We start from the raw sequence: 45,619 nt of genomic DNA, 5'->3' as shown, positions 1-45,619 counted from the left end.
GCTGAGGTTGGGATGGCAACCCAAACTTCTCAGACAGGAGACCGTCGCGTGAAGTGCGCCATCAACGGCGCCGCAAAATCAGCCGGAAATCACTACCGCAGAGCGGTTTTGTTCAATCCCCCCAGTCAAATGACGACACACCCTAGGTTACCGGTCAGGTGCCGTGCAGCCGTCGCCGCACTGCGATCTGAGCGACCCGATCTGCTGCGGGCTGCACTGGACGTGCTAACCGAAGTTCACGACGCGAAGCTCTATGTGCCCGCGCTCACGGCTGCCCTCGTTCCTAGGAGACTATATCCCCATCGTGGTATAATCTCCGAGTGGCTCGGAGCTAATGGCACAGAACAGCTTATGAACGCGATAGCGGATCACGGCGATGTAGCCTGGGGGACGTGGCTTCAGCAGATGGCGTTGTCAGACAAAGTTCCTATGCCAGTTGCAGTTGCCACGGCACTCGCCTGTGACGGCGGCCTGCCAGTGTGGACAATAAAGCATCTTATCACGTCGACCAGTTCGCAAAGCTGGCAATTTCGCGCTGTAGCAAATCGAGGGGTTAATTGTGCCTTCGCCGACTGGCTCGCGGAGCATTATGAACAATGTGTTGTCACGGTCGGAAACTCAGTTTGGCTTCACCTTAACAGGGTTCTTGTGGCCTGTGGCACAGACGAAACGTTTGAGCGCCTTCTTGCCCGCTTTCTAAAACTTCCCAGCGTTGCCCAGGAGACACTTTGCTTTGCGGTGGTAGATCGAGGAGAGCCATGGATTTCCCGTTTCCAGAAAGTGGCTTTCGCGGAGGGCTCTCCTCAACGCTACCATAAGCTTCTCGAAGTCGTTTCCCTAGAGATAGATGATGCGACTGCGTGGCGTTGGATTGCGGCTGGCCCAGCCGAACTGGGCTGGCAAGTGCTTATCAAGCGGCACGATGTGGCAGTAATACCGGAAATGCTGGCGGCTCTCCCCGCCACTTTTGCCAACCAGCACCTGATGCCGGCTCTATCAGCAATGCGCTTCATTGAAGATGCGCCTGAATCACTTGTTGACGAGCTTATGAAACGGCTCGATAGTCCAATGCAGCCGCGGGCCATGCAAGATGTCATCAGAGCACTCGGCGGTGTCCGACCGAAAGGGATCGAGGCCCTAATCTCGCTGATTATCTCGCAGTCGTTGGCAATGCCGATCTATTTCGTGGGGCAGGTATTGACGCTTCTCAGAGACTGGGAGAGGGAGAGCCAGCAGAAAATCCGGGTGCGAACAGCGCTCGGAGACGTATCCTTCGAGGACTGGATATTGTCTGCAAGGTTAGGTCAAGATTACAATGATAATCTCTATCGTCGCAGTCTGGCCGAGAATCGAAATCTGGCAGTAAAACTGGTCATGGGACCTTTCCGAGAGGATGAGAACGCCATCAAGGAAATCATCAGCCACATGCAACCATTCCCGAGTTACCATGAAGAATTGTATGATTTATTGATCTCTAGCCCGAGTCTCGCAGACTTGACGTTGAAGGTTTTCTCGGGAGGGTTTGATACCTTTCCCGAGTCGGTGCTGCTCCGGACTATCGACACGCAGGGAATTGAGTTCCACGCCCTGTTGAGGGCGCTGGCAACTGCAAGCTCGCCTTCGCATCTCACGTTGCACAAGGCGCTGTTGACGAAATTACTAAACTTACCGCTCGATTTGTTTGTGTATCGCGAAATGGCAAAGATTTTGCGTGTTCACACGTCGGCTGCACTGGCCGAGCTACTGAAAGAGACGATGCAGACGATGAGTACAAATGAGATGTGGCTTGTTCGTGAAATCGAGGTGGCGCGTGGGGAACTACTTGTCGATGAACGTGGGGAGTGGTTAGCTTAACGGCTTGCCAATACGGGTGATTGTTGCCACGCGACGGTCAACCTCACATATCCATACGCGCTGGCGACACGCGAGTTATATCCGCTGGTGGCGGTAGAATTGCCGTCCAGGGCGATCGTCCGGGCGGCAGCTTCGTCCCCGCTGCCGCGGCCAGGGCTGGCGCTGCAGGGCTCCGGAGGAATGGCCGGTTCGGGATTGGCGACCGACATTCTGAACGACGTCAATGGGCGCGAAGCTGCCGTTGGAAGACCTTCGACGGGCTTCCGCTTACCCCCTTCCTCGGTCGCCAGGATGAAATTGTGCGATGTTGGCTTTGCGGTCGCCAGCAGCCAAAGGGCGACAGAACCTACTCGACATTTACCAGATCGAGATCGGTGACTGGGTCAACGATCACCTACCCGTAGGCCGAAGCCATTCGCCGAGCTTCGACCATCGGCGCCGGCCGGCCACGTTGCGAACCGCGATGGCGAGGGCTTTGCGTTGTCCGACCAGGACGACAAGTCGCTTGCCGCGGGTGATGCCGGTGTAGAGCAGATTGCGCTGCAGCATCATGTAGTGCTGCGTCATCAGCGGGATCACCACGGCCGGATATTCCGATCCCTGGCTCTTGTGGATGGTCGCCGCATAGGCGGGCACGACCGCGTCGAGGTCGCCGAAGCCGTAGCTGACCGCGCGTCCGTCGAAATGAGCAACCAGTTCACCCTCGTCCGGATCGATTGTCGCGATATAACCGATATCACCGTTGTAGACCTCCCGGTCATAATCGTTCTCGATCTGCATGATCTTGTCGCCCGGCGCGAAGGTCCAGCCGAATTTCTCGATCTTGTTGTCGCCGGCCGGGTTGAGTGCCTTCTGCAGTTCGATGTTCAGCGCTCGCGCCCCAACCCCGCCGCGCGCCATCGGACAGAGCACCTGAATGTCGCGCACGGGATCGAGTTGGAAGCGGCGCGGAATGTGGGAGCGGACCAGATCGACGATGCGGCTGATCGCGGTCTCCGGATCCGCCGCCGGCACAAAATAGAAATCGCTCTGCGGATCCGGCCTGTCGAGATCGGGCATCTCGCCGCGGTTGATCCGATGGGCATTGATGATGATCCGGCTTGCGGCGGCTTGGCGGAATATTTCGGTCAGGTGCACCACCGGCATCGCGCCCGACCGGATGAAATCCGCCAGGACCTGGCCCGGACCGACGGAGGGGAGCTGATCGATGTCGCCGACGATCAGCAGGGCGGCCTGATCGGGCACCGCCTTGAGCAGCGCATGCATCAGGGGCACATCGACCATCGAGGTTTCGTCGATCACGAGCAGATCGCAGTCGAGCGGATGATCGGCACCGCGCCGGAAACCGCCGCCGCTTGGGTCGACTTCGAGCAGGCGATGGATGGTCTTCGCCTCGAAGCCGGTGGCCTCGCTCATCCGCTTGGCGGCCCGGCCGGTCGGCGCGCAGAGGAGCAGATTGACCGCCTTGGCGGCGAGGATGCGCAGGATCGCCCTGACGATGGTGGTCTTGCCGACGCCGGGGCCGCCGGTGATCACCAGCAGTTTGGAGGTCAGCGCGCCCCGGACGGCCGCGCGCTGGCTCTCCGCCAGATCCAGACCGATGCGCCCGGCGACCCAGGGCAAGGCCTTGTCACTGTCGATCGCGGGCCAAGGCGGTGGCCCGTGCCGGATCGCCCGGATCCGGGCGGCAATCCCTTGCTCGGCGCGATAAAGCCCCGCGAGAAAGACGCATTCGGTGTCGCCCACGCGATCGGCGATCACATTGGCGTCATCGAGTTCCAGGCCCAAGCCGGTCTCGACCAAATCCCCCGGCACCTCCAGCAATGCGGCGGCAAGGGTCCGCAATTCGCCGCGCGGCAGGCCGCAATGCCCGTCGTCCATCGCCTCGGTCAGGGCATAGCCAATGCCGGCCCGGACCCGGATCATCGCGGTCGTCTCGATCCCCAGCCTCATCGCGATGGCATCGGCGGTCCTGAACCCGATCCCCCGGATATCGCGCGCGAGCCGATAAGGATTTTCGCTCATGACCTGGACGGCATCCGCGCCATAGGTCTTGTAGATGCGCACGGCACGCGCCGTACCGACGCCGTTGCTGTGCAGGAAGACCATGATCTCGCGGATGACCTTCTGCGCGGCCCAGGCTTCGGCGATGCGCCGGGCCCGGACCGCGCCGATCCCCGCGACGTCACGCAGGCGCTCGGGTGATCCCTCGATGATGTCGAACACTGCTTCGCCGAAGCCGCGCACCAGTTTCTTCGCATAGACCGGTCCGATGCCGCGGATCATCCCCGAGCCCAGATAGCGCTCGATCCCTTCGCGACTGGTTGGGGCGGCCGTTTTCAGGAACCGTGCCTTGAACTGCGGGCCATGGGTGCGGTCGTTCACCCAGTCCCCCGATGCGGTGATCCATTCGCCGGCGGTGATCGCTGCCGCGTGACCGACGATGGTCAGCAGGTCTCGATGGCCGCGCGCCTTGACCCGCAGCACGCAGAAGCCGGTCTCGGCGTTGTGGAAGGTCACCCTCTCCACCAACCCGGCGACCACCTCGCGGACCTGCTGCGGGGTTGAGACTGCATCCATGACGCTACACTGCATCGGAAACCGGCTGCTTGGCGAGGCCGGTACTGTTCAAAGGGCTCGTCCATCGCGCTTGTGGCAAGCCGAGAGTTATTGCGTTTGGCGCCAGTTCGCGGCCGTTGAAGGACTCGACAACCTGCGGCGGGATCACGCCGCTCCCGATCTCATCGAGCCCGAGCAGGAGGAGCGACAAGGGGCAAATCCGCCGTCCAACAGAGGGCAATGACATCCCCAGCGGGGTCGCCCATCTTCCAAGACGCGTTCGATGAGAGTTGGCAGATCACGCCACTGCCGCGGATGCATCCGTCACAGGCGCACCAGTGTCGCTCGTCTGCTTGAGCCCGGATTGGGCTTCTTTCGGAGATCAAACTGGGCGACGAAGTGATCTGCCACGCCGGGTTTGCAGCATCCGCTCCGACGTGATCGGACATTCGTGGCGGTGCGGGAGATAGGCCGGTGGTCGCCTTTATCGGCGAATCGCAAGTCCATTCCTGCATGTCTTCGGGGGCGCTAGATCCCGCAGGCACCCCCGCCAACCCGTCCGGCGGAAGAATTTCCCCGGCCCGCGAGCGGGCCTCCTCGCGGGCGCTGCGCTCCAAATTCTCCCGCCTCCCAGGTCCTCCGCCGCGCTCCGGCCGCTCGCGCGCTCGCGGTGTCGGCGGCGCCTTTGCGGTCTCTCAGCGCGAGACATCGCAGGGATGATCCTCGCGATCGATCAAAGGAGACCACGTCATGGCTATCACCCTCGGAACCTTCACCAAAACCGACACCGGCACCTTCACCGGCACCCTCAAAACCCTTCACGTGGCGGCCGCACTCACCATCGTCCCGGTCGACAAACTGTCCGAAAACGCACCTGATCATCGGGTCTTTGCCGGACAGCGCCACGAGGTCGGCGCCGGCTGGAGCCAGGTCGCCAAGTCCAGTGGCGAGACCTATCTGAACCTCAAGATCGGCGCGCCGGAGTTTGGGCCGAACTGGGTCCGCTGTCGCCTGGTCAAGCTCGAACGCGCCAGCGAGGACGGCGCCACCCACATCGCCCTCTGGGAGCCGCGCGACCGGAATTGACGCCAACGCCCCGTCGCGAACCATCGCGGCGGGGCTTTCTTTCTTCCGTGTCATCGCAATTGCGAGATCATTTCGCCGCGGGGATCGATTTGAGGAGGGGTCAGTTTTCGAGCGTCCCGAACCGCGCTGTTCCATGCCCATTCTGGTCCGTGATGCCGCGAGCGACGCCGTCGCCGCCCACATCGGCACAATGGGGATTCGATCATGGACGACGAGATCAAACGCGCGAACGACGCCAAAAAAGGCAGCCCTTTTCTCAACACGGCCCAGGCCGCGTATTACGTCGGGCTGTCCGGCCGCGCACTCGAGAAGATGCGCCGCCAGGGGCGCGGCCCGCGCTTTCGTAAGCACGGCCGTTATGTCCGTTACCATATCGCCGATCTCGACGCCTGGTCGGAATCGAGCGGGCGGACCGTGACAGAAGGCGCGGTGGCGCCCCCACAGTCGGGGCCGGCGGGGCAGGGGGGACCACATGCCTGAGCCCGCCTTTTTCCGGCCCCGCCACTGTCGCGGGCGCTTTCACCGGCGTAGATTCCTTGCCGTCGGAGCGCTCGGGCTCGGCCTGATCGGTGTCGTCGTGCTGGCCAAGCCACGCCCGCTCGTCATCTACAATGCGAGCGCCAGCGCCCCGATCGGCTTCTATCGCGTGCTGCCCTTGACCGCCCTCTGGAAGGGCGAACTCGTGCTGGTCAGCACGCCCAGATCGGTGCGCCAACTGGCCGCCGAACGCGACTATCTGCCGGCATCCGTGCCGCTGGTGAAGCGGATCGAAGCGCTTGGTGGCGATACGGTCTGCGCCCATGATCGTGACGTCACCATCAATGGGCACTATGTCGCCCGCCAGCTCGCCGCGGATAGTCTTGGGCGCCCGTTACCCGACTGGTCCGGCTGCCAAACGCTCGGACCACATCAGGTTTTCTTGCTCATGAAAGGCGTGCCGGACTCCTTTGACGGCCGGTATTTCGGTCCAGTCCCGACACGGTCGATCATCGGCAGACTGCTACCGTTGTGGCGCCGGTAACGCGGCTGACGCTGGCGGGTTTGATCGTGGGATTGGTGCTGAGACCGTCGATCGCCGTCGCCGGATCGGCACCAGTCCAGCACGCGATCGCTAAATCGCCACTCGATCGCTGGCAGGGATTCATCGACAAAGCATCACGGCGCTTTGGTGTCCCGGAAGCCTGGATTCGCATGGTGATGCGCGCCGAAAGCGGTGGCCACACCATGCTCGACGGCCGCCCGATCACGTCACCTGCCGGCGCCATGGGTCTCATGCAGCTGATGCCGAAGACCTATGCCGCGCTGCGCGTCCGCTACGGTTTGAACGCCGGCCCGTATGATCCAAAGGACAACATTCTGGCCGGAACGGCTTATCTGCGCGAACTCTATCAGCGCTTCGGCTATCCCGACTTGTTCGCCGCGTACAATGCCGGACCTACCCGGTTCGCCGCTTTTCTTGATGCGCACCAGCCGCTTCCCACGGAGACAAGAACCTATATCGCGCGACTCGGTGGGCCCGCCTTGATGGCGCCGGGAACCAGCATGGCCATGTCAGGAACCCGATTGTTCTTCCAGCTCCGCGCCCCCGAGGTCAGGGACAATGGCAATGGCAGAGCAAAACCAGCGCTATTCGCGTCGTCGTCATTGGCACCGTCGTCACACGGTCTGTTCGTGTCACTGAACATCGTCCCGGAACGCAAACCATGAGCGTGCTCGAGAACCCTCCGCGGCTTGCGTGGGGGAGGGATGCCTCGTCTCGGTCATCCCACTGTACCAGCCAGGACGAAGCGCCCGTCAAGGATGTGTGGTTCCCCCAAAATGCTGCGCATTTCGGCTCCCCCACGCCCCGCTGCGCGGCGCCTGCGGCGTCCCTGACCGCCGCCTCGCCGGCTGAGCCTGAGGGCCTGTCCTCAATCAAGGGGACAGCAAACCCGGAGGGACAGATGATCATCAATCACGCACATCAGCACGCGGAATTCGACCGATATCCAGCACTGCTCCACGACCTGGCGCATGAGTTTGGGCGCGAAGGAATCGTCGCCACGGCGGCACGGATTATCGAGGCGGAACAAGCGGATTTTCACTGGGACGGGCGCATCGCGGAGCAAAATATCGGTGATTTCGAGAACTTTGATGGTAACGAACAGACGTTCGAGCGCGTTGCAATCTTGGGCTATTTCCAAGGCCATTACTACACGGCGATCTGCATTGTGGATGACGCGCGGCGCGTTCGCTGGATGACCGACTTGCACATTTTTGACGGCTTCGAAACGGCGGAACGCGCCTTCGGGGCAGGGGAGTAACGCGCCCTTTTTCGGTCCGGAAGCGGTGGTCCGAGACACCGCTTCCGGCCGTCGGCTGGTTGCACGTCATCGGCATCTGTCTCAACCGAGATGACCAGGCAAGGACAACAGGGTGTAGAGGGGCGCGGGTAGGGTCGGGTGTTGATGAAAATCGCGTTAGGGCAAGATTAAAGGCCTGTCTCTACGCGACATCTACCCCTTTGTCTGCACATCCTAATTGATGGAGATAGCGGCGCTGCCCATGGAGACTAAATTCTACAAGTCGTTGATCTGTGGCCGTCAGAGGGAGACTCCTTGCGTTGTCGGAGTGGCTGCTGTTTGCTGTGCCCCCCGGCATTCCAGAACCGGCCGTTGCCCGACCCAACCATTGAGGCGTGACCATGATGCGCGACGACGATTTTAATCCGAAGATCGGCAGGATACGCTCGCAGGGCACCAAGCGCAGCCGTAAATATCTTCATCGCGTGTTGCATGCGGTCGCCTTTGCCGGTGGCTCCCCACGCGGCGGTTCGTTACCGCGTCGCGGCACGTTCCATGGCAGCCAGATCGGGCGTGGCGCCAGCATCGGCCGGATGCTGGCCACGCGCGACCGCTACGCCGCATTCCGCAGTCGCCGCGCTATCGTGAAATCCCGCATCGTCAAGCTCGCTGGCAATGGCGTCAAAGCCGCGCTGGCGCATCTGCGCTATATCCAGCGCGATGGTGTCACCCGCGAGGGTGAACCCGGCCGGCTGTATGATGCCCAGCAGGATCGTGCCGACGGCAAGGCATTCATCGCTCGTGCCGATGGCGACCGGCATCAGTTCCGGTTCATCGTGTCCGCCGAGGATGGTGACGAGTACGAGGATCTGAAGCCGCTGACCCGCCGGCTGATGGCGCAGATGGAAGAAGACCTCGGCACCAAGCTCGATTGGGTCGCGGTCGACCACTACAACACCGGCCATCCCCACACCCACATCATCGTGCGCGGCAAGGACGATACCGGCCGCGACCTGATCATCGCTCGCGAATACATCGCCCAGGGGCTGCGCGAGCGGATGGCGGAACTCATCAGCCTCGATCTGGGGCCGCGCACCGATCTGGAAATCGAAAACCGGCTGCGCCGCGAGGTCGAGCAGGAGCACCTGACCAGTATCGACCGCGGGCTGCTGCGCGGTGCGGACGACGATGGCATGGTGCGGGCGACCGGACGGGATGCTTTCGAGCAGAGTTTGCGGGCCGGCCGGTTACAGAAGCTCAGGCATCTCGGCATGGCGGCGGAAACAGCACCCGGCCAATGGCAGCTTGCCGAGGGGGTGGAGGACGCACTCCGCCGCATGGGCGAGCGGGGCGACATCATCAAGGCGATGCACCGCGATCTCATCGAGAAGGGTGTTGCGCGCGCCGCCTCGGATTACATCATCTATGATCCGTCCGATCCGGAGACGCGGCCGATCATCGGCCGCCTCGTCCGGCGCGGCCTCGCCGATGAGATCGACGACCGCCATTATCTGATCGTCGACGCGGTGGACGGCCGGACCCATTATGTCGAGATCGGCAAGGGCGAGGCGACCGATCCTACCCCGGAAGGCGGCATCATCACCGTCACGCCGAAGCGGGCCGAGCCGCGTGCGGTGGATCGCACCATCGCGGAAATCGCGGCGGCGAATGGAGGGCGCTACGATGTCGATATCCATCTGCGGTACGATCCGACCGCCAGCGCCGATTTCGCAGAGACCCATGTACGCCGGCTCGAAGCAATGCGGCGGCTGACCGGGACGGTGGAACGCCAACCGGACGGCACTTGGACCATCGCGCCGGATCATCTGCAGCGCGCGACGGCTTACGAGCGTCGGCTGACGAAAGATGCGCCAGTCATGGTGCAGACGCTATCTGCCTTCCCGCTCGACCGGCAGTTCGGCGCTGACGGTGCTACCTGGCTCGACCGGGAATTGGTCGCGGATACGCCCGTGCCGCTGCGCGACGGTGGCTTCGGCCGCGACGTGCGGGATGCGCTCGCCCGGCGCCGGCAATGGCTGGTTGAACAGGAGCTTGCCCGCGACGAGCAGGACCGAACCATCTACCGCGCCAATATGCTGGGCATTCTACAGCGGCGGGAATTGACCCGCGTTGTCGGCCAGCTTTCGGGCGAGCTGGGCCTCGATTACGCCGAAGTTCGGCCGGGCGAGCGGATCGAGGGCATCTATCGCCGGTCCCTCGACCTGGTAAGCGGCCGGTTCGCTGTCATCGAGAAGAGCCGTGAGTTTACGCTGGTGCCCTGGCGGCCGGTGCTGGAACGCAGCCTCGGCAAGCAGGTCGCCGGCATCGTACATGGAGAGACGATTTCCTGGGCGCTGGGGCGGCAACGGGGTGGGCCGTCGGTATCGTAGAGGTCGGCACCTGGTCTACACAGGCGCCGTTTCGAGTAGGACGGTCGACGGCTGGGCTGTTTTCCGCACCAGAAGCCAGCCATCACCACCCAGTTCAGTGGCCGTCGCGCTCGTCCGAGTGCGACTACGCTCCGAGTGATGTCATGACCTGGCTACGGTATGCACACATCTCTTTGCGGCAAAGAATCAACCCGAAAAAATTTCGCCGAAGCCAGATTAAAGTACATGATCTGAAGTGCTCATAATAGAGAACACATAACGGGATCAAATCGGAATATCGGTTACAATCCGTTGATTTACATACATTTTATGAAATGTGTGAATCCCGTAGCATGACCTGGTCATGCGCTGACGCCGGCGATCGAACTCAGATGACCCCTTTTTCGGACAATTGTTCGACGATGTTTCGATTCAAACCGAGCCAATTTTCATAAACCTCGGTGTTATCAAATCCGATCGACCGTCCCGAGGACTTTATGCAGCCCGGTTCGGTGGTGAAGCGTGGCACGACATTCTGCATGCGCACTGTTCCAAAGTCCTCATCGGGCACGGCCGTGATGGCATTTCGAGCCTCGAAATGCGGATCCGCAAAGATCTGATCTATGGAATAAACTGGGGCAAGAGTTCCTTGTGCTTCTCGAAAAGCGCCAAGCGCGTCTTCAAGGCAATGGGAGGTGAACCACTCCGAAAAGATCGCATTCAATTCCGAGCTCCCCTCCGTCCTCAGTGCATTTGTCGCAAAACGCGGATCGACGATCAGATCGCTTCGACCGATGGCTTTGCAATTATTGGCGTAGAGCGCGTTCGTCGATCCGGCCAGAGTAACCCAGTGACCGTCGCCGGTCCGGAAAATGCCGGCAGGAGCGGAATATTGATTCCTATTTCCCGAGCGTTTACGCACCACGCCCAGCTGATCATATTCGATGGCAAGGAAATCCAGAAGCCGAAGAGTGGCCTCCGTCAAGGAAAGATCAATCTCCTCGCCGGGCGCCTCAGGGTCTTGGACACGTTTCCAGAGGGCGGCAAGAATTCCGGCGGCGCCGAAAAGACCGCCGATTGCGTCGCCCAACGGATATCCTGAATGCATCGGCTCTCCGTCGGTTTCTCCGGTGATGTAAGTGAGGCCCCCCATCGCTTCGAAGATGCGGGCGAACCCGGGACGATTCCGGTATGGGCCGGTTTGACCGAAACCCGTGGCGCGCAGAATAACTAGGCGGGGTTGTAATCGCCATAGCTCGGCAGCCGGCAATCCCCAACGATCCAGAGTGCCCGGCCGGAAATTCTCCACCAGAACATCGAAACGCGGAATCAATTGCTTAAAGATTTCGACTCCTTCGGATTTTCTTAGATCGAGCGTGATAAATTTCTTGTTGCGGTTCGCAACCTTCCACCAAAGCGACTTTCCATCCTTAAATGGTGGAAACCCACGGGCACCGTCTCCGGTTCCCGGCATCTCTACTTTCAGCACCTCAGCGCCGAAATCGGCCAGTAAGGAGGCGGAGAACGGCGCGGCTATAATGGTCGAAATATCGAGAACTTTTAATCCGGTCAGAGGGCCGCTCATAGTCTGGCTACCTCCTCTCGCAGAAGGCGTTTGGCGATGTTGAGCAGATGAATTTGGCTTGTACCTTCGTAGATGCGAAAAGCGCGGACATCGCGATAAAAGCGCTCGATCCCCCGGCCCTTTACATACCCCTGCCCGCCAAAGATTTGTACGACCTTGTCGGCAACGCGGCCGCACATCTCAGTGGAGAAATACTTGCACATGGAGACGTCCATCGTGATATCTTCGCCGCGATCGCGCTTGCGTGCCGTTTCAAGAATCAAAGCCTTAGCGGCCTCGATATCGACTTTGCATTCAGCAAGCATGGCCTGAATCAGTTGGAACTCCGCGATTGGCTTTCCGAATTGCTGACGTTGTTTTGCGTACCGGACGGCATCCTCCAACATCCGAATGGCGGGACCCGTGCAAAGCGCAGAAAGATTGACGCGCTGCTTGTTGAGGGCCTTCATCACCGTCTTGAAGCCACGTCCCGCTATGCCGCCGATAATTGCCTCCGCTGGCACTTTGCAGTTCTCGAGGTAGACTTCACCAATTGGTGCCCCTTCCTGGCCCATTTTTGGAGTTGAAGGACCGGTCGTCAGACCCGGTGCGCCACGCTCGATCAAAAAGGCACTTACACCTGATGCACTGGAATCATTCAGGTCGGTACGCGCGAAAACGGTGAACAAATCCGCAATCGGCGCGAGCGTAATGTAACACTTGGCGCCGTTGAGGACATAATAGTTGTTGCCGCTCGGAACAGCGGTCGTTTTCAATGCGGTAGCGTCGGAACCAGCCTCGGATTCGGTCAGGGCAAGACATCCTATAGTTTCCCCCGAAGCCAGTTTCGGAAGAAACCGCATCTTCTGCTCCTCGGTTCCATCCTGAATCAACGATTCGGAGCCGATACCGGCATTGGTACCGAGATGCACGCGATACGCGACGGAGCATTGCGACAGTTCGATGAACGCAAGTGCAAGTTCTTCGGTGGTGAGACCGGCGCCGCCATATTCTTCAGGAATACTCCAGCCGAAGCAGCCGAGACGGCGGCCTGCTTCCACAATGTCCGCGGGCACCACGTCGAGTGCTTCGACGCGGTCTTCGTTCGGAATTGCCACCTCCCTGACGAACGTTCTGATGCGGGTTTGCAGCTCTGCGAGTTTTTCCTGATTTCTAATCAAGGCTTGCCCTCCAAATGCGATTGCCGCCGGAGCCAATTATTCCGACATATTGACAGATTTGGTCTATAGATTTAATTTATCAAAATGACAACCAAAAATATCTTAAAACCACTCAACGAGTCGGCTTCTTCATTCCAAGTTGTGCGGCGAGGCGGCGAGGAACCGGCCGACCAATCCTTCGCAACAACCCTAGCTCATGGCCTGGACGTCCTGTCGGCGTTTCGTGCTGAAGAGGGAGCGCTCTCGAATAGGGAGCTGGCGGAACGAACCAGCCTGTCGCGACCGACCGTATCGCGGCTCACACACACGCTGGAAGTGCTGGGATATCTGAAGCGCGACGCCAACGGGTTGTACAAACTTGGAAGTCGCGTTCTGAGTATCGCCTATCCGCTATTGGCGCGCCTCAGAATCAGGCAGCTGGTCCGGCCGCTGATGAAAGATTTCGCCGCTTTCACAGGTGGCACCGTATCCATTGCTATGCCGCTTGGCATCAACTGCATTTATGTCGAGACGATACGGACGACCGATGTGAGTTCTCACGTACCGGAAACGGGCTTTACGATCTCGATGGCGTTGACGGCGGTTGGTCGTTCGCTCCTCTCCTTGTATTCGGACGCAGAGTTCTGCACTTACCGCGACGCGGCGATGAACGATGATGCGACTACCTGGAGCCACGTCGCGTCCAATATCGAAAGTGGGATCGCGTCATGCCGTGACAGAGGATTTTGTCTGTCGCTGGGCGAGTGGAGGTCCGACATCTACGGTGCCGCAGCGCCCCTTTTTCGCACTCCCGACGGAGATTGCTTTTCCGTAAACTGCGGGATTCCTGCGTTCCGCTTCACAGCCGATGCAGTTGAGCGTGAATGTGGGCCACGGATTGCTGCGCTGGCGCAGAGTATTCGTTCATTGGCAGCCGACCAGACCCGTGTGGGCGTCGCTTCCGTATAGCCTTCTTTCGTCGTCCTGAATTCAGATCCGCTACCAAACCAATAAGCAAAACACGGAGGACCGAATGTCTAGAATGTCAAGGAAGCAAACGATCATTGTTTGTCTTCTGGCGTTGTTCATGGCAATCAATTTCGCCGATAAGGCCGTAATTGGGCTATCCGCTGTACAAATTATGGGAGAGCTCCATCTTAAGCCGGCTGAATTCGGATTGCTCGGCAGTAGTTTCTTTCTGCTTTTTTCCGTGTCTAGCCTAGCGATAGGTTTTTTGGCAAACCGGATAAAAAGCTATTACATCATCGCGGGTTTGGCGCTCGTCTGGTCGGCTGCTCAACTGCCGATAGCTTTTTTTGCGTCGTTTCAAATTCTGCTTCTATCGCGCATCGCGCTGGGGGCGGGTGAGGGCCCTGCATTCCCGATGGCATTACACGCAGCCTACAAATGGTTTCAAAATGATAATAGGAATATACCCACGGCGGTCGTCCAGCAGGGCGTTAATGTCGGGTTGATGCTTGCCGGTCCGATCCTGACTTTTTTCATTGTCCGCTATGGCTGGCATTCTGCGTTCCTTTTTCTCGGTGTTCTCGGAATGGCGTGGACGATTGCGTGGATGTTGTTGGGAGGGGAAGGCGCGGTCAATGACACCACGGTGCTAAAGTCATCTTATGACAGAAGTCATGTCGCGCTACGCGTTCTTCTGTTCGACAAAACCTCATTGTCGTTGGTGCTCATCTATTTCATCGAGTATTCCGCGATCGCGTTGTACTTTACGTGGTTGCCGTCGTATCTTCATCTTGGGTTGAAATTTTCCGAGGTCCAGACCGGATGGTTGTTTGCGATCATTTCAGGTTCGTGGATTCCGATGAACCTGATACTGGCAGACGTTTCCCGTCGTTTGAAGGCAGCCGGATATTCCTCACGGGTGGCCCGAGGCATCGTGTGTAGCGCAACTCCAGCAATCGGAGGGATCGTTTTCATGATGCTTTCCTTGCCGTTAAGTTCAGTGAGCAAGGTGTTTTGTCTGGCTATCGGCGGCGTCCTGACCCAGACGATATTCATGTTCGGGCCGCTCATACTGGGTGAAATATGTCCTGAAACTCAACGTGGCGGGATTTTCGGCATTCTCAGTTCAATCGGAACGTTGGGCGGTATCATTGCCCCCTTCGTCATGGGGCATATCATCCAATCCGCCATCGGGACATCGGCCAGCGGCTATCAGAATGGGTATTTGTTGCTTGGCGCCCTTCTTGTAGCGATCGGAGTTTTTGGATTGCTGTTCGTGAATCCAGAAAAATCATTGGCAAGATTTAGCCATCTTTCAAAGGAATATCCGGAATCCGCCGGTCTGAAATCACTCTCTGAAGTTGGGCGTGGGTAACCAAATCCCTCCGCGCGGCTGGTCGGACACATATAGAGTGGATTAGTTGGGGCCATCCCTCGCGCCGCGACCTTGTATTCGGTTAGGTCCATGCGGGAGCCTCCGTGGCCTAATTTCTCACCGGCGTGGAAACGGCAAAATTAAATCACTTGACTTAATTAGTGCGACGCGGCCATGATAGAAAGGTGAGGAAACGACAGATACTGGCAAAGCCCGATACCAAGGTGCGGCTGTTGCGCAGCGCCGAGGAGCTATTCGTCGCCCATGGGATCGACGCCGTTTCGATGCGCGAGATCAATCGTCATGCCGGCCAGCGCAATGCCTCTTCGCTGCATTACCATTTCAAAAGTCTGATCAACCTGTTGGAAGCGCTGATCGACTGGCGCATGCCGCCGGTCGATCAACGGCGGGTTACGCTGATGCAGAGCTACGCCATGGCGCCACAGGACGAGCGGCTGCAGCGGCTGGCAGAGGCGGTGGTGTTGCCGCTCGCCGAAACGATCGCTGAGACCGGTCCGCCCAATCTCTGGGTACGGCTACATGCGCGTATCTATCAGACCGACAGTTTCGATTTCGCAGCGACCTTCCACGCGAAAGCCTATGATCGCGGGTTGTTGCTCGTGCGCAAGGCGATGCGTCAGTTGCATCCGGATGCGCCGCGTCTGAGCCTCGATCAGCGGCTGATGCTCGCCGTGAGGCTTGCGGTTTACGCGCTCGCCGATTGGCAGCGCGGCGTGTTGCCCCGCCAGAGCCTGGTCGCGGTCGACGATTTTGAGGTGTTTCTCGGCAATCTGCTTGGCATGATCGGCGCCGCGCTGACCGCGCCCCTGCCGCTACCCTCCATGGACGTTGCTGATGCAGCCGTGTCGGCTCCCCCCGCACTGACGAAGCGTAGCGCGGGATCGGCGGCGTCACGGCGGTGTCAACAGGGAGCAACCAAAGGATGAGCACGACCGCGAAAGAGGCGACCGGCGCGACCTTGGCGCAAGAGATTTACCCGCCACGCGGCCGCGCGATCTTCGTCTGCATCATCCTGTCCCTCGGTTATATGCTTGCTTTTACCGACCGCACCGTGGTCGCGCTGCTGGTGATTCCTATCGAGCACGATCTCAGCTTGACCGACCTGCAGATTGGGCTACTGCAAGGCACGGCGTTCGCGGTTTTCTACTCGCTGTTCGGCTTACCGATCGCCTGGGCGGTAGATCGGCTCGACCGCCGCCTGATCGTTGCTTTCGGCGTGCTGATCTGGAGCGCGATGACCTGCATCGGCGGGCTCAGCACAAGCTTCCTGCAATTCTTTCTGGCCCGCGTCGGCGTCGGCGTCGGGGAGGCAACGATCCTGCCGGGCGCCACTTCGATGCTCGCCGATTATTTCCCGCCGGCGAGCCGCGGGCGCGCACTCGGCGCCTTCGCCTCGGGAATCTATTTCGGCAGCGCGCTGGCGCTGATCGGCGGCGGGCTGATCCTGCATCGACTGGCCGGACGCATGACCAACCTGGCCGGGCTCGGCCGGCGCTGTTATCGCCAACCGGCTTTCCGCCGATCCGAACACCAGTGTATGCCTGCTGGAAGCCGGCAAACCCGATAATTCGCTGCTGATCGACACGCCGCTTGGCGTTGCCGGCCTACTGAAATTCAAGACCTATAACTGGTATTACTACACTGAGTCGCAGGAACGGTTGAACGGACGCAAGCTCTACTGGCCGCGCGGCAAGACGCTCGGCGGCTCGTCCTCAATCAACGCCATGGTCTATATACGTGGCAACCCACGCGATTACGACGAGTGGGAAAGTCTGGGCGCGCCGGGCTGGGGCTGGGATCAGATGTTTCCCATGTTCAAGCAGCTTGAGCGTAACGAGCGGGGCGCGAGCGCTTTCCACGGTGGCAGCGGCGAGATGAACGTGACGGATCTTAGCGATCCAAATCCGCTTACGGCGGCCTTCATCAAGGCAGGGGTCGAGGCAGGGCTGACTGCGAATGGCGATTTCAACGGTGCCGATCAGGCGGGGATTGGCTTGTTTCAGGTCACCCAGCGTGGCGGCAAGCGGTTCTCCACGGCGCGGGCCTTTCTTGATCCGATTAGGACGCGCGCCAATCTGACGATCCGAACCGGGGCCCATGTCACGCAGGTTCTGTTCGAGGGTAAGCGGGCAACGGGCGTCGAGGTTCGCATGCCCGACGGTATCCAGCGTTTGGCGGCGCGGCGTGAAGTGGTGCTGTGCGGCGGTGCGATCAACTCGCCGCAACTCCTACTGCTCTCCGGCATCGGCCCGCGTGCGGAACTGGCACGGCACGGCATTCCGCTGGTGCATGAGCTTCCCGGCATCGGACAGAATTTGCAGGATCATCTCGATGTCACGGTGATCACCAAGGACCAGACCGGAAACTCGATTGGGTTTGCCGCCAACACGCTGCCGCGTGCGCTGAAGGCGTTCTTCGAATATCGCAAATCCGGTACCGGCATGTTCCAGTCGAACGCCGCCGAGGCCGGCGGTTTCGTATGCCTTACGCCGGAATCGGAACGTCCCGAAATCCAGTTTCATTTTCTGCCGAGCCTGCTGCGCGATCACGGTCGTAAGCGCACGTGGGGTCACGGTATGACACTGCATTGCTGCCAACTGAGGCCGAGAAGCCGCGGCCATATCGGGCTGAAATCGGCCGATCCCTTTGTCGATCCGCTGATCGAACCCAATTACCTGAGTCATGATGACGATGTGCAGGAGCTACTCGCCGGACTCAAGCTGGGCCGCAGGATCATGAGCGCGCCGAGCATGCGGGCGATCACCGGCGGGGTGGAATTCGATCCGGGGCCGAAGCGCCAGTCCGATGCTGAGTTGATCGACTTCATCCGCGAGACGGCGGAGACGATCTATCATCCGGTCGGAACCTGCAAGATGGGCCAGGACGATATGGCGGTGGTGGACAACCGGCTGCGCGTTCACGGGGTGACCGGGCTGCGCATCGCCGATGCCTTGATCATGCCTCGAGTGATCACTGGCAACACCAACGCGCCGACCATGGTCATCGGCGAAAAAGCCGCGCGTGACATCGTTGCCGACCGCAATGCACCGGCCGCCGAGATGGCATAGCAACCTATAGTGAGTGCAGGGGTGATGGATATGATTTACGTCGACTCTTCAAACGTCGATCAGCTCGGCGTCGCCAGATACACGAACGAGATCCAAATGATCTTCGCTGCGGGCACCCTACATATATTCGAAGGTTCGCTGGATGTGTGGCAACGATGCCGGGACGGCTTCGTTGACGGACACATTGATCGATCATGAACTCAAGGCGGAGGGTTGCCCCTACCGCAAGGCATTAGATCAGGTTGTTATCGACGACCGTTTCGTGCGAACTCGAGATGACCAACATCTGTCGAGCGTCATGTCTGGATCTTCCATAGGCACTGCCTTGGGATGAGCGGTTTTCGCAGACGAGTTTTTTGTCGTGCATCGGAGTGGGGCGCAAGGCGCGATCGTCGACAAATTCAGAGGAGGCATGCCATGACCGTCCAGGCATGATCGATTACGTTGGAATCTGCGCGCAATCGATCGGGCGCACATAGACGTAGGCCGGCGTAGCTAAAGCCGATTTCTCTTTCGGGCTATTTGCCCGAGTCCTGTCTCCATTCCGGCGCAGCTGTTTGCGCTCCGGCGGAGACAGTAAATGACCCCCACCAAGCTCCTTATCGGCCAGATCATCATCGTCTTCGCGATCGTCGTCGCGGGTGTCTGGTTCGCGACGGAATGGTGCGCCGCCGAGCTTGGGTTTCAGGAACGGCTGGGAACGCCGTGGTTCGTCGTCCTTGGATTGCCGTTTTATTACCCGTGGCGGCTTTTCGCGTGGTGGTACAAGTACGACGCCTACGCACCGCTCCTGTTCAGGCATCGCGGCCTCCAGCGGGCTTCTGGGCTGTGCGGTTGCCATTATCGGTTCGCTGTGGCGCGCCCGGCAGAACCGGCTGGTTACGACCTACGGTTCATCCCGGTGGGCGACAAAGGCCGAGATCGAGGCAGCCGGCCTGTTCCGCGCAGCCGGCGTATTCCTCGGTCGCCTCGGCAACCAGTATCTGCGCCATGACGGCTCGGAACACGTCATGGCTTTTGCCCCGACCCGGAGCGGTAAAGGCGTCGGCCTGGTCATCCCGACCCTGCTCTCGTGGACCGGTTCCGCGGTCATCCATGACATCAAGGGCGAGAACTGGCAGCTGACCGCCGGCTGGCGGGCACAGTTCTCGCATTGCCTGTTGTTCAACCCGACCGACCCGCGCTCGGCCCGCTACAATCCGCTGCTGGAGGTGCGCAAAGGTCCGGACGAAGTTCGCGATGTCCAGAACATCGCGGATATCCTGGTCGATCCGGAAGGCGCGCTGGAGCGCCGGTCGCACTGGGAGAAGACCAGTCATTCGCTCCTGGTCGGCGCCATCCTGCATGTGCTGTATGCCGAGGAGGAGAAGACGCTCGCTCGCGTCGCGACGTTTCTTTCGGATCCGCAGCGGAGTTTTGCCCGCACGCTGCGGCGGATGATGGGTACCAACCATCTCGGCACGAAGGAGCATCCGAGGGTTCATCCCGTCGTCGCCAGCGCTGCGCGCGAGGTACTGAACAAGTCCGACAACGAACGCAGCGGCGTCTTGTCCACCGCCATGTCGTTCCTCGGCCTGTATCGCGATCCGACGGTGGCGGCGACGATTTCCGGGTGCGATTGGCGGATCGCCGACCTGGTCGATGCGGAGCGTCCGGTCTCGCTCTATCTGGTAATCCCGCCTTCGGACATCTCGCGGACCAAGCCGCTGGTGCGCCTCGTGCTGAACCAGATCGGCCGGCGCCTGACCGAACGGCTGGAAGGCGACCCCGGCAAACGCCGCAAGCACCAGCTGCTGATGATGCTGGACGAGTTCCCGGCACTGGGGCGGCTCGACTTCTTCGAGACCGCGCTCGCCTTCATGGCCGGCTATGGCATCCGCGCCTACCTGATCGCACAATCGCTCAACCAGATCTCCAAGGCCTATGGCGAGACCAATGCGATTCTTGACAATTGCCATGTCCGCATCGCCTTTAGCAGCAATGACGAGCGGACGGCCAAGCGGATTTCCGATGCGCTGGGCACCGCGACCGAACAGCGCGCCCAGCGCAACTATGCCGGTCACCGTCTGGCACCGTGGCTGTCGCATGTCATGGTCAGCCGCCAGGAGACCGCGCGGCCGCTGCTGACCCAAGGCGAGGTGATGCAACTACCGGCGACAGACGAATTGGTCCTGGTCTCCGGGCTGCCGCCGATCCGTGCCAAGAAGCTGCGCTATTACGAGGACCGCAATTTTTCCGGGCGGGTCATCGCGGCGCCGGCGCTGGCCGAGCAAAATTATCGCGACCGGCCGGCGCCGCGACCCGATGACTGGTGCGGGCAGGTGAGGGGACCGGATACCCGCCTCGCCACCACGGCCGAGGACGAATTTGGCGCTACCGACGAAGGCGGGCTGCAACAGCAACGCCACCCCGGCCTGCCCGAGGATGGCCATGTGCGACCGAACGATGCCGGCCGCGCGATCGATCTCGGCCTCGACGATGAGTCCGATCCTGCCGCCGACGCCCAGATCATCGATCGGGTGCGCGGGCTCGGCGCCATCGGCCGTGCCCAGGTGATCAACGAGGGCGATCCGCACCGCAATCAAGACCACGATCTCCTGCCGGATTTCTGAGGGGTGCAGACATGACAACCGAACTCAGATGTCGTCATCAGCTCTATCTCGCTGAAGATGTCAGCCGGAAGCTGGAGGCGCTGGCGGCCAAGCCCGGAGCGTCCAAATCCGCCATCCTTGCCGATGCGGTCAAAGCCTGGCTGGCCCGGCGCGGCCACCAGGAACTCGACGACCGGTTCGCGCTCCGGCTGGAGCGGATCAGCACCCAGCTGGGCCGGATCGAGCGCGACCAGCAGATCGTCATGGAGAGCCTCGCCCTATTCATCCGCTATCAACTCACCATCAACGCACCCTTGCCCGAACCGGATCATGCCGCCCGCGCGGTGGGGCGCGACCGTTTTGCCGCGTTCATCGACCGGGTCGGTCGGCAGATCGCCGTTGGCGGCCGGACCCTCGCGCGCGCCGAGGCCACTGACCGGGAGGATGACGGCCAAACCCAAAAGCAAGGATCGCGGCAGGGTAACGGACAGGGCCAAGGGCAGGGACAGCACCAAGCTCAAGATCCAGCCCAAGGTCAAAGGCCAGTCCAAGATCCCGGTCCACGTTCACGCCCAGGCCCCGGCCGTGACTGGGGCAAACCATGACCGACTCTTCCCGTCCACCCGCGGACGTCGGAGACCAGGCCCAGGAGCGCCGGCGCACCATGCTGCGCACCGCGATGGGCAAGCACATCGAAGCGGCGCTCGCCGATCCCGCGGTCATCGAGGTGATGGTCAATCCCGACGGCAGGTTGCGCCTTGACCGTCTCGGCCAGGGCCGGGTCGATACCGGTGTCGAGTTGAGCAAGGCGGATGTCGAGCGGATCATTCGCCTCGTCGCCTCCCATGTCCGGGTCGAAGCGCATGCCGGCAATCCCATCGTCAGTGCCGAACTGCCACCGCGCGAGGATGACATTGCCGGGGAACGGTTCGAAGGCATCCTGCCGCCGGTGTCGCGCGGACCCTGCTTCACCATCCGCAAGCCGGCGGCGCGGATCTACACCATCGATGACTATATAGCCGATCGTATCCTGCGGCCGGACCAGGCGCATACGCTGCGGCAGGCGGTGATCGGCTGCCGCAACGTGCTGATCGCCGGCGGCACCAGCTCCGGCAAGACCACGCTCGCCAATGCGCTGCTCGCGGAGATGGCCGAGCTCGACGAGCGGGTCATTCTGCTCGAGGACACGCGGGAACTGCAATGCGCTGCCCCCGATTGCGTCGCGCTGCGCACCAAGCCGGGCGTAGTGTCGCTTGCCGATCTGGTGCGCTCGACCCTGCGGTTCCGGCCGGACCGGATCATCGTCGGCGAGGTCCGCGGTGCCGAAGCCCTCGACATGCTGAAGGCGTGGAACACCGGCCATCCCGGCGGCATCGCCACGGTCCACGCGAATTCCGGGCGTGCCGCGCTGTACCGGCTCGAGCAGCTCATCCAGGAAGCGGTCGTCACCGTGCCGCGCCGGCTGATCGCCGAGGCGATCGACATCGTGGTCTTTATCCAAGGCCGCGGCCTCGCCCGGCGGATCGAGACGATCAGCGAAGTCACCGGCCTCGACGCCAACGGCGATTACGCCCTCGCCGACCTCATCCCGCACCGATCGATTGCGCCGTAACCGAAAGGACCAACCATGACTTTGCGCCCGCCAAGTTCATCGTCGACCACGCTGTTTTTCTCCGCGCGACCGTCAGAAGCTGCGTTCGCGGCCAGGTACGCACGGACCGCACCATCGCCCGCCGCGGCACCCCAGTCCGGTCGATTGAGACGCAAAATGTCGCTGATCGGCGTGTGGCGATCCGCGCCATCGCCGATGCCGGCGGCGACACCAGCTACGTCGTGCCCGTCCGCACGGCTCCGCCGCATCCTGCGCCGCATCGGGTCCGGTGCGTTGCTCACGCCGTGGCTGGGCAATGTCGCCTATGCCGCCGGTTCGAACATGCCGTGGGAACAGCCGCTGCAGCAGATCCTCGATTCCGTGCAGGGACCGGTCGCCAAGATCATCGCCGTGCTGATCATCATCGTTACCGGCCTGTCGCTCGCTTTCGGCGAGACCAGCGGCGGCTTTCGCCGCCTGATCCAGATCGTCTTCGGGCTCAGCATCGCCTTTGCCGCCAGCTCGTTCTTTCTGTCCTTCTTCGGCTTCGGCGGTGGGGCGCTGGTCTCGTGAGCACCAATATCGACGGGTTCGAGGCGCCACTGCACCGCGCACTGACCGAACCGATCCTCCTGGGCGGATCGCCGCGTGGCATCGCCATCGTCAACGGCACACTGGCCGCGGCCCTCGGTCTCGGTCTGCAGATGTGGCTGGCCGGCATTCTGTTCTGGGTGGCGGGGCACACGCTCAGCGTTTTCGCCGCCAAGCGCGATCCGGACTTTGCTCCCGTGCTCGCCCGCCATCTTCGCCAGCGAGGTTTTTTCTCATGCTGAACCTCGCGGAATATCGCACCAAATCCGACCGGCTGGCCGATCACCTGCCCTGGGCCGCGTTGGTCGCACCCGGCATCGTGCTCAACAAGGACGGCAGTTTCCAGCGCACGCTGCGCTTCCGTGGTCCTGATCTGGAGAGTGCCACAGAGGCGGAACTGGTCGGTACCTGCGCACGGCTGAACAATGTGCTGCGGCGCTTCGGCTCCGGCTGGGCGCTGTTCTTCGAGGCCGAGCGGTTCGAGGCGCCCGGCTATCCGGTCTCCACCTTTCCCGATGCCGCCTCCTGGCTGGTTGACGAGGAGCGGCGCGCGAGTTTCGAGCATAAGCCGGCGGAGAGCGATGTTCTTGCGCCGGCCGACGATAATTCGCCGACCACGAAGGGCGATTACGGGCCGGACAACGCCAATGTCCGGACGGCGACCGGCCACAAGCGGTCGGCCAACGGCAATGGTCGCGCAGCGCCTCACGGCTTCTCGGCCGCTAACGATAATGGCCGGCTGGACACGGGCGATTCTCAGGCGTCGAACGACAATGGTGCGGCGCCGCACCGTCAGCACCGGCGGACCCCAACGGCCGCGCAGGCTCACTACGAGAGCGCCTATTATCTGACGCTGCTTTACATGCCGCCGGCCGATCAGGTCGCTCGCGCCGAACAGGCGCTGCTCGAACGGGCGGAGCCAAACCAGGGCAGGGACTGGCACCAGGATCTTTCTGCTTTCATCGCCGAGACCGAGCGCGTGCTCGATCTTCTCTCGGGCTTCATGCCCGAGGTCCGGGCGCTCGATGATGGGCAGACGCTGACCTATCTGCACGGGACCGTCTCCCCAAAGCGCCATAAGGTGGCGGCACCCGCCACACCGCTCTATCTCGACGCCATCCTGGCCGACACGCCGCTCAGCGGCGGGATCGAGCCGATGTTGGGTGACCAGCATCTGCGTACCGTCACCGTCCTGGGTTTTCCCAATCTGACCCAGCCGGGGATTCTTGATCCGCTCAACCACCAGGATTTTTGCTATCGCTGGGTGACCCGTTTCATCGCCCTCGACAAGACCGAAGCGACCAAAACGCTGACCAGGCTGCGGCGGCAATGGTTCAACAAGCGCAAATCGATCGCATCCCTGTTGCGCGAAGTGCTCTACAACCAGCCAGTCCCACTCCTCGATTCCGACGCCGACAATAAGGTCGCCGACGCCGATCTCGCCCTTCAAGCGCTCGGCGGCGATCATGTTGCGTTCGGCTACCTCACCACCACGATCACCGTGATGGACGCCGACAGGCTGCGAGCGGACCAAAAACGCCGTGCGGTCGAGCGGATCGTCAACGGGGCCGGTTTCACCTGCATCCGCGAGAGCGTCAACGCGGTCGAAGCGTGGCTCGGTAGTCTGCCGGGTCACGCCTATGCCAATATCCGCCAGCCGATTGTTCATACGCTGAATCTCGCGCATCTGGTGCCGCTCTCCTCGGTCTGGGCGGGACCCGAGCGCAACGACCATCTCGACGGCCCACCGCTCTTCCATGCCGAGACCAGCGGTTCTGCGCCATTCCGGTTCTCCAGCCATGTCGGCGATGTCGGCCATATGCTGATCGTCGGTCCGACCGGCGCCGGTAAATCCGTGTTGCTGGCGCTGATGGCATTGCAGTTCCGGCGCTATGCCGGCGCAAAACTCTACATCTTTGACAAGGGGTTTTCCGCGCGCGCCGCGGTGCTCGCCATGGGTGGCCAGCATCACGCGCTGGGGTCGGGGGGCTCGCTGGCCTTTCAGCCGCTACGCGGCATCGACGACCCAGTGGAGCGTAGCTGGGCGGCCGAATGGATCGGCGGCCTGCTCGCCCACGAGAAGGTCAATGTCACGCCCGAGATCAAGGAGGCGGTCTGGTCGGCGCTAAGCAGCCTCGCCACGGCACCCCCGGCGGAGCGGACCCTGACCGGCTTGTCGGTCCTGTTGCAGTCGAACGCCCTCAAATCGGCGCTGCTGCCCTACACGCTGGACGGTCCGTTCGGCCGGCTGCTCGACGGCGCGGAAAACCAGCTCGCACTGGGCGACGTGCAATGCTTCGAGACCGAGGCGCTGCTCCATGAGGCCGGTGTGGTCGCGCCGGTGCTGACCTATCTGTTCCACCGGCTGGAAAAGCGCTTCGACGGCCGGCCAACCCTGCTGATCCTCGACGAGGCCTGGGTCTATCTCGACAATCCGCTCTTTGCCGCCCGCATCCGCGAATGGCTGAAGGTGCTGCGCAAGAAGAACGTCGCCGTGGTTTTCGCGACCCAGTCGTTGGCCGATATCGCCGGCAGCACCATCGCACCCGCGATCATCGAATCCTGTCCGCAGCAGATCTTCCTGCCGAACGATCGTGCGATCGAACCGCAATCCCGCGCTGGCTATGACCGGTTTGGTCTCAACGACCGCCAGATCGAGTTGATCGCCCGCGCGACGCCGAAGCGCCATTATTACCTGCAATCGCGCCGCGGCAACCGGCTGTTCGAACTTGCGCTCCGGCCCATCGCCCTGTCTCTGTGCGGAGCGTCTTCGCCGGCCGATCAGCAGCGCATCGATCGCGTCCTCGCCGCGCACGGCACAGAGGGTTTTGCGCAGGCCTTTCTGGCGGAATCCGGGCTCGATTGGGCCGCCGATCTGCTCGCGAGTTATCCAGGGGCGCCCCCGGACGCGGGCAGCCCAGACCTAGGCGCCGCCACAGCATCTCCGGTCGTTCCTCGTCCTAACGCGGGAAGTGCGGCGAAATCCTCGGGCGGGCCTCGCCCAAACACGATGAATGCCGGGCCGTTCCCGGACGCGAATGACCCTGCCGCGAGCAGCGAGCCGTTGGGCCGGATCGTCCAAGCCGGTCGCGCGGATACGGTCGGGCAACCCGATCCGCCCAACAATTCAGGAGACCCACCATGAATTCTCACGGATTCCGAACCGGTCTCCGGCATCGGTTCGATGACTTGCCGGTCTCACACATCCGCGCGGATGCTTTGACCCGCATTTTGCTCCCGGTCATTGCCGTGGTCACGGTTCTGAGCACACCGATCACCGCCGGAGCACAAGTCGCGGTGATCGATAACGCGAATTTGGTCCAGAACGTGGTGCAGGCGGCACGCGAACTTCAGCAGATCAACAACCAGATCCAGTCGCTGCAGAACGAAGCGCTGATGCTCCAGAACGAGGCCCGGAACCTCGCCAATCTGAATTTTTCCTCGCTGACCGGAATCACCGACGATCTGCAGCGGATCAGCAGCCTGATGAACCAGGCCCAGGGCATCGGCTTCAACGTCCAATCCGTCGAGGCCGCCTATAGCCAGAATTATCCGCGCCAATACGGCAGTGGCACTCCCGTCCCGCAATTGGTCGCCGGCGCGGAATCACGGTGGCAGGACGCGCGCGACGCGTTCCGCCAGACCATGACTGTGCAGTCGCGGATCGCCCAGACCGTGCAATCCGACACCGGCAAGCTCGCTGCCCTGGTCAACGCCTCGCAAAGCGCTGCCGGTACTCTGCAGGCGAGCCAGGCGACCAACCAGCTGCTCGCCCTCTCGATCAAGCAGCAGATGCAGGCCGAGACCCTGATGGCGGCCGAGGATCGCGCCCAGGCGCTGACCGGCGCCAACGACACCGAGGCCAAAGCCGAAGGCCGCGCCGCGTTCAAGAGTTTCCTGGGTTCAAGCACCGCCTACAGCCCGTGATGATCAACCGGCGATCAACCGAAGATCGACGGTCAGTGACGATCGATAGATCAGCGTTCTCGCCCCGGAGCAAAAATCCGATGACCAATCTCAACATCATCGACCAGTTCATGCAGGTGTTTATTCGTTACATCGATAGTGGCTTCGGATTGCTGAACGGCGACGTGGTTGCCCTCTCCTCCGTGCTGATCGGCATCGACATCACCCTGGCCGGGTTGTTCTGGGCGCTCGATCATGAGGGTGATGTGCTCGCCCGGCTGATCAGGAAGACGCTCTATATTGGCGCCTTCGCCTTCATCATCGGCAATTTTCAAGTTCTCTCCACGATCGTCTTCAAGTCCTTCTCGACGCTCGGTCTCGATGCCACCAGGACCGGGCTCACTGCCACCGATCTCCTGATGCCGGGACGGCTAGCGGGCGTCGGCTTTACCGCCGCCTGGCCGTTGTTGCAGCAGGCCGGGTCGCTGATTGGCGTCGTCACGGTCTTTACCCATTTCGTGACGATCGCGGTGCTCCTGCTCGCCTGGTTCGTGGTGATCCTGTCGTTCTTCGTCCTCGCCGTTCAGCTCTTCATCACCGTGCTGGAATTCAAGCTGACCGCACTCGCCGGTTTTGTGCTGGTTCCCTTCGCCCTATGGAACAAGACGTCGTTCCTCGCCGAGCGGGTGCTCGGTAATGTCGTCTCCGCCGGCGTCAAAGTGATGGTGCTGGCGGTTATCGTCGGGATTGGCAGCACCGAGTTCAGCGCCTTCACCAGTGCTGCCCAGGGGCAGGAGCCAAACTTGGCCGGGGCGATGTCGCTGGTGCTGGCGTCGATCACCCTGTTCGGGCTTGGCATTTTTGGCCCCGCCATCGCCACCGGATTGGTCTCCGGCGCGCCGCAGCTCGGCGCGGGGGCGGCGATCGGCACCGCGGGCGCTGTCGCCGGTGCCGCAATGCTGACGGGTGGCGCGGCCCTCGGTGGTGCCCGCCTGCTCGGCGCTGCCGGGTCCGGCGGACTTGCCGCGATCCGTGCCGGCACCGCGATGGGATCGGCGGCCTCGACCGCCTACGGGCTCGGCCAGACGAGTTCGGGTGCTGCCGGCATGGCGGGCATTACCGCCGGTATCGGCGGTATCGCTCGCGCTGGCGGTGGAACGGTTGCGCAAGCCGCCCGATCGACGACGCAACGCGCCGGTGCCTCGCTCGCGGAGAGCGCTCAGGCCGGGAGGCAGGCGGTGTGGCGCGCGACCGGTGGTGGGACAATGGGCGATACCGCACCAGCCGGCGGCGGTTCGCCCGCCGAGGCAAGTTCCCCGTCTGGTTCCTCTGCCGATACGCCAGGCGACGCGATGGCTGATGGCACCGCCGCACCGCCCGCCTGGGCCCGCAGGCTGCGGGCCGAGCAGCGCGGCCGCCACCATCGGCACGCAACCGCCCAGGCCATCAAGGAGGGTGATCGACCGGGTGCCGCGGCCAATCCCGACCTGAGCGACGGAGAGGGATGATCGTGATGTTCAGGCGCACGCTGCAACGCTACGGCCGCACTCCCGAGCCGGTCACGCCCTATCAACGTGCCGGGCAACTCTGGGACGAGCGGATCGGATCCGCCCGCGTCCAGGCGCGGAACTGGAGGCTCATGGCGTTCGGCTGCCTGTCACTCTCGGTCGGGCTCGCCGGCGGGCTCCTCTGGCAATCGGCGCAAAGCCGGGTGACGCCCTATGTCGTCGAGGTCGACCGGCTCGGTGCGGTCAAAGCCGTCGGTCCGGCAATCACACCCTACCGACCAACCGACGCCCAGATCGCCTGGTTCCTCGCTCGGTTCATCACCGATGTCCGGTCGCTCTCGACAGATCCCGTCCTGGTGCGCCGGGACTGGCTCGACGCCTATGAGTTTGCCACCGGCCACGCGGCGCTCTTCCTCGACGACTACGCGCGGCGCAAGAACCCGTTCAAGGCGATTGGCCATCGCAGCATCGCGGTCGACGTCACCAGCGTCGTCCGCGCCTCGGCGACCTCGTTCCAGGTAAAGTGGACCGAGCAAACCTATCGCCAGGGCGGCCTGGCTGCGACCACCCATTGGACCGCCATCCTGACAATCGTCATCAAGTCGCCGCGCACCGCCGCCGTGCTGCGCCGCAACCCGCTCGGCCTCTATGTCAAGGCAATCTCCTGGTCGCGCGAGTTCGTACCTGGAGCCAGTCGATGATCGGAATTGATGATCAGCCCAGGAGCGGCGCGACCTCAATTCAAGCCCCAGCTCCAACCCCAGCTCCAACCCCAGCCCCCTGCAAGGAATCCTGCGCCATGCACCACATTCGCCTAAATCGAACGGTTCGAAGCGCTGTTATCCTGGCCGCCTCGGCGCTGACGCTCGTGGCCTGCGCCGGCAAGATGCCGCCGCCCGCCATCCATTACGACAGCACCGACTTCAAACCAGCCACCCTTGCACCCGATCCGCCCAAACCGGTGCGGATCGTCACCGTGGCGGAACCGCTGCCGCTCCCCGGCCAGCTGATGAAGCTGCCTGCGGCGCGAGGAGACGCGGGGGCAAAGACAAGTGTCCACGAGGGTTCGCCGGCGGCGCGTGTTTCTGCTGCCAACAACGCCGCACTGCTCGAGCCCACCGCCCATGGCTACCTCAATGCGATCCAGGTCTATCCCTTCGTCAAAGGCGCACTCTACCGGCTCTATGCGGCACCCGACCGGGTGACCGATATCGCGCTTCAGCCTGGCGAAAAACTGGTCTCGGTCGCCGCCGGGGATACCGTGCGCTGGGTCGTCGGCAATACCACCAGCGGGCAGGGGGCCAACAAACAGGTTCATGTCCTGGTCAAGCCCACCGCACCCGGCCTGAACACCAACCTGGTGATCATGACCAATCGGCGCAGTTATCATCTGGAACTCCAAAGCACCGATCACACCGCGATGGCGGCGATTTCCTGGACCTATCCGGCGGATGAACTGTTTGCCCTTCGGCAGAAAAATCGGCAGGCCGAAGCCGCGGCACCGATCGCCAGGGGCGTTGCCCTCGCAAACCTGAATTTTCGGTACCGGATTTCCGGGGACGATCCGCCGTGGCGGCCGGTGCGCGCCTTCGATGACGGACGCAAAGTCTATATCGAGTTTCCCCGGCGCATCGATCAGGGCGAGGCGCCACCGCTTTTCGTCGTCGGGCCGCACGGCAACGACCAGCTGGTCAATTATCGGATGGAGGGCAACTACTACATCGTCGATCAGCTCTTCGCCGCCGCCGAACTGCGGCTCGGCACAAACCCCCAGCAGATCGTCCGCATCACCCGCACCAGAACCGGCGCCGCGGCGTCGCGCGTCCGGACGGGCTGGTAGGGCAGGGTGCCATGAGCGAGCCTGGGTCTCATTCCGCGCCACCGAAACTCGATCCCGAATCCCTGGTCCTCAAGGCATCGCCCCGGCGGGTGGTGCGGTTCAAACGCAATTTGCTGATCGGCCTCGCCGCGATCGGTTGCCTTGTGATCGCCGGTATCACCTGGATCGCGCTGAGCAGCGCGAGGTTTCATCCGAAGCTGGGAAGTGGATCAGAACTCTACAACGCGGAGCATCAACCGCTGCCCGGAGGCTTGGCCGCGTTGCCCAGCACCTACGGCCAACTACCGAAGCCAAAGTCTAACGCAAAATCATTGCCGCGCCTGGGGCCGCCGTTGCCGGGCGATCTCGGGCCGCCGATCGTGCTGCGCGAGCGGTCCCTCGGGCTCAACCCGTCCGGTGGTCCGGGCAGCGAAGACCAGGCGGAACGGGCCGAGCAATTGCGTCTCGCCCAGCAGGCGCGGCGCGCCAGCGAGGCCGGCGTGTTCTTCCAGCTCACGACGCAGGTGGGTGCCGGCGCGGCTAACGTACCGCCTTCGGGTGGCGGGATGCCGGGTTCCAGTGCGGCAAAATTCGTCACGACCGACGGCGCGGCGACGGGCGGCGGCGCTCCCCCCGTCGGCCATCAAGCGGCGAACCGGCAAAACGATCGGGAGAAAAAGCGCGGGTTGGTCAGCCCGGCATCGTCAGGCGGCATTTATGACGATCATCAGCTTCGCATGCCGATCTCGCCCGACGAGGTCATGGCGGGCACCGTGATTCCGGCAAGCCTGATCACCGGCCTGAATTCCGACCTGCCAGGCACGGTGATCGCCCAGGTGACCGAGAACGTCTACGACACCGTCACCGGCCGCATCCTGCTGATCCCGCAGGGCTCGCGGCTGATCGGCACCTACTCCAGCGTGGTCGCATTCGGCCAGAACCGGGCATTCGTCGTCTGGCAGCGCATCATCATGCCGGATGGCGCGTCGATCCGGATCGACAACCTGCCCGCGACCGATGCCGCCGGCTATACCGGCCTCAAGGATGGGGTCGATGACCATACCTGGACTCTGTTGAAGGGTGTCGTCCTCTCGACACTGCTGGGTGTCGGCACTCAGGCGACCTTCGGCACCAGCCAGAGCAATCTCGTCCAGGCGATCAGTCAGTCGACCCAGGAGAGCACCAACCAGGCCGGCCAGCGCATCGTCGAGAAGGATCTCAACGTCCAACCGACCATTACGATCCGTCCCGGCTGGCCGCTGCGCGTGATCGCCGACAAGGATCTTTTGCTCCGGCCCTACCAGGGATGACGACTCTGAAAACCAGGAGACCGATCATGACCGAACTGAAACTCGCGAAACTGCCCGACCGGACGCCGGTCAAGATCACCATCACGGTATCGCCGGAGCTCAATCAGGCGCTCCGCCAGTATGCCGAAATCTACCGCGCCACTTATGGCGCGGCGGAATCCGTCGCCGACCTGATCCCGTTCATGCTCGGCGCCTTTCTCGATAGCGACAAGGGTTTCGCCAAAGCGCGCAAGAGCATCACCGACGAAATGTTCTCAGCGGAATCTGCTCCACGGACCGAGCGGCGTCGGAAGAGCGCGGTGCCCGAGCCGTCGTCAATCTCAGCCTGAAAGCGAGTTATGCCATGTCCATGATCGGAATATTCACACCCGCCAAGGATGGCGGCTGGATCGGCAGTGTCCATACGCTGACGATCAATGCGAAGCTGCGCTTCGCGCCCAACGATAATCGTCATAACGACAACGCGCCGGCGTTCCGCGTGTACGCCGGCCGTTCCCTTGTTGGCGATGCCTGGGAAGCACGATCCGGTGGTGAGAGCCCAAAGCATTATCTGCGCGTCAAGCTCGACGACCCAAGCCTGAGCGAACCGATCACCGCCGCCCTGTTCCCGTCGGAGGACGGCGGGACTGCGCAGCTCGTCTGGAACCGGCGTCGGCCGACCGACGCGTGAGTGTCGCTCGGAGGTGCCGTCGTCATGGAACAGGAGAAGCGGCCGCAGGGCGGAGCCAAAAAACCAGCAAACGACAACGGCGCCGATACCGCCAAGCCCATCGACCCCCGCATTCTGCGGATTGCCCAGGCGATCGGTCGCCAGCTTGCCCGGCAGCACGCCAAGCGTCCGCCCGCAGCCAACGACAACGTTCCGCGACGACGATGAGCCGTCAGGACGGGTGGTTTAGCGTTGCCAACGCAGTATTGACTTTCCTCGCATTATACGGATAATACAAATGTTCAGTTTTTATGTCGGCGAGGAAGCCATGACTCAGACGACCGCGGTGGAGTTTCAACGCAAATTCGGCGAATTCCAACATCAGGCCCAGCGCGAGCCGGTCGAGATTACCCGGCACGGGCGCCGTGAACTGGTGCTGATGTCCGCGGATCATTACGACTGGCTGGTCGCGGCGGGCCGGCGGGTTCACCGGACGGAAGATGCGGCACCGGCGGTGGTGGATGCGGTGCGACGGGCGGAAATGGACCCGGAACACGCGGCGCTCGACGATCTGATGAAATAGGCTGGCAGCCGTGGCGCTCCCCGAACCGAAACCCGGCTTGGTGATCCGCTACGATTACCTTTGGACCCGTGAGGCCGCGGCCGGTCGCGATCAAGGCAAGGAACGTCCGGCCTGTCTGGTGGCTGCCATGGACCCCGTCGTTTCGCCGCGCTTCGTCGTCATCTTGCCGATCACGCATACGGCGCCCGGCAACGATACGGTTGGTATTGAGATTCCGGCGAAGGTCCGTCAGGCGATCGGGCTCGACGATGCGCCGAGTTGGATCATCGTGTCGGAACATAACGTCGACGAATGGCCGAACGGCGGCTTGGCCCCGGTGCCGGGTCGGCCTGGCGCTTTCAGCTACGGCTTTATCCCGCCTCGTTTGTTTGCCCAGGTGAAGGACAAATTTCTTGAGTTATATCGGCGGAAGCAAAACTCCGGCGTCCGCCGCTGACAGGGAGTTTATGATGAACCGCGCCGCACTCTACGCCCGCTACTCATCCGACAATCAGAGCGTGGCCTCGATCGAGGACCAGTTCCGCGTCTGCCGCGAACATGCTGCCCGCGAGAAATGGACGGTGATCGTAACACACCAGGATGCTGCGATTTCCGGTGCGAGCGTGATCCTTCGCCCAGGTATCCAGGCGTTGTTGCGGGATGCCCAACTTGGCAAGTTCGACATCGTGCTGGCGGAGGCGCTGGATCGTGTTTCCCGTGATCAGGCCGATGTCGCGACATTGTTCAAGCATCTGCGATTCGCCGGTGTGCAGATCGTGACCTTGGCAGAGGGCGAAATTTCCGAGCTTCACGTTGGCCTTAAGGGGACGATGAATGCCCTGTTCCTGAAAGATCTTGCGGCGAAGACCCATCGCGGTCTGCGAGGCAGAGTGGAGAAGGGTAAAGCGGGCGGCGGGCTCTGCTATGGCTACGACGTGGTGAAGCGCACGGACGGCGAAGGCGAACCGGTTCGGGGTGAGCGCAAGATCAACGAGGCGGAAGCGGCCATCGTCCGCCGTATCTTCCGGCAATTTGCCGCGGGACAGTCGCCCCGCTCCATCGCGACCGGCCTCAACAAGGATGGCATTCCGGGCCCTTTCGGCCACACCTGGGGCGATACGACGATCCGGGGCCATGTCTGCCGCGGCAACGGCATCGTCAACAATGAACTCTACGCCGGCGTGCTGGTCTGGAATCGGCAGCGCTTCATCAAGGACCCGAACACCGGGAAGCGGGTGTCGCGCCCGAACCCGGAAGCCAAGTGGATCAGGACCGAGGTGCCGGAGTTGCGCATCGTCGATGACGAGCTGTGGCAGCGCGTGAAACTCCGTCAAGCGGAACTCGCCAAACAGTTCGAGGCCACGACCAAGGGTATTCAGGCTGCCCGCTCGAAGCGGATGAATGGTTTGCGGCGTCCGGCCTTCCTGTTGTCGGGACTGCTCACCTGCGGCTGCTGCGGCGGGAAATACGGCATCGTCGTCAATGACCGCTATGGCTGTCTCAACCATTTCCGGAAGGGCATCTGCGGCAATGGCCGTACCGTGCGACGAGACGCTATCGAGCAGCGCGCCTTGCACGGCCTGACTGATAAACTTGTCTCTCCCGAGGCCGTAGCCACCGCTGTCCGAGCCTATACCGAGGAAACCAATCGGCGGAACCATGAGCGTCGCGCCGAGGCGGAAATAGACCGCCGCGCACTCGAAAAGATCGAGCGCGGCATCAAGAGCATCATGGCGGCGATCGAAGACGGCATGTACCAGCCCACCATGAAAGAGCGCATGGATGAACTGGAACAGCAGAAGGCGGCGGTTGAGGAGCGTCTGGCGGCAGCGCCGCCGGATATGCCGGATCTGCATCCGAATGTCGCGGAACTCTATCGGGCCAAAATCACCCGTCTCGCCGAAACGCTCAACGAGCCTGAAGCCGACGGCAGCGCGCGGCAGGATATCCGCTCGCTGGTCGGCGAGGTGGTACTGACGCCAGGCGAGGGACGGGGCGAGATCAACGCCGTCTTACGCGGCGAGTTGATGGCGATCCTCGACCTCGCCGAAGGCCGCCGGAGGTCTCCTAGGCCCGAAGTTATAACAAACGTGCTTGCATGTCCCCGCAACCATCATGACTTGCGATCCATCAGAGCCCGTACCCGCAAGGGACGGGCTCTTTTGCTGTTTTCCAGCCGCCGCAATCGTCAGAATGCCTGCCAGATCGCCCCCAACGTCGATCTCGAGTAATCCGCCCGCCGGCGTCAACACGATCTCGGACACCAGTGAACGGATGACCTCGGCCGCCTGCGCTCGGGTTTCGTCTTGCTGGAGAGCCTCATGAAGTGCCGCAACTCGCTCGCGGTAAATCACGGCCATGCTCGGGTGCAGCACAGGCGGTGGTGTCTCGGCAGAAGCAAGAAATTCCTGTAGCTCCCGCTTGCGCCCTTCAAGTTGTTTCATTCGGGCGTGCAGAGCGTCAGCGGCACCATCATCCTTCAGGAAGCGATCTACCAATCGCTCAAGATCTCGCTCGATCCGCGGGATTTCTGATTGTGCAGCGTTGATGTTTGTGCTCGCCTCTATCCTCCGTTCATTCATACGTCGAGTGAACTCGTCGCAGAACACGGCAAATAGCTCCGGGTTCATCAGATGGTCTTTCAGCGCCGTCAGTACTCGGGCTTCGAGCTGGTTGCGCCGAATGTTCAGCCGATTGTCGCACGTGCCCTTGTTGCGCGCCGTCGAGCAGCCGACGAGATCGGCCGATACCATCGAATAGCCGCCGCCACAGCTGCCGCATTTGGTGAGGCCGGTGAGCAGGTACTTGCCCCGCTGGCGTTCATGCAGACGGTTGGAATCGCCGGTCTCACGGTCAGCCTTGACCGAGCGCTGCCGTGCCTTGGCTTGGTCCCATAAATCCTGGTCGATAATCCGTAGTTCGGGCACGTCCAGGGTGATCCATTCCGATTGCGGGTTCATCCGCGAGACCCGCTTGCCGGTATCAGGATCCTTGATGAACCGCTGCCGGTTCCAGACCAGCCGGCCGATATACATTTCGTTGTTGAGGATGCCATTGCCGCGCTTGAGGTTGCCGTTGATCGTGCTGAAACCCCAGTCGCCGCCACTGGGCGCTTTGATCCGGTCCCGGTTCAACTCCGTCGCGATGCGCTTGGGCGATTTGCCGCCGGCATAGTCCTCGAATATGCGGCGGATTATCGAGGATTCAGCCTCGTTGATCGTCCGATCGCCCCGTACCGGGTCGCCATTAGCAGCGAACTTCTTGACCACGTCGTAGCCGTAGGCATTGCCACCGCCGGACTTGCCGTGCTCGACCCGGCCACGCAGGCCGCGCCGCACTTTGTCGGCCAAATCCTTGAGGAACAGGGCGTTCATCGTGCCCTTCAGGCCGATATGCAAGTGAGTGACATCGCCCTCCGAAAGGGTGACGATGCGCACGCCGCCGAACTGCATGCGCTTGAACAGACCGGCGATATCTTCCTGATCGCGTGAAAGCCGGTCCATCGCCTCGGCAAGGACGATCTCGAACCGGCCGCGCGTCGCGTCCTGGATCAGTTCCTGGATGCCCGGCCGAAGCAGGGATGCGCCAGAGATCGCCCGATCGGTGTAGCTATCGACGATCGTCCAGCTCTGCTTTTCGGCGTGCAACCGGCACAGCCGCAACTGGTCCTCGATCGAGGCATCGCGCTGGTTCTCCGACGAATAGCGGGCATACAAGGCGACCTTCGGCATGAGCCTCCTTCTCAGCGCCGCGACAGATGATCCTCTATCGGCGCCGTCGTCTCATCATAATACGCATCGGCCGCCTGTCTAGCGAGTAATCGCACCATCGCGACCAGCCGTGGGTCCAGCCCCGTGCCATCTGGCGTAAAGCGCAGCCCGTCGTGTGGCGACCCGTCAGGTATTGGTAGGGGAACGATCTTGGCTTCCATTGCTGTCAAACCGCACTGCTACGCGAAATCAACATTCTACTCAGTAGGGTGGCCATGGGACGCGGGGGAGATGCTGATGCTGTCCATCGCGCGAATGCTGACGATTGGTGCTTTTATCGAAATATTTGCGGCAAATACTTGCGCGCGCGCCGGCCAGCGCGCGCATGAGGAGATTGGAGGGCAAGATCTTGGCGGTGACCCATGAGTCGCGGCGTCGAGTTGAGATGGCTTCAGGGTCGGCGATACGCAGGTTTGCCCAGACGGCGGGTTTCGTCGCGCAAACGACGGCGTGGCCAGGTTTTGAGAGGGAGAGTGCCGAGCGGTTTTCCGCGACGGGCATGTAGGCTGAGAGAGAGGCTCTTGGCCGACCTGTCGCGGAGAAGTCCCATGAACCAAAGTGTTGTTCCCCAGAGCCGTAGTAGCGCGCCCAGCCCGGCCATCGGCAAGACTCCCCTCTCGAGTGTGACGGGTGCCTATAAGGTCGATATCTCGCGTGGCGAGCGCATCGGCCGGGTGTCATCCGAGTGGTTTTCCCGGCCTGACGACGAGCGTTACCTCTCGCTGAGCGCCCTCTACGGTGCTGTTCGCGCGCGGGCGGACCGCGCCACCGCGCGCACCGTCGAGACCCGAAACCTGCGTGTCGAGGCGAGCCGCGACGATGCCGAGCGGATGTCCTTGATCGTGCCCGGCCGCGACGAGCCGGTCGCACCAACCCATTGGTCGTTCGGCCAGATGTGCAGCCTGGTGGGGGCGCCCGCTGGATATCTGCGTCAGCTGCCGGCGCCGCTGGCCGGCATCAACATGCAGCATGGGCTGCTCTCGCACCGGGCGGAGATGATCAAGACTTTGGAGGTGGAGGATGGCCGGGTTGAGTTGCGCGCCGTCACCGGGCCGGATTATGGCCGCATCTGGGATCATGAGCTGATTTCAGCCGTCATGCGGATTGCCGGCGACGGCACCGGCGATACGCGCTGGAAAGTGCCAGGTCTGCTCGATTGGTCGAGCATGACCCATAACCCCTACGTCGAGGTGACCAAGGACACCACCACCCTGTATGCCAGCGACCGCGACGTGTTCCTGTTTCTGGTGGACGACACCAACCCGATCGAGGCCGGCCGCCTGCCGAATGGCGATCCGGATCTCTACTTCCGAGGCTTCTATTGCTGGAACAGCGAGGTCGGCTCGAAGACGCTCGGCATCGCCTCGTTCTATCTCCGCGCGGTGTGCATGAATCGCAATTTGTGGGGCGTGGAAGGCTTCGAGGAGATCAGCATCCGGCATAGTAAATTTGCCGCCCACCGGTTCGCCCATCAAGCTGCACCCGCGCTGGAACGCTTCGCTACCTCTTCCCCGGCGCCTTTCGTCGCCGGCATTCGGGCCGCACACGAAGCGATCATTGCCCGAAAAGATGAGGATCGAGACGCCTTCCTCCGCAAGTACGGCTTCAGCAAGACGGAGACGGCGAAGGTCATCGCCACGGTTCTCGACGAAGAAGGCCGACCTCCCGAGAGCGTGTTTGATTTCGTGCAGGGCATCACCGCGCTCGCCCGCTCCAAGCCGAATCAGGACACAAGGCTGGAGCTTGAGGGCAAGGCCAAGATTTTGCTGGAGCGTGCCGCCTGATTGACGTGAAGCCGAGAAGCCGCATCCTGGTTCTACGACTGTCTGCTCTGGCATTTTCATGCTTTCTGACTTCATTCCTGCGGCCCGCGCTTTCTGGCCGCTGACGATGGCGTCGAGGCATCGTTGACTAACCAGGACGATTCAGACCCGGCGTCACTGTGGCGGAATGATCCTCGCCTCGCGGGGCAGCTTCGGCCGTCCCGCACCCGTTTCCATTTCCCATCCAACCCCATTCAAAAAGCCTGGCCCGTGCTGGGCTTTTTGCATTTCTGGAGATAAGAACATGGCCAACTATCACACGCCTACCGTCATTCAGCCGACGATTCCGGACGTGGACATGACGCCGCTGGAACGTCTTCTGCTCTCCCATATCTTCAGTGCCGAACCCGATGGCGACGGATTGTATTTCTATGCCGATGAATGTCCGGCCGACATGATCTGGATAAACCGTTCTGAACTCAAAACCGCTCTGGCCGCGTCCAAAGCGGCCGACAGCGACGCAAATGCCTACATCGCGGAGCAACTTTCAGAAGCATCCACGGACGAGGACGAGATCGAGCTGGATCTCAGCATGACATCGTGGAAGTTTCTGTTCAAAAGCATCGTGAAGCGCTCGCTCACGCTTCGTTATATCACGGCGGTCTCGGCCTTCACCTGTAGCCGGATGCGGCCGGACGGATGGGGCGGCATGGCGATATTTATCACCGCCGATGGCATCAAAGGTCAATCGACGAACGACTTCCTCGAAGATTGCCTTGCCGAGATCGAGACCGGCACTGCGGATGAAACGCACAACCTTTCCGTCAACAACGGCGAACATTCGGCCGGTTCGTAGACGATAGCCGAACGCGGACGCCGCAAGCATCAGGCGGTGAGCACGTTGACCTTCCGGCGTGCCGCCGCCGCCAGCAGTGCGGCATCGCAGGACGCCAGCGGCGCGCTTTTGCGGACGGCCAGTTCGAGATAGGCGGCGTCGTAAAGCGTCAGATTTTCCTCCCGCGACAGGGTTCGCGTCGCACCCCAGGCATGGCTGTCGGTTTCCTCGTCGCTCTTGATTGCGAGGCGTCCAAGCCGCGTCAGCGACCGGCCGGCATAGGCTTCGTCGCAACGGCCGCGCCTGACCGCATTGCGCAACACATTGGCAACCTCGAGCCGCCACAGCGAAGGCACGATCGCGCCCTCGGCGACCACACGGCGCATCACCGCATGAGCAGCTTGGGTCCGCTCATCGTCGAACAGCCAGGCGATGGTCATGGACGCGTCGAGCACAAGACTCATCCACGCCGTCCATCGTCCAGCAAGTCCCGAATGGAAACGCCACCGAGGGAATGGCGGCGGCTCTCGGCGATGATTTCCTCAGCCGCGCTCTCCGCGTCCTGGCGCGCCTGAGCATGCGCCGCCCGCCGGTGGACGACGATGTCGCCGTCCAGCGTTTCAATCTCCACCTTTTCGCCGTCGGTCAGGCCCGCCATACGCGCGACGTCCATGGGGACGCGAATGGCAAGGTTCTTTCCCCATTTTCCAACAACTGTGTGCGACATTGTCGATTCTCCTCGTGGGATAGTCTGTCATATCCCTGGCCCGGACGCAACGCCCGGATTGGTTTGATCTCGGCCACAATGTGACAGGACGGGAGGACGTCGGGGGAGGCCGGTGCGATCAAGACCGCGGTCAGCCGGGTTCGCCCGACCGGCTCTCCCACCACCCGCCGTCGGGAGAGCCAGAGTGCGATCGGCGTTCCGTGACGGGTCGACAGATCAGGGAGAGTGGCTCCCGGTGGCTCCGTCATGGAGACAGATCATGCAAGCCGGATCAAACAATTCTGACGATCACCGCTACGACGACCTGATCGCCCGGGCACTGGCGACCGAGGGTGGTCATCTTTCGATCGGCCGGGGTGGGTTTATCCTCGGTACGACGATGGCGCCCGGCTCTCCGGCTATGATGCCGAGCCGATCAAGGCCGCCTGTATCGAAGCGGGGTTAACTGTGATCGATAGCCGCAGGCTCGATTTCGCCGCCGTGGTACGGCTGGCGCTGCATGGACCGATGATTGCTGTCGGCATACCGCCCGATCCGCCGCCGCACGGTGCGTTCAGCTACGCGCCGTTGGGCGTGATTGCCGCCGCCTATCGTGCCGCCGGTGCCGAAGTGTTCAATCTCCCGGATGGACCGGCGGAGGATCACGGTGGTGATCGCGGGGTTTGAGGCCGTCATCGAGGGAGAGGGCGGACCGAAGATTCGTGACGGTGCGATAGGTTGGGAGAGTGGCTTCCAGCCGCCCGTCGCGGAGTTATCGACATGGCTAAAACCGTTCAGAAGATCACCCTCAGCGCGTCGCGCGACATCCCCTTCAACCAGCTGGTGCTCAGCCAGGCCAATGTCCGGCGGATCAAAGCAGGCGTATCGATCGAGGAGCTGGCTCTGGATATCGCCCGGCGCAGCCTGCTGCAGAGCCTGACCGTGCGGCCGGTGCTCGACGCCGATGGCGCGGAGACCGGCATGTTCGAGATCCCGGCCGGCGGGCGTCGCTTTCGGGCGCTGGAATTGCTGGTCAAGCAGAAGCGGCTTGGCCGTACCGCGCCCATTCCGTGCGTGGTGCGTACCGAGGGCACGGCCGAGGAGGACAGCCTCGCCGAGAACGTCCAGCGCGCGCCGCTGCACCCGCTCGATCAGTTCCGCGCCTTCCTCACCCTGCGGGAGAAGGGGCTGAGCGAGGAGGAGATCGCGGCGGCGTTTTTCGTCGCGGTCACAGTGGTGAAGCAGCGGCTGCGGCTTGCCGCCGTCTTGCCCAAACTGCTCGATGTCTATGCGGAGGACGGCATGACGCTCGACCAGTTGATGGCCTTCACCGTCAGCCCCGATCACGAACGCCAGGAGCAGGTCTGGGAGGCGATCCAGCGCTCCTATAACAAGGAGCCGTATCAGATCCGCCGGCTGCTGACAGAGGGTGCGGTGCGCAGTTCCGATAAGCGGGCGCAATATGCCGGCGCCGCCTACGCTGCCGCGGGGGGTGCGGTCATGCGGGATCTGTTCCAGCCGGACGAAGGCGGCTGGTTGCAGGATGCCGGGTTGCTGCAGCGCGTGGCCTGCGAGACGTTGGAGCACGATGCGACCGTGATCCGTGCTGAGGGCTGGAAGTGGGTCGAGGTCGCGATCGACTTCCCGTATGGCCATACCTACGGGCTGCGGCTGATTGCTGGTGAGCAGCCGCCCCTGACCGAGGCAGAAGGTGCAAAGATCGAGGCATTGCGGGCCGAAGCCGAACAGCTCGAGGAAGCCCATGCGAATCAAGACGAATTGCCGGAAGCGGTCGAGCGGCGCTTGAACGAAATCGAGACCGCGCTGATCGCGATCGAGGCACGCCCGGTGATCTACGATGCAGCCGATATCGCGCGTGCCGGTGCCTTTGTCAGCATCGACGGGTCCGGGCGGTTGCGTGTCGAGCGCGGTTATGTTCGTGCTGAGGACGAGCCGCCGGTCGCCGAGCCGGAGCTGTCCGATCCTGACGGCGACAGCTTCTCATCTGGCGACACCCGGCAAGAGGCCGACGACGATGAAGGGGCGGGCTCTCAACATGGACCGCATTCCGATGCGGCGCATGCGGCGCCAAGGGGTGACGGTGCCACATCACAACTCGAAGCGCCGGAGGAAGACGAGGGTATTCGTCCCATCCCGGACAGATTGCTGACCGAACTCACCGCCTATCGCACGCTCGCGCTGCGTGACGTGCTCGGCGCCGATCCGGCAACAGCCTTCCTTGCTTTGCTACACGTCCTCTGCCTCAAGCTTTTCTATCGCTACGGTTCTGATTCCTGCCTGGAGATCGAGCCGAAGAGCGTGATGTTCGGCAACCATGCGCCAGGGCTGACCGACACGCCCTTAGCGGCTCGGGTCGATGCGCGGCACCGCAGCTGGGCCGAGCAACTGCCGGAGGACGCCGGCACGTTGTGGGACGCGCTGCTGGCTTTCGATACCGACAGCCGCGAGGCGCTGTTCGCCCATTGCGTGTCACTGACCATCAATGCGGTAAATGAGGCCTGGAGCCGCCGGCCCAAGGCGATCGCACACGCCGACCGGCTGGCGGACGCGGTGTCACTCGACATGGTCGCGACCGGAGGCTGGGAACCCACCGTCGATAACTTCCTTGGCCGAGTGACCAAGGCGCGTATCCTGGAAGCGGTGCGGGAGGTGAGGGGCGATGCCCTCGCACAGTCGATCGACCACCTGAAGAAGGGCGAGATGGCGGTTCGGGCGGAAGAGCTTCTGGCCGGAACGGGCTGGTTGCCGGAGCCGCTGCGCGCGCCCGGCTGGCAAATGCCTGCTATGATCGTGGAGCAGATTACCGAAACCACCGAGGTGATTGCCACCACCACGATGGCAGTTGAACCTTCGTCGGTTGGGGACATGGAAACGTCCGTCGATCCGGTGGAGATCGGATCCGACACCGTGATGATCCCGGCGGACGACCACGTGATCGCCGCCGAATAAGCCCAAGCGCCTAGCCAGCCACCGAGGGACCCGTCGATTGTGACGGGTCCCTTTCGTTTTGAATGCCAGGACCATGTCGATGTCAGCATCCGAACTGGCGCGCCGCCTTGCGCGCAACGCCGAGACGGTCTGCCGCTACTATCTTTCCAATGGCCATCGCGAGGGTCGCTATTGGCTGGTGGGCGACGTCGCCAACACGCCGGGCCGCAGCCTGTTCGTCCGCCTGACCGGACCAGAACGCGGCAAGGGTGCCGCCGGCAATTGGACCGACGGATCCACGTCTCAGCATGGCGATCTGCTTGACCTCATCGCCTTGAACCGTGGCCTCGATCGGTTCCGCGACGTGCTCGACGAGGCGCGATCATTCCTGAGCCTGCCGCGCGATAACCCTGCTGATCGACCCTTCGGACACGTGCCATCCCCAGTAGCGCGGGGATCAGCCGACGCGGCACGCCGGCTGTTTGCCATGGCGCAGCCGATTGCCGGTACCATCGCCGAGACGTATCTGCGCCGGCGTGGCATCACGGCTTTCCATGGAATCGACGCCGTTCGCTTCCACCCAAGCTGCTACTATCGGCCACACGCCGAAGCACCAGCCGAGATTTGGCCGGCGTTGATCGCCGCCGTCACCGATCTCGACGGCAAGCTCACCGGCGCGCACCGCACCTGGCTCGATCCCACCGGCTTTGGCAAGGCGCCGGTCGTAACCCCACGACGCGCGATGGGCCATCTTCTTGGTCACGGTGTCCGGTTCGGTATCGCGGACGACGTCATGGCGGCCGGCGAAGGCATCGAGACGATGCTGTCGCTCCGATGCGTTCTGCCCAAACTGCCGATGGTCGCGTGCCTATCGGCCAATCATCTCGCCGCCCTGGTTCTGCCATCCACGGTTCGTCGCCTCTATATCGCGCGCGACAATGACAAGGCGGGCCGTCATGCGGCGATCCGACTGCGCGACCGGGCCAGATCGGCCGGGATCGAGGTGCGGATTCTCTGGCCGGTGACCAACGACTTTAACGCCGACCTGCGCCGGTTCGGCGCAGACGCTCTGCGGGCACGGCTATGGGCCCAGCTTGCCCCGGAGGATGCCGCGCGCTTTGCATCGGTTGACTCCGGAACCGGGCCTTCAGCGTGAATAGGCTGATCATTGCCGTGCCAGGAGCTGGTCGCCAGTGCCGCCTGTCCTGCGTCCGGGAGTGGGCCGTGCCCTCGGCCTTCTGAGAGCGGCGATCGGGCCAGAGCCGGGCCGGAGCTGCAACGGCGGCCGGCGACTATTTTCCGCCGCGGCCCGGCATCGGCGCCAACGAGACGCAACATCTCACATCGGCCGCTTTGCATCGCGAGGCAAAATAGCCGCCGCCCGCCGTCCTCCGCTGCGCTTCGGTCGAAGGCGGTGCAGCCCCGGCCCGCCCCCGGCCAAAGCATCGCCGTGAAGGCCGCGATGGGCGCGGCCACCCGAACAAGGACACCGATCATGGCGACCAATCCGCTTCCCCAGCACGACGAACACGAGCCAGCTCACGCTGCATCGCCGACCGCCCGGCTTCTCGACGAATTGCAGCTTTACGGACATCGACCCTTCCAGGACGAACCGGACCCGCGCCCATTGCCCGAAGCCTGCCAACTCGAAGGCGCACTTGCCGATATTTTCGACGCGTTGGTCACCAGTTTTACCGACACGCGTCTCGAACCCGACCTCGCCGATCTGCTCTGGTCGCAGGTCAATCTGTTCCACCGGACGGCTGACCGCGTGCAACGCGCCCTCGACACCAATGAGGACCATCAACGCCGTAGCCAGCAAAACCAGGATGGCTCGGAAATCCGCTCAGTCGAACTGGAACGCCTGATCGCCGAGGGGCTGACGCTGATCGAACGGCGCAATGCCTTTGAACTCCTCCGTGACGCCGCGGCTGAATTGTTCGAGCGCCACACCGGTTCGACCTGGCGCCCGCGCGCCGGATCGATGGTCAATCACCGCACTCTGACCGCGGCGATGATCGACAGCCGGGACTTCATCGCAGCCAAACGCCGCGCCGAGACCGAAATTCTTCTTCCGGCCGGACCCCGCATCGCCTTCACCGGCGGGGTCGATTGCAACGACCACGACCGCATCTGGGCCGCCCTCGACCGGGTGCATCGCAAGCACGCCGACATGGTGCTGTTGCACGGGGGCAGCCCGCGCGGCGCAGAACGCATCGCCGCCTGCTGGGCCGATCACCGCAAGGTCACTCAGATCGCCTTCAAGCCCGAATGGGCCCGGCATAACAAGGCCGCACCATTCAAGCGCAACGACCGGATGCTGGAGGTGATGCCGATCGGGGTGATCGTCTTCCCGGGCTCCGGCATCTGCGAAAACCTCGCCGACAAGGCGCGCGTCCTCGGCATCCCGGTGTGGCGGTTCGGAGAGGGCGGAGGCGGCTGAGGTTCCGCCTGCGAAGTAGGTGAAGCGCCGCCCGCTCTCAATGAGAAGCAAGTCCTGCGGTCGCCGCCGACAGGAGTTTGGCCGTCATCGCAGGACGAAGTTGCTGAACCTTCGAATTTATAGCCGATCGACCGGGTGCGGTGCGGCGGCTTTGCGCTCGCTGTAACGATCGACCAGATAGGCGCTGCGATCGCGCAGCAGAAGCGTGAACCGGAGCAACTCCTCCATCACGTCGACCACCCGGTCGTAATAGGCCGAAGGCAGCATGCGGCCGGCTTCGTCGAACTGTTCATAGGCGCGGGCGACGCTGGACTGGTTC

The 45,619-nt window shown here is 62.4% G+C and carries 41 protein-coding genes and 3 pseudogenes; 36 read left to right on the top strand and 8 right to left on the bottom strand.

All coding sequences use genetic code 11. The features are described 5' to 3' along the window. On the top strand, positions 1-1,854 hold a 1,854-nt coding region (locus L2A60_RS14315), incomplete at its 5' end, for a hypothetical protein (protein ID WP_235705116.1). 390 nt (positions 1,855-2,244) lie between these two features. Here L2A60_RS14315 and recD2 read toward each other — a convergent pair. Next, positions 2,245-4,434, bottom strand: a complete 2,190-nt coding sequence (gene recD2, locus L2A60_RS14310) for an SF1B family DNA helicase RecD2 (protein ID WP_235705115.1) — start codon at positions 4,432-4,434, stop codon at positions 2,245-2,247. A 4-nt stretch (positions 4,435-4,438) separates the two neighbouring features. Continuing rightward, positions 4,439-4,624, bottom strand: a complete 186-nt coding sequence (locus L2A60_RS14305; protein WP_235705114.1) for a hypothetical protein — start codon at positions 4,622-4,624, stop codon at positions 4,439-4,441. A 539-nt stretch (positions 4,625-5,163) separates the two neighbouring features. Between L2A60_RS14305 and L2A60_RS14300 the strand changes: the two genes are divergently transcribed. From L2A60_RS14300 to rlxS, 6 genes are all read left to right on the top strand, one after another. Further along, the gene (locus L2A60_RS14300; RefSeq protein WP_235705113.1) at positions 5,164-5,499 is read left to right on the top strand and encodes a DUF736 domain-containing protein; all 336 of its coding nucleotides are present in this window, start codon (positions 5,164-5,166) and stop codon (positions 5,497-5,499) included. Between the two features lie 204 nt (positions 5,500-5,703). Further along, positions 5,704-5,979 carry a helix-turn-helix transcriptional regulator gene (locus tag L2A60_RS14295; protein ID WP_235705112.1) on the top strand — a complete coding sequence of 92 codons (276 nt, stop codon included), beginning with the start codon at positions 5,704-5,706 and terminating at the stop codon, positions 5,977-5,979. After that, the gene (locus tag L2A60_RS14290) at positions 5,972-6,520 is read left to right on the top strand and encodes a S26 family signal peptidase (protein ID WP_235705111.1); all 549 of its coding nucleotides are present in this window, start codon (positions 5,972-5,974) and stop codon (positions 6,518-6,520) included. The genes L2A60_RS14295 and L2A60_RS14290 overlap by 8 nt, the downstream gene beginning before the upstream one ends. Beyond that, positions 6,508-7,206, top strand: coding sequence for a lytic transglycosylase domain-containing protein (locus tag L2A60_RS14285; protein WP_329603584.1), 699 nt, complete (start codon positions 6,508-6,510; stop codon positions 7,204-7,206). Before L2A60_RS14290 ends, L2A60_RS14285 begins: the two co-directional genes overlap by 13 nt. Further along, positions 7,203-7,802, top strand: a complete 600-nt coding sequence (locus tag L2A60_RS14280) for a hypothetical protein (protein WP_235705109.1) — start codon at positions 7,203-7,205, stop codon at positions 7,800-7,802. The genes L2A60_RS14285 and L2A60_RS14280 overlap by 4 nt, the downstream gene beginning before the upstream one ends. Before the next feature lie 380 nt (positions 7,803-8,182). Further along, positions 8,183-10,171, top strand: coding sequence for a relaxase/mobilization nuclease RlxS (gene rlxS, locus L2A60_RS14275; RefSeq protein ID WP_235705108.1), 1,989 nt, complete (start codon positions 8,183-8,185; stop codon positions 10,169-10,171). 367 nt (positions 10,172-10,538) lie between these two features. Here the strand turns inward: rlxS and L2A60_RS14270 are convergent, their stop codons facing one another. Together L2A60_RS14270 and L2A60_RS14265 are read right to left on the bottom strand one after the other, a co-directional pair. Beyond that, positions 10,539-11,735, bottom strand: a complete 1,197-nt coding sequence (locus L2A60_RS14270; protein WP_235705107.1) for a CaiB/BaiF CoA transferase family protein — start codon at positions 11,733-11,735, stop codon at positions 10,539-10,541. Further along, the gene (locus tag L2A60_RS14265; protein ID WP_235705106.1) at positions 11,732-12,895 is read right to left on the bottom strand and encodes an acyl-CoA dehydrogenase family protein; all 1,164 of its coding nucleotides are present in this window, start codon (positions 12,893-12,895) and stop codon (positions 11,732-11,734) included. The genes L2A60_RS14270 and L2A60_RS14265 overlap by 4 nt, the downstream gene beginning before the upstream one ends. An 84-nt stretch (positions 12,896-12,979) precedes the next feature. Here L2A60_RS14265 and L2A60_RS14260 point away from each other — a divergent pair, with 84 nt between their 5' ends. The 22 genes and pseudogenes from L2A60_RS14260 to L2A60_RS14155 form a co-directional block, all read left to right on the top strand. Further along, the gene (locus tag L2A60_RS14260; RefSeq protein WP_235705105.1) at positions 12,980-13,843 is read left to right on the top strand and encodes an IclR family transcriptional regulator; all 864 of its coding nucleotides are present in this window, start codon (positions 12,980-12,982) and stop codon (positions 13,841-13,843) included. Between the two features lie 118 nt (positions 13,844-13,961). Beyond that, positions 13,962-15,218, top strand: a complete 1,257-nt coding sequence (locus tag L2A60_RS14255) for an MFS transporter (protein ID WP_235705104.1) — start codon at positions 13,962-13,964, stop codon at positions 15,216-15,218. Between the two features lie 185 nt (positions 15,219-15,403). Next, complete coding sequence (locus tag L2A60_RS14250) at positions 15,404-16,165, top strand: TetR/AcrR family transcriptional regulator (protein ID WP_235705102.1); 762 nt, start codon at positions 15,404-15,406, stop codon at positions 16,163-16,165. After that, positions 16,162-16,806, top strand: coding sequence for an MFS transporter (locus L2A60_RS14245; protein WP_235705101.1), 645 nt, complete (start codon positions 16,162-16,164; stop codon positions 16,804-16,806). Before L2A60_RS14250 ends, L2A60_RS14245 begins: the two co-directional genes overlap by 4 nt. Then, complete coding sequence (locus L2A60_RS14240; RefSeq protein ID WP_235705120.1) at positions 16,739-18,307, top strand: GMC family oxidoreductase; 1,569 nt, start codon at positions 16,739-16,741, stop codon at positions 18,305-18,307. Before L2A60_RS14245 ends, L2A60_RS14240 begins: the two co-directional genes overlap by 68 nt. A 580-nt stretch (positions 18,308-18,887) precedes the next feature. After that, positions 18,888-20,919: pseudogene (locus L2A60_RS14235) on the top strand (conjugal transfer protein TraG). Positions 20,920-20,930: 11 nt separating this feature from the next. After that, on the top strand, positions 20,931-21,503 hold the full coding sequence (locus L2A60_RS14230) for a hypothetical protein (protein WP_235705100.1): 573 nt from the start codon (positions 20,931-20,933) through the stop codon (positions 21,501-21,503). Positions 21,504-21,562: 59 nt separating this feature from the next. Beyond that, positions 21,563-22,510 carry a P-type conjugative transfer ATPase TrbB gene (gene trbB / locus L2A60_RS14225; protein WP_329603586.1) on the top strand — a complete coding sequence of 316 codons (948 nt, stop codon included), beginning with the start codon at positions 21,563-21,565 and terminating at the stop codon, positions 22,508-22,510. 156 nt (positions 22,511-22,666) lie between these two features. Then, positions 22,667-23,062, top strand: coding sequence for a TrbC/VirB2 family protein (locus L2A60_RS14220; protein ID WP_456237172.1), 396 nt, complete (start codon positions 22,667-22,669; stop codon positions 23,060-23,062). Continuing rightward, complete coding sequence (locus tag L2A60_RS14215; protein ID WP_235705098.1) at positions 23,059-23,322, top strand: VirB3 family type IV secretion system protein; 264 nt, start codon at positions 23,059-23,061, stop codon at positions 23,320-23,322. The genes L2A60_RS14220 and L2A60_RS14215 overlap by 4 nt, the downstream gene beginning before the upstream one ends. Next, the gene (gene trbE / locus L2A60_RS14210; protein ID WP_456237171.1) at positions 23,316-26,225 is read left to right on the top strand and encodes a conjugal transfer protein TrbE; all 2,910 of its coding nucleotides are present in this window, start codon (positions 23,316-23,318) and stop codon (positions 26,223-26,225) included. The genes L2A60_RS14215 and trbE overlap by 7 nt, the downstream gene beginning before the upstream one ends. After that, a complete protein-coding gene (trbJ, locus tag L2A60_RS14205) occupies positions 26,222-27,007 on the top strand; it encodes a P-type conjugative transfer protein TrbJ (protein WP_235705097.1) in 786 nt (261 codons plus the stop codon). The genes trbE and trbJ overlap by 4 nt, the downstream gene beginning before the upstream one ends. Positions 27,008-27,087: 80 nt before the next feature. Then, positions 27,088-28,494: a P-type conjugative transfer protein TrbL gene (gene trbL / locus L2A60_RS14200; RefSeq protein ID WP_235705095.1), complete on the top strand. Its 1,407-nt coding sequence runs from the start codon at positions 27,088-27,090 to the stop codon at positions 28,492-28,494. A gap of 5 nt (positions 28,495-28,499) precedes the next feature. Next, positions 28,500-29,195: a conjugal transfer protein TrbF gene (gene trbF / locus L2A60_RS14195; protein ID WP_268920266.1), complete on the top strand. Its 696-nt coding sequence runs from the start codon at positions 28,500-28,502 to the stop codon at positions 29,193-29,195. A gap of 98 nt (positions 29,196-29,293) precedes the next feature. Continuing rightward, a complete protein-coding gene (gene trbG / locus L2A60_RS14190; RefSeq protein WP_235705094.1) occupies positions 29,294-30,334 on the top strand; it encodes a P-type conjugative transfer protein TrbG in 1,041 nt (346 codons plus the stop codon). Positions 30,335-30,345: 11 nt separating this feature from the next. After that, positions 30,346-31,623, top strand: coding sequence for a TrbI/VirB10 family protein (locus L2A60_RS14185; protein WP_235705093.1), 1,278 nt, complete (start codon positions 30,346-30,348; stop codon positions 31,621-31,623). Positions 31,624-31,649: 26 nt separating this feature from the next. Beyond that, positions 31,650-31,952, top strand: a complete 303-nt coding sequence (locus L2A60_RS14180; protein ID WP_235705092.1) for a DUF2274 domain-containing protein — start codon at positions 31,650-31,652, stop codon at positions 31,950-31,952. Between the two features lie 14 nt (positions 31,953-31,966). After that, entirely contained in the window at positions 31,967-32,293 is a 327-nt protein-coding gene (locus L2A60_RS14175) for a DUF736 domain-containing protein (protein WP_235705091.1), read from the top strand. A 24-nt stretch (positions 32,294-32,317) separates the two neighbouring features. Further along, positions 32,318-32,500: a hypothetical protein gene (locus L2A60_RS14170; RefSeq protein WP_235705090.1), complete on the top strand. Its 183-nt coding sequence runs from the start codon at positions 32,318-32,320 to the stop codon at positions 32,498-32,500. Between the two features lie 100 nt (positions 32,501-32,600). Beyond that, positions 32,601-32,855: a type II toxin-antitoxin system prevent-host-death family antitoxin gene (locus L2A60_RS14165; RefSeq protein ID WP_235705089.1), complete on the top strand. Its 255-nt coding sequence runs from the start codon at positions 32,601-32,603 to the stop codon at positions 32,853-32,855. A gap of 40 nt (positions 32,856-32,895) precedes the next feature. Further along, positions 32,896-33,291, top strand: a complete 396-nt coding sequence (locus L2A60_RS14160) for a hypothetical protein (protein WP_235705117.1) — start codon at positions 32,896-32,898, stop codon at positions 33,289-33,291. Between the two features lie 10 nt (positions 33,292-33,301). Beyond that, positions 33,302-34,390: pseudogene (locus tag L2A60_RS14155) on the top strand (recombinase family protein); the annotation flags it as partial. Between the two features lie 456 nt (positions 34,391-34,846). Here L2A60_RS14155 and L2A60_RS14150 read toward each other — a convergent pair. Continuing rightward, positions 34,847-36,565: a recombinase family protein gene (locus L2A60_RS14150; RefSeq protein ID WP_235705087.1), complete on the bottom strand. Its 1,719-nt coding sequence runs from the start codon at positions 36,563-36,565 to the stop codon at positions 34,847-34,849. 276 nt (positions 36,566-36,841) lie between these two features. Here L2A60_RS14150 and L2A60_RS20625 point away from each other — a divergent pair, with 276 nt between their 5' ends. The 3 genes from L2A60_RS20625 (at position 36,842) to L2A60_RS14140 (ending at position 39,223) form a co-directional block, all read left to right on the top strand. Then, on the top strand, positions 36,842-36,970 hold the full coding sequence (locus L2A60_RS20625; protein ID WP_262313073.1) for a hypothetical protein: 129 nt from the start codon (positions 36,842-36,844) through the stop codon (positions 36,968-36,970). 182 nt (positions 36,971-37,152) lie between these two features. Continuing rightward, entirely contained in the window at positions 37,153-38,388 is a 1,236-nt protein-coding gene (locus L2A60_RS14145; RefSeq protein ID WP_231844423.1) for a DUF932 domain-containing protein, read from the top strand. A 283-nt stretch (positions 38,389-38,671) separates the two neighbouring features. Then, entirely contained in the window at positions 38,672-39,223 is a 552-nt protein-coding gene (locus L2A60_RS14140) for a hypothetical protein (protein ID WP_013640770.1), read from the top strand. A gap of 29 nt (positions 39,224-39,252) precedes the next feature. Here L2A60_RS14140 and L2A60_RS14135 read toward each other — a convergent pair whose 3' ends face one another. Together L2A60_RS14135 and L2A60_RS14130 are read right to left on the bottom strand one after the other, a co-directional pair. Beyond that, positions 39,253-39,666, bottom strand: a complete 414-nt coding sequence (locus L2A60_RS14135; protein ID WP_013640769.1) for a type II toxin-antitoxin system VapC family toxin — start codon at positions 39,664-39,666, stop codon at positions 39,253-39,255. Then, on the bottom strand, positions 39,663-39,929 hold the full coding sequence (locus tag L2A60_RS14130; protein ID WP_081479258.1) for an AbrB/MazE/SpoVT family DNA-binding domain-containing protein: 267 nt from the start codon (positions 39,927-39,929) through the stop codon (positions 39,663-39,665). The genes L2A60_RS14135 and L2A60_RS14130 overlap by 4 nt, the downstream gene beginning before the upstream one ends. A 447-nt stretch (positions 39,930-40,376) precedes the next feature. On the opposite strand from L2A60_RS14130, the gene L2A60_RS14125 reads away from it, so the two are divergent. The 4 genes from L2A60_RS14125 to L2A60_RS14110 all read left to right on the top strand — a co-directional run bounded on the left by L2A60_RS14125 (position 40,377) and on the right by L2A60_RS14110 (position 45,300). Beyond that, on the top strand, positions 40,377-40,595 hold the full coding sequence (locus tag L2A60_RS14125) for a hypothetical protein (protein WP_235705086.1): 219 nt from the start codon (positions 40,377-40,379) through the stop codon (positions 40,593-40,595). A 93-nt stretch (positions 40,596-40,688) separates the two neighbouring features. Then, a complete protein-coding gene (locus L2A60_RS14120) occupies positions 40,689-42,878 on the top strand; it encodes a ParB/RepB/Spo0J family partition protein (protein ID WP_235705085.1) in 2,190 nt (729 codons plus the stop codon). Positions 42,879-42,951: 73 nt separating this feature from the next. Beyond that, positions 42,952-44,013 (top strand): DUF7146 domain-containing protein, encoded by a 1,062-nt coding sequence (locus tag L2A60_RS14115; protein WP_235705084.1) that lies wholly within the window; start codon positions 42,952-42,954, stop codon positions 44,011-44,013. Between the two features lie 339 nt (positions 44,014-44,352). Further along, on the top strand, positions 44,353-45,300 hold the full coding sequence (locus tag L2A60_RS14110) for a DUF2493 domain-containing protein (RefSeq protein ID WP_235705083.1): 948 nt from the start codon (positions 44,353-44,355) through the stop codon (positions 45,298-45,300). A 117-nt stretch (positions 45,301-45,417) separates the two neighbouring features. On the opposite strand, the pseudogene L2A60_RS14105 reads toward L2A60_RS14110, so the two are convergent. After that, positions 45,418-45,619, bottom strand: a pseudogene (locus L2A60_RS14105) (arsenical resistance protein ArsH); the annotation flags it as partial.

Source organism: Acidiphilium iwatense (genome assembly GCF_021556475.1).
Lineage (GTDB): Bacteria > Pseudomonadota > Alphaproteobacteria > Acetobacterales > Acetobacteraceae > Acidiphilium > Acidiphilium iwatense.
This window is presented reverse-complemented; position numbering and strand designations above follow the sequence as displayed.

Coding starts and splice junctions, on each gene's coding strand:
- L2A60_RS14295 (WP_235705112.1), top strand. CDS start 5,704: ATGGACGACGAGATCAAACGCGCGAACGACGCCAAAAAAGGCAGCCCT.
- L2A60_RS14130 (WP_081479258.1), bottom strand. CDS start 39,929: ATGTCGCACACAGTTGTTGGAAAATGGGGAAAGAACCTTGCCATTCGC.
- L2A60_RS14170 (WP_235705090.1), top strand. CDS start 32,318: ATGGAACAGGAGAAGCGGCCGCAGGGCGGAGCCAAAAAACCAGCAAAC.
- L2A60_RS14290 (WP_235705111.1), top strand. CDS start 5,972: ATGCCTGAGCCCGCCTTTTTCCGGCCCCGCCACTGTCGCGGGCGCTTT.
- trbF (WP_268920266.1), top strand. CDS start 28,500: ATGTTCAGGCGCACGCTGCAACGCTACGGCCGCACTCCCGAGCCGGTC.
- L2A60_RS14230 (WP_235705100.1), top strand. CDS start 20,931: ATGACAACCGAACTCAGATGTCGTCATCAGCTCTATCTCGCTGAAGAT.
- trbB (WP_329603586.1), top strand. CDS start 21,563: ATGCTGCGCACCGCGATGGGCAAGCACATCGAAGCGGCGCTCGCCGAT.
- rlxS (WP_235705108.1), top strand. CDS start 8,183: ATGATGCGCGACGACGATTTTAATCCGAAGATCGGCAGGATACGCTCG.
- L2A60_RS14300 (WP_235705113.1), top strand. CDS start 5,164: ATGGCTATCACCCTCGGAACCTTCACCAAAACCGACACCGGCACCTTC.
- recD2 (WP_235705115.1), bottom strand. CDS start 4,434: ATGGATGCAGTCTCAACCCCGCAGCAGGTCCGCGAGGTGGTCGCCGGG.
- trbG (WP_235705094.1), top strand. CDS start 29,294: ATGCACCACATTCGCCTAAATCGAACGGTTCGAAGCGCTGTTATCCTG.
- L2A60_RS14135 (WP_013640769.1), bottom strand. CDS start 39,666: ATGAGTCTTGTGCTCGACGCGTCCATGACCATCGCCTGGCTGTTCGAC.
- L2A60_RS14185 (WP_235705093.1), top strand. CDS start 30,346: ATGAGCGAGCCTGGGTCTCATTCCGCGCCACCGAAACTCGATCCCGAA.
- L2A60_RS14150 (WP_235705087.1), bottom strand. CDS start 36,565: ATGCCGAAGGTCGCCTTGTATGCCCGCTATTCGTCGGAGAACCAGCGC.
- L2A60_RS14115 (WP_235705084.1), top strand. CDS start 42,952: ATGTCGATGTCAGCATCCGAACTGGCGCGCCGCCTTGCGCGCAACGCC.
- L2A60_RS14255 (WP_235705104.1), top strand. CDS start 13,962: ATGGCAATCAATTTCGCCGATAAGGCCGTAATTGGGCTATCCGCTGTA.
- L2A60_RS14280 (WP_235705109.1), top strand. CDS start 7,203: ATGAGCGTGCTCGAGAACCCTCCGCGGCTTGCGTGGGGGAGGGATGCC.
- trbE (WP_456237171.1), top strand. CDS start 23,316: ATGCTGAACCTCGCGGAATATCGCACCAAATCCGACCGGCTGGCCGAT.
- L2A60_RS14220 (WP_456237172.1), top strand. CDS start 22,667: ATGTCGCTGATCGGCGTGTGGCGATCCGCGCCATCGCCGATGCCGGCG.
- L2A60_RS14175 (WP_235705091.1), top strand. CDS start 31,967: ATGTCCATGATCGGAATATTCACACCCGCCAAGGATGGCGGCTGGATC.
- trbJ (WP_235705097.1), top strand. CDS start 26,222: ATGAATTCTCACGGATTCCGAACCGGTCTCCGGCATCGGTTCGATGAC.
- L2A60_RS14260 (WP_235705105.1), top strand. CDS start 12,980: ATGACAACCAAAAATATCTTAAAACCACTCAACGAGTCGGCTTCTTCA.
- trbL (WP_235705095.1), top strand. CDS start 27,088: ATGACCAATCTCAACATCATCGACCAGTTCATGCAGGTGTTTATTCGT.
- L2A60_RS14120 (WP_235705085.1), top strand. CDS start 40,689: ATGGCTAAAACCGTTCAGAAGATCACCCTCAGCGCGTCGCGCGACATC.
- L2A60_RS14270 (WP_235705107.1), bottom strand. CDS start 11,735: ATGAGCGGCCCTCTGACCGGATTAAAAGTTCTCGATATTTCGACCATT.
- L2A60_RS14180 (WP_235705092.1), top strand. CDS start 31,650: ATGACCGAACTGAAACTCGCGAAACTGCCCGACCGGACGCCGGTCAAG.
- L2A60_RS14140 (WP_013640770.1), top strand. CDS start 38,672: ATGGCCAACTATCACACGCCTACCGTCATTCAGCCGACGATTCCGGAC.
- L2A60_RS20625 (WP_262313073.1), top strand. CDS start 36,842: ATGCTGTCCATCGCGCGAATGCTGACGATTGGTGCTTTTATCGAAATA.
- L2A60_RS14145 (WP_231844423.1), top strand. CDS start 37,153: ATGAACCAAAGTGTTGTTCCCCAGAGCCGTAGTAGCGCGCCCAGCCCG.
- L2A60_RS14165 (WP_235705089.1), top strand. CDS start 32,601: ATGACTCAGACGACCGCGGTGGAGTTTCAACGCAAATTCGGCGAATTC.
- L2A60_RS14245 (WP_235705101.1), top strand. CDS start 16,162: ATGAGCACGACCGCGAAAGAGGCGACCGGCGCGACCTTGGCGCAAGAG.
- L2A60_RS14110 (WP_235705083.1), top strand. CDS start 44,353: ATGGCGACCAATCCGCTTCCCCAGCACGACGAACACGAGCCAGCTCAC.